This is a genomic window from Microbulbifer harenosus (assembly GCF_005771435.1).
Lineage (GTDB): Bacteria > Pseudomonadota > Gammaproteobacteria > Pseudomonadales > Cellvibrionaceae > Microbulbifer > Microbulbifer harenosus.
This window is the reverse complement of the sequence record NZ_VANI01000004.1, coordinates 230,018-287,688: the sequence shown is the minus strand read 5'-3', so window position 1 is coordinate 287,688 and position 57,671 is coordinate 230,018. Positions and strand designations below refer to the sequence as shown.

Genomic DNA, 57,671 nt, shown 5'->3' with positions numbered 1-57,671 from the left:
CCTGTGCGCTGTCTTCTGCCGTTTCCGCCCAGGTCGCCGAAAACGGGGCCGACAACAGGAATGAAAACCTGGAAGAGGTCAACGTCACCGTCTCTCCCCTGGCCAAGCCCGCCGATGCGGTGGCCGCGCCGGTTTCCGTGCTGAAAGGCGACGAGCTGCGCAAATCCGCCGCCGCCACCCTGGGCCAGACCCTGGACAGCCAGCTGGGCGTGGCCAATGCCTCCTTCGGTGGCGGCGTGGGCCTGCCGGTCATTCGCGGCCAGAGTGCCAACCGGGTGAAGATACTGAGCGACAATCTGGACGTGGCCGACGCCTCCAACACCAGCTCCGACCACGCCGCCAGTATCGAGCCGCTGCTGGCCAACAGCATCGAGATCCTGCGCGGTCCCGCTGCGCTGCGCTATGGCAGCGGCGCCATCGGCGGGGTGGTGAACGTGATCGACGGCCGTATTCCCACCGTAGTGCCGGAGGCAATCGAAGGCGCGGTGGAAATGCGCCACGACACCGCCAACGGCCAGGACGCCGGCGTCTTTCGCCTGCAGGGCGGCGCGGGCAACCTCGCCTGGTACCTGGACGGAGTCTACCGCGAGAACGGCAACACCCAGATTCCCGGCCTCGCCATCCGCGAGCATGAGGAGCACGAGCACGAAGGCGAGGAGGGTGAAGACCACCACGAGCACGAGGAGGAATTCAACACCGACGGCTTCGTCGGCAACACCAGCGCCCGCGCCAAGAGCGGCAGTGCCGGCCTGTCCTGGATCACCGACAGCGGCTTTGTGGGCTTCTCTGTCAACCGCCTGGAGAACAACTACGGTATTCCCCTCGGTACCCACGAGCACCACCACGAAGACGAGGAAGGTGAGGAACACGCGCTGGAGGAAGGCCACGAGGAAGAACACGAAGAACACGGTCCCGGCGCCGTGCGCATTGACCTGGCCCAGACCCGCTACGACCTGAAGGGCGAGCACGACTTCAACAGCGACTACTGGGACAAACTCAGCTTCCGCCTCGGACACAACGATTACGAGCACGTGGAACTGGAAGCCCACGAGGACCACTTCCACGAGGGCACCCGCTTTACCAACAAGGCGTGGGAGAGCCGCGTAGAACTGACCCACGACGACGGCGGCGAGTGGCGCGGCGCCTACGGCCTGCAGCTGTCGCGCAAGGATTTTGCCGCGATTGGCGACGAGGCATTCATCCGCCCATCCGTCACCGACAGTATCGGCGCCTTCACCATGAAGGAGCGCGAGTGGGGCAAATGGCATATGGACCTGGGCGCGCGCCTGGAAAATGTCACCATCGATCCGGAGTACGGCAGCGACAAAGACTTTGATCTGATCGGGCTGTCCGGCGCTATCCAGTACTTCCTCGCCGAGCATCAGCACCTGAGCCTCGGCCTCACCAGTGCCGAGCGCGCGCCGGTGGCGGAAGAACTGTTTGCCGACGGTGCACACCTGGCGGAGTCCCGCTACCTGATCGGCAGCGAAGACCTCGATAAGGAAAACTCCGTCAACCTGGAGCTGGGCTATCACCACCACAACCAGGAGGCCAGCGGCTGGCACGCGGCCAGAATAGAGGCCAGCGTTTTCTACAACCGCATTGCCGATTACATCTACGCCGCCAACACAGGTCTCGTAGACGAAGAAAGCGAATTCGACATTTATGGCTACCAGAATCGCGACGCCACTTTCTACGGCGCCGAAGCGTCTGTGCAGTTCCCGCTGACCAATGGCCTCAGCGTGACCCTGTTCGGCGACAGTGTGCGTGCGAGCTTCGACGAGCGCATCGCCGGCCAGTCGAGCGAAGTGCCGCGTCTGCCGCCACTGCGTTACGGTTTTGCGCTGGGTGGCGACTACGCCAACTGGAACTGGCAGTGGCGCAACACCCACGCCACCGCCCAGGATCGCCCCGGCGCGTTTGAAGAAGCCACCGACGCCTATACCCGTATGGATCTCAGCGCCCAGTACAACTTCAAACTGGCGGGCAACGACGCTGTGCTCTTCGCCAACGCGCGCAACCTGCTGGACGAAGAGATCCGCAACGCCACCTCACTGCTGCGCGACTTCGCGCCGGAAGCCGGACGCAGTATTGAAGCCGGAGTAAGGTTTCATTTCTGATCGGCAACTGCTTCAATAGTCTGCATCCGCGGTGCCCGGGAACCCACCTCAAGACAAGATTCCCGGGCGCCGTTTCTCTCTGCCAATTCCAGGCATCTCTAAAAATCGTCGCGGGTGGCTGGTGGTGGCCGCCGGGCGCCGCAAGGCGCACGCGCAATAGATTTTTGGAGGTGCCCTCCAGAATAAGGATGCCTCTGTATGGCCTGGATCAAACGCGGACTTATTACCCTCGTTGTTTTGTTTCTCCTCTTCGCCGGCGTAATCGCCTGGTTCCTATTCAGTCTCGACGCCAACCAGTACAAATCCAGGATCGTGCAGCTGGCCGCGGATCAGGGCATTGCCCTGACCCTCGACGGCGATATCGGCTGGCAGCTGTGGCCGAATATCGCGCTCAAGCTCGAAGGCGTGAAGGTTGCACCACTGGCACTGCCCAGCGAATCGCTGCTGGAAGCAGACAAGATGGCGGTCGGCGTGGCGTTGATGCCGCTGCTCGACAAGCGCGTCGAAGCCAAAGAGATCGTGCTGCTTGCCCCCCGTGTCGAACTGACCGTCGACCAAAACGGCAAGGGCAACTGGGAACTGATTACCGACGCCATCGAAGCCAAGGCCAAGCTGGACGAACAGCAGAAACAGCAGACGCCGCCCACACTCGAGATTCCCAAGGAAGAAGCGCCCACCTCCGGCGGCCTCGAACTGGCACTGGAAAAGCTGCGCCTGGAAGACGGCGTACTGCGTTACACCGATAAGCAGGCCGGCAGCGAATACGCCATCAGCCAACTGCACATCAGCGCCGACAATCTGGTGCCCGGCGGCAAACCCGGCGACGTGCGCCTGCGCGCGGCGCTCGCAGGCAGCGGCTTCCCCGAGCCGGTCAACCTGGACATCCACAGCAACCTCGCGATCGACGAGGGCCTGAACGGCCTGCGGGTGCAGCCCGCCAACATCAAACTCACCGGCGCCGAAGGCGCGGAGGCGCAGATTAACCTGCGCGGCAATGTGCGCCGCGCCAAGGCCGACGCTCCCTGGCAAATCCAGCTCAACCTCAACGCGGACGTCAATCCCGTCACCGGCTGGCTCGCCGCCGTCGGCAGCGATTACCACCCCCAAAGCACCGCAGCCCTGAAGAAGCTGCACATCGAAGCCGACATCAGCGGCACCGACAAGCAGATGTTCCTGGAACCGCTGCAACTGGCACTCGACGACAACAACTTCACCGGCAGCGCCAGCTTCCAGGCCGCCACCAACGCCAAAGACGTTCCCAGTGTTTCACTGAGCCTCAAGGGTGGTGAGTTGAACGTGGACGACTATCTCCCACCCCCAGTCGACACACCGGAGCAGAGCGAACTCAGTGCCGACGTGGCCGCAGCCCAGCCGGTGCCCCTGCCGCTGGAATCCATGCGCGGCTTCAACGCCAAGCTGGACCTGACCCTCGACAAACTGCACGCAATGGATTTCGACATCGACAAACCCCAGCTGGCGGTGAATGTGAACAACGGCCTGTACCAGCTGAACAAACTGGCCGCCGGCCTCTACGGCGGCGAACTGAACAGCACCGGCGTGTTCAACGCCCGCGGTGATTCCGCCCGCGGCGAGCTGAGCGGCGGCCTTACCGGCGTGGAAATCTCCAAGGTGCAGGAAGCACTGTTCGCCAGCGACGAGCCGCAAGCGGCAGACCAGAAGAGAGTCACCCTGTCCGGCAAGACCAACCTCACCTGGGTGGCGCAAACCACCGGTGCCGACACCCTGGCGCTGCAGAAAAACCTGCGCGCCGCGGTGCAGCTGAACGCCGCGGAACTGGCACTGGCGCCGTTCAACCTGGAAAAAGGCATGTGCCAGCTGGTGAGCTATGCGGAAAAAACCCCGCTGCCGGAAAAAGAATGGCCCGCACAGACCCGCCTGCAGGACCTGCGCGCCAGCGTGAACCTGAATGGCGATGTCGCCAAGGTTGAGGGCATCAACGCCGGTATTGAGAACATTGCGCTCACCGGCGACGGCACCGTCGATCTGGAGCAACAGAACTTCGACTTCGCGCTCGGTCTCGCGCTGGTGGGGGAAAAGACCTCCGGCAACGGCTGCTCGGTGCAGAACGATCGCTGGCGCAACCGTCCGCTGCCGCTGCGCTGTAACGCCAGCTTCAACGAAGTTGGCGCCACCACCTGCAAACCCGACAGCCGCCGCCTCGACGACCTGATCCGCGACGAGCTGAAGTACAAGGCGGAGAAAAAATACGGCGAAAAGGTGGAGAAGAAAACCGAAGAGCTGAAGGACAAGCTGAAAGACCGCTTCAAGGGCCTGTTCAACCGCGGAGACAAAGAAGAATCCGCGCCCGAGCCAACGCCATAACCTCCAGCGCCGTAGGAGCCTGCTTGCAGGCGAATAGTTCGAGCTCTGTTCTGTTCGCCTGCAAGCAGGCTCCTAGGAAAATGCGCTACAGAGTTCCGACTCCCTCTTGCTGTAGGAGCCGGCCTGCCGGCGAATGGCTCAAAGCTCTGCCCTGTTCGCCTGCAGGCAGGCTCCTACAAAAATGCGCTACAGAGTTCCGGCTCCCTCTTGCTGTAGGAGCCGGCCTGCCGGCGAATGGCTCAAAGCTCTGCCCTGTTCGCCTGCAAGCAGGCTCCTACAAAAATACGCTACAGAGTTCCGACTCCCTCTTGCTGTAGGAGCCGGCTTGCCGGCGAATGGTTCAAAGCTCTGCCCTGTTCGCCTGCAGGCAGGCTCCTACAACGTAGCCCTGATTTTCTCGCCCCTTTCTATTCCCCATCCACAAACCTGTAACTTTCCCCCGCTATCCTGTCCCGCATAAATATCGGTAGCCAAAGAGCACTGATCACAACACCCGGGGACAACAGTACGCATGGAGAGTGGACCGGCCAAAATTCTGTCGACGTTTTCCACCCTGCGGGAGCGGACGTTCCGCGATCTCGTTGCGGAAAAAGCCAGCCTGCTCTCCTTTATCCGCAGACGCACACGCAACGGTGCCGAAGCCGAGGATATTTACCAGGAGGCGATGGAGCGCCTGACGCGAAAACTGCGTACCGGCACCGTGCCAGACAATCCCCTCGGCTACATGTACCGAATTACCACCAATCTCATCAACGACAGCCAGCGCCACAACGAACAGCCGCTGGAACCACTGGACGATGTCGCGGAGAGCCTGCGCTGCCAGCGCCCTCAGCCAGACCAGCAGCTGAATGACCAGCAGCACCTGGCGCTGTTTGTGAAACAACTGAACGACCTGCCAGTGACGCTCAGAAGCATCATCGTGTTGAGCAGGGTGCACGGCGTCAGCAATAAACAGATCGCCCTGCAATTCGGCCTCAGCGCGAAAGCGGTGGAAAAGCAAATCAACCGGGCCATCCGAAATATCGAAGCCAGAATGGCCCAGCAGCTGGAATCAGAAGGCTGACGGACAAGGTCTTACTATTCATCAATGACGCCCATGAAGAAACAATGTCCGCTCGGCGAACAACACCCGCTCAGCGAAAAGGAAGAAGAACGAATCTACCGCTGGATCGTCCACGGCGAGGCAGAGAAGGCCGATGCCGAGGCGTGGCGGCAATACCAGAACTGGCTGCAGGAAAGCCCGGCCAGAGCACACAAGGCCAGCCAGGTGGACGGCGTCTGGAATCACCCCGAGTTTGAGAAGGCCGCGCGTCTCATAGGCAGCACACTCCCGCTGGACACGGCCACGCCCCGGCGCTATCGCAATCCCTGGTACCTGGCGGCAGCCGCCGCAGGTTTTCTGGTAGCGATTACGGTATCGCTGCTGCAGCCATCAAACCCATCGACAGATGCCGGCAATCGCCTCTATGCCACCGAGCGCCAACAGACCAGCCGCAACGCACTGGCCGACGGATCAACGCTGGATATGAGCGCCCAGTCCCGCGTTGCCGTGGACTTTAGCGAGCGCGAGCGCCGCATCCGCCTCTACGATGGCGAGGCCCGGTTCACCGTCGCCAAAGACCGGCAGCGCCCGTTCGTCGTGGAATCCCGCCAGGCGTCAGTAAAGGCGTTGGGCACCGTGTTCAACGTGGACCAGCGCGGCGATATCACCGAGCTTACGGTGCTGGAAGGCCTGGTATCCGCGCACCCGCTGAACCGGCCGGACAAAACACAGCACGTCGCCGCCGGCGAGCGTGTGCGCATTTCCGGCAACGCCATCGGGCCTGTGCAAAAATTCGATCTGCACAATTACAGTGACTGGCTGCAGGGGCTGGTGCAGGTGGAAAACATACGGCTGGAAGAACTGCTGGTGGAATTCAACCGCTATTCCGACACGCCGCTGATCGCCGGGGATCGACACACACGGAACCTGCGCGTGGGTGGGACGTTTGACCTCAAGGACATACACACCAACCTGCAGATTCTCGCGACCCTGCACGGCCTGACAATTTCCGATTCCGGCGACGAAATCGTTTTGCGGTCGAATGGTAATTCCACCCACAGCTCCCTGTAGGAGCCTGCCTGCAGGCGAATAGAACCGGGCTCCGGACTGTTCGCCTGCAGGCAGGCTCCTACAGGGCGTGTAGCGGTATCAAACGCTAAAACTCCACCGCCACCCGCAACTGATACCGCCGCCCCTGCCGATATGCCATAAACGTCTCCTCACCCTGCGCAAAATGCCGCGCGTCGTCCAGCAGGTTCTCCATAGAAAAGGTTGCGTGAATCCCGTCAAACACCGGCGTGTTGAACACCAGCGCCAGGCTGTCGTACGGATCGCGGTATACATCCGGCACATGGAGGTTATTGCTCACAATATCCAGCTCCCGCCCCGCGCGCTTGTACAGCAGCGATGCACTGCGGCCGCTGTCGAGATGCTGGTACTGCAACTGCAGGCCGCCGAGGTATGCGGGCTGCCCCTGCAGCGGCCGGGTTTTGCCCGCGCGCCAGCGGTCCGGCGGCATCGCCACCTGCGAAACCATGCCCGCGTAACTGGACTGCAGCGCGAGCTTGTGCGCATCGGCAAACACCCGCTGGTAATCCAGCTCCAGCTCGTAACCATACAAACGGGCGGAACCGGTATTGGTGTAGCTGTAGATGTTGAAGGCCTGATTGTTGGCAATCACCGGATCGAAGAACACACCCTCGATGGCGTTGCGGATGGTTTTGTAAAAACCGAGCAGTTTCACATCGAGCCCCAGCCCCTCATCGCGCCACTGCCAGTGCAAGTCCCAGTTCTGCGCCGCGGCCGCTTTGAGGTTGGGATTGCCGGTAATCTCGATGCGCAGGTCGGTGTCTTCATAGCGCCGCGGCATCAGTTCGTTGACGCCGGGCCACACTGCGGTTTCGCTGTAGCCCAGGCGCAACGCCTGCTGTGGCGCAGGATCAAATGCCAGCGCGGCAGAGTAGAGCGTGCGCGCACCGTCCAGCAGCGGCACCCAATCCTGCGGCTGTGCATCCCAGAAATCCGCCTTTACCCCGTCGCGCTCGCGCCGCGCGCCCAGCACAAACTGCCAGCGCTCGCCGAGGCGGATATCCGCCAGTAGATACGCCGCGCGGTTGCGGTGCTCCGCCGCGTAAAAACTGCCGTCCAGCTCGGGCGGGCTCACAAACAGTTTTACGTCGTCATCCAGCAGAAAGCCGTCGGTACCGGGGGCGCCGATAATGGTTTCCGGGGTCAGAATATCCGCAGGATTCGCACTCTGGATCAGCGGCTCGTTCTTTTCGATATCGCCCTTGGCGATAAACGTGTACTCCAGCAGATAGCCGTCCTGGCGCGCATCCATCAGCTCCAGGCCCGACTTCAACTCTCCGCTCCAATCCTCCAGCTCCCACACCCAGGCCGCATTCACACCCGCGCTCAGGGTTTCCTCGCGCATATCCTCCCAGGACACCTCAAAATGGTTGTAGCCCGGCTCAAAACGGTAGGAATCGGAAGCGCTGCTGCGCCGGTAGAGGTAGCGCACATCAAACGGGCGGGTAAAGCGGGAGCGCGCGGAGGTGAGATGCCAGTTCAGTGCAATACGTTCTTCCGGCCCAGTAAAATGGCGCCCGTAAAACTGCCCCAGCCCCATCCGGGTTTCCGTCCAGTTGGACAGACTGCGCAGGCTGGCGCCGCCGTCGTACTTGCCGAAACCATCGCGCTCGCGGGTTTCAATCTGCTCGGTGCGGTTTACACTCTGGCGCAGCAACAGGAAATTGCTGCCGAGAAAATGCCGCTCATCCAGCCCGTAACCCAGCGCCAGCAGACCGTTCAGATTGATCACATTTTCCAGGCGACGGTGGTGGCCGTCTTCTGTGGCGTACAGGCTGCCCGCGTTATTACCATCCGCATTCTCCGGCGCCGAAAAACGGTTCAGCACCTGAGAGAACAGCTCCCGCTGCTGCCACTCGTTCTGGTAGCCGAGGGAGGCCGCCGCGCCCCAACTGTGGTGCCCGTGTTGCCAGGCGCGGCCGCCGCTAAGATTCAGCAACCCATCCACTCCGGCATTGCCGTGGTAAATGCCGAGTTTGCGTGCGCCGTGTGCGTTTTCCAGGATTGCCTCACCGGCCGCCTCCCGCTGCGCCGGGCTCCAGTTATCCGGGCTGCCGAGACGCGCATTTTCCGCCAGCACCGGTGGCAGTGCGCGGCCGCCGTCGTCGTACCCCAGCCAGTCGCGGCCACCGGTGTAACCGCGGATCACCGGCGCGCCGGTGGTGCCACTGCGGTAGCCGCCGCCGGAAACCAGTGTGAGGTAGGGGGTTTCTGGAATACGCCGGGTTTCGATATTCACCACGCCCGCGCTGGCGTTGCCCGGCGCATCCGCAAATACCGATTTGCGCAGATCCACCTGGTTCAGAATATTCACCGGGAACACATCCAGCGGCACCCGCTGGCCGGAGGGTTCAAGGCTCGGAATGGTGGCACCGTTCAACCGCACCGACTGGTAGCGTCCCTTCATGCCGCGGATCACCGCGTAGCGCTCCTGCTCCAGCTTTACCCCGGAGATCAGTTCCAGCGCCGAGGCGAGGTCGGTAATACCGAGGGATTGGATGCGCTCAAACTCCAGCACCGCATCCGCACTGCCCAGATAATTGCCGTACTGGTTGCCGCTGCCGGTGGATGATTGCGCCGGTAAAGGGCTGGCCTCCACCACCACTTCGGCCATCGCAGGTGCCGGCACCGGCGCCGACGCCACTTTTTCTTTGACGGGTTCCGCGCGGAAGATCACCAGCGTATCGTCAATGACCCGGTAGGCCAGGCCTCGCGGTTCCAGCAACCGGTGCGCCTGTTGTTGCCAAAAGAGTTCTGAAGAGAATTCCGAAGAGAGTTCCTGCGGCGAGCAATCCGGCTGCCACACCACCCGCTCACCCTTTACGAGATCCGGAATGGTTACCAGGTGGTAGCCGGATGCCTTCGCCAGTGCATACAGCGCCGACAACAGGCTCTGCTCGGAGCCAGCCGGCCCAGCAGATAAAGAACCGCCCGTATCGCAGGATTGCCCCGCCACCGGCAAGGTAGAGAATGGCCCTAACAGCACACAGCACAGAGCCAGCGGACGCAGTGCACAGGGAATAGCCAGAAAAACTCCGGGAACCGCAATATTTAGGGGGACGTTACCGCATCGGTTCCCGGATAGTCGCAAACGGCTATTGCGAAAAAATGACAATTCAAAAGGCGCTACGCCGCTCCGGATGCCATTATTTAATTCGCACTAGCCTGTGGCCATCAGATGTCCTGGTCTGACGCCTTATCGACAAAAATCTGCACACCGCTGAACGAGAAAGTGCCCAGGGGCTCAATACCCAGCAGGCAGCTCAGGGTGGATACCGGCTGTTGATTGAACAGGGTAGTGATTACCTCATTGCCGGCCGACTCACCGAAGCTCACGTTTCCCTTGTATGCTCCGATTGGAGCGCGGTCACCAATGGCCGGCTGTAAAGCAATAAAATCGAGCTTGCCGTAGTTCCACTGAACCAACTGTGACAGAGAAAAACTCTGCAGTGCACAATTGGCGATACCACTACCACCAAATGAAACCGTAGCTTCAACATCCTCTACCGGACCATTCTCGTCGACACAAGCCGAGATAACGGCCAAACCGGAAACCTCATGCGATTCATCCTCTACCGTCAATGGGCCGGAAAAAGTGAATGAACCGGAGATCGCACACATACGGCCATTCAGTTCCTGTGCCTGCACGGAACCAACGGAGAACAGAGAAATTCCCAGTACAACTCCGATAATTCCAAACACCTTTGACAAAGCCAAATCTGTGATTACCTTTTTCATTGCAAGCTCCATAATGCGATTCAAAATTTATTGATTACCTATGCCCGATCTTCAACAATCAGGCTGACTGAAATGCGCAGGCAAAGCCTGCGCACAACAAATATCAACACGCTATTTACAAAAGATCAGTCACAGGCCGGAGCAGACCAGAAAGAGGATCCGCTGAAACCAAGCGCTGAACCACTGGAACTGGGCATATCCCAATTGGACGGGTCTCCATCAATTTCGGTACAACCGTAATTGATGTTGCTCCACTGACCGGAGGCGCTGACATAGGCACCCGTAGTTTCATCACAGTTTTTCGCGTCGTAACTGGAACCTACAATTACATGCTGGAAAGTGCCATCGGTGCCTTCTTTCAATTTGAAGGGCACATTGGCGGGGGTTCCGGTACCAACGTAATCAATGCTCATAGCAAAGATACTGCCATTTGAACGCGGCAAAGCATTGTCGTTGTCCGGATTATTGGCCAGCTCTAAGGCGTAGCCAGCATTATCACCCTGTTTAATACTGACATTTACGAGATAACCCTGATAACCCAAGTCCCAGTCTATGCTGTCGTCTTCGTTGCAGGTCATCCACATATTGGTGATTGCAGCATTACCACCAAAGAACTCAACGCCGTCGTCTTGGTTGCCATGTACATGTACATTATTGATGGTGGTGGAGCTGTTCACTGCATACAGCGTCAGGCCGTTGATCTCATTGCCATCAGTAATCACGTGGCCGCCCTCGGCGATTACCACATATTCCAAAGTGCCACTGCTCATAGTATTCGGCGCGGACAGGTGGCCGGCGCCGAAGTAAGCAGCGCTGGCAACGCCTTCCATGGTGCAGACATCGCCCATCTGACCGCCGCTGATGGCGCCGCTTGGGCAGGCGTTGCTCTCGCCAAAACCGGCCAGAACCAGGCCGCCCCACTCACCGGAACCGGTCATGTTGTTGTCCAGGGAGGAGAACACGATCGGATCGTTGGCGGAGCCCTGTGCGTCGATCTGCGCACCGCGGGAAATGATCAGTGCGGACGCGCTATCCACGGAACCGGCAATCTGGGCACCCGCTTCGATCTGCAGCACAGTCTTGTCGACAGTGCTCGGATCAGCATTCTGGGTGTTACCGTTACCGACTACCACGATACCCGGCAGGGTCCACACAATTGGATCAAGGGTGTCAGCACTTTCTTTTGCCAAAACAACAGTGTTGTTGCCTTCGATGATGGAAGTCGGGAGTTCACAGTTGAGATAGGTACCACCGTTGAACGATACCAGCCCCTTATCTGTACCGTTGAAATTACAGCTGCTATCAACAAGACCAAGGTTTACAACAGCGGCATTGGATACAGAAGTCACTGCCAGCAGGCTCAGAGACAATAATGTCTTTTTCATAAGAAATTCCTTCCAAGTGTTGTGATTCATGATTCCGAAAAACTGTCAGTCTGGAAAAACAGAAACGCCACAGCATTCCAACCAAACATACTCCAAGTGAATAAGACCGGATCTGTCCGGCAAACAAAGACTACAGACCGTCAATTAATTATTTGTTTAATATCAGAAATCATTTGAACTTAGAAAACAAAACTACAAGCGAATCAATTATAACCAGACTGTATAGACGGATTTTTCAAACGCAGGCGACATTTATTTCAATGAATTATTCAATGCAAATTCTTTACAGAAAACCGGCGCAAACGCGCAAACGCGAAAACAAAAAATGACCGGAATCACTTCCGGCCATTTATTTATACTCGACAAACTTTCTGAAAATTCGACGTTATACGATCAATCAGCAGATATCTGATAGCCGGCATCAATCGGAATAAAATAATCCAGCGTGCCCAAATAATTGGTATCCAGAATGAAGTCTTTATTGACCGTCTTTGATGCCGAATAGTCCGAGGCGGCCTCACCCAGGTTGATCACATCGGGCGTCGCGTACTTGCGATTTTCCCAACCGGAAAGCCGGACAACGCCCTCTACATCCTGGAAATTCGCTTCTGCAGCCCGGGTGCCAACCGTCCAGCCGAAACGGTAGATATCCGCGTTGGCTTCGCTGGGGTTTTTCACGGTGGTGAGATCACTGGCGGTGCCGGCAACATTGGTGACGGTTTTACTGGTAAAGCGGGTATCGAATGCCTGTTCCAATCCGGCATTGTTGGAGAACTGGGTACAGCCAAGTGCCACCTGATCGAAGATTACTTCCTCACCTACCAGTGCGTCTACGCTGCCGTCGGTCTTGATACACCAGTCCGGCGCCCAGCCGAACCCGATTGGATAGGGGTGACTGGTGCTGAATCCGCGATCGTAACCCGTTTTGTTCGTACCGAGCACACTATTGTGCAGGTATAGACCGGAACCGCCTGACAGTTCGATCATGGAACTCAGCGCATCGGAGTAACGTTCTGGCTGCGCTTCTGTATATCGCAACGACAGATTGGCAATGGTAGGTGCGGAACGGGGCAAATCGTTTTCATGGCCGACAGCGCCGTTGATTCCGTGAATTACCGGGTAGTAATGCGACGAAGTGACGTCACCGTCGGTTTCCTGGTAAATTGTCCGGTAGTTACCATCGGCATCCGTACCCGCCAGCGCCATGGTCAGCTGCATCATAAGCCACACGGACTGTAGCGTGCCCTGATAGCCGTGGTTCCATTTAATAACGCTGCCACCCAGCACAGCGCGCGCGCTATTGGAGCCGATATTCACGTTGCGGAAATTGACCGCACCACCGTCGATGTCAATCACCGGCTTGCCGAAGCTTTCCTCAAGTTTGTCAGTCAGGGCACCGGAAAACAGGAAATTGTGAATCTCGCTACCGCCGCCGACACTATTTAGCTGCAGGCGGCCGCCGACCAGTTCCAGATTCTCGATCCACAGATTGCCGTGGCTGTTGTCGTAACCGCCGTAGTAACCGAACTCGCCCTGGATATTGCAGATGTTGGTGCCGGGCTCGGCCATGGCATCGGGGCACTGGTTGTTGCGGCCGAAACCGTCAACGATCAGGCCGCGCCACGGGCCCGTTCCGCTCAGACCCACCGGACCCAGGCCGTCGGTATCGGCGTCGTCTTCCAGCGCCACTTCACCCAGGGCCAGCAGCGCGCCACCGCGGGTAACATGTAGGGCACCGCCGGCCGTAGCCACTACATCGGCGCTGGGTCCAATTTCCAGGGTGACCGGGTTTTCCTTCATATCCTGCAGCTGCGCCAGATCGGTAATTTCCAGGTGACCCTCTCCGACGCGCACCAGCCCGTTCAGCAGCCATACGGTCGGCACGGGGTCGCGCACCATAATTGTTGGAAAAGCATCACCCAATAAATAGTCTTCGCTAATTTGCCCCCCCGCTTCTGCCGCCAATCGCTCGCTGCCGGTATAGGTGCTCAGTACCAGATCCTCAGTAATGGTGCCGCGCAGTCCGCAGACCGGGCGGTTAGCCTTTGCTGACGAAATTTGCGGCCCACCATCGGGCAAGTAAACTGGATAGTCGTCATCCGATTCAAAAACAAAGTCATCCTCCAACACGCCCATAAAATCGCACTCCGCCGCAAGCACCACGCCCACGGAATCGCTCCAGCCCAGATACCAGTCGTCCACCGAGTCGCGCACCGAACCCATATAACCCACACCTGAGTTCAGGTACATGGCAACACCGCCGGCCAGGGTGAAGTCGATACTGGATTCGATGCCGGGAATCTCACTGCCACTGGCGACAAAGTTGGTATCCAGCACCGCGGGCACCTGATACACACCGCTCAGGCCCTGGGTGCTGGCGGCGTAGTCCATTCCCGCCTCTTCGTCTTCTTCGGCAATGGTGTCGCCGCAGTCCAGCACCACATTGTCGAAAAAGATCTGCGCCGGATTGCTGGTCTGCAGGCTGGCGGTGGTCGGGTCGTCGATATCCAGGCAGGTGTTGAAGTCCGCCACCACCGAGTTGTACAGCAGCAGGCCGGAACCCTGCTCCAGCAGGATGGCGGTGTCCGCCTTTTCTGCGCCCTTCACGGTAATATTCGCCATCACCGGGCGCGAGCGCGGTGCGGCATCATGATTGGCGGCATCGTTGCTGCCATGCAGGGCGTGGCCGAGGCTGTTGTCACCGGCCTGCAGGATGGCGTATTGCAGGGTGCCGCGGTAGCCGCTGGCCCACTGTACCTGGTTGCCTACCACATCTGAGACCAGCAGGTTGTCGATATTTACCGCACCGCCATTTAATGACAGGCCGGCGCTGGCGGAATCGGCAATATCCAGGTAGTTGATCTGCCCGGCGGCGCTGACCTCGTTCAGGGTCAATGCCGGCTGGCCATTGCCCGCATTTAGCAGGCGCAGGTAGTCGATCTCCACAAACCGCTGCTGCGCCAGCGCGCAGATTTCACTACTGGCGCAGTTGTCCACCAAGCCGTTGATGGTGATACCGCCCCAGTGTTCATTGAGCCCCTGGGGTGCCAGTTCAACGGGGTTCTGCGCAGTGCCCAGTACCCGCAGGGCCGCATTCGGATTCAGCGCAAGCGTCGAGCCGGTACTCAGCAAAATTTTGGAGCCCCCGTCGATAACGATCTGGCCCGGCGCCGCCAGCGCCGCTTGTTGCTGCGCCGCATCCAGTGCTGTGAAATCGCTGCCCAGGGTGACGGCGCCATTGATGCGCCAGGCCACTTTTACGTCATTGATGTCATCGTCGAAGTAAAGATTGCCGCTCACCTGTCCCTTGAGTTCACAGATCTGGTAGGTGCTCTGGCCGATGGCTACTGTTTCTTCCAGCAGAGCGCCGGCGCCGTAACAGGGCTCGTAATAAAGACCGAGCTCATAACCGTAGACAAGGGTGCTGCCGCTCAGTGAAGCTGCCGCCACCCCCTCGATGTTGACGTTATCCAGCGCGAGGGTGGCACTGAGATCCGGGTTGAGAGTGTAGAAGTTTTCCGCCTGGGCCAGGGCCTGGGCGGCGTAGTCGCTGCCGTCTTCCGCCGCGGCGGTGGTTTCTCCGCAATAGAAGGCACTGTTGGCAACTGCCACGCTGGTATTGCCATCGCCAATATTCAGGCAGGTAGCAAAGCCCTGCACCACCATATTGTCAATGCCGATATTGCCGCCGCCGGCGAGCGCCAGTGCGGAGCCGGCGTTGAGGGATTGATCCACCAGCGTCAGGCCGTTGATGGATACACCGCTGTCGCCGCTGCCACTGTTCCCGCCTTTGATGGCGGCGAGATCGGACTGGTGGTGGATGATGCTGCTCCACATTTCACCGCCAAAACCGCTGTGCCAGTAAAGCGCGTGGCCCTGGTTGCCCAGGGCTCTGAAACTGCCAATGCTCAGCGCGCCGCCATTCAGCTCCAGGCCATTGGTCGCGCTGTAAAAAACGCCTTGGGGAGCATAACTCTGGCCCAAATGCGGCGCATTGACGGTGATGGCCGCGGAGAGCCGTTCACCACCACTCAACTCACCGCCGGCTTCTGCGGCGTAACCGGTAAAGCCATTACGAGTTCCGAGCAATCTAGTGCCTTCACGGGTTTCCTGCTGCGACAGGCCGCCGTAGTAACCCCACTCACCCTGCACATTGCAGAAATTGTCCGCACCGCCGGTAGTGCCGCAGTCCGGGTGGTAGCCCATGCCGTTTACCACCACACCACCCCATTCGCCGCCGCCGATATTGTCGTCGTCAATGGATACAATATTCGGTGCGAAACTGCCGTTGCGGTGCACCACCACCACGGTGCCGGGCTTTGCATAAACTTTTGACGCGTAGCCACCAACACCGTGGCGCGTATCTGCCTGCAGTTCCGCCAGGGTTGCGTAGCTCTTGCTCTCGCCGATTTCGTAGGTGCCGTCCAGCACCCATACCAGATTTTCATAGTTGTGGCTGCTTTTCAAATTGACTGCGCCGACCTGGCCCGCATCGGCATTTAGCAGGCAGGCCAGGGTTTCCACGCCGTCCACTATCACCGGATCGGTGGGTGTGCCGACGACGCCGCCCTCCGCGACCTCACATTGCGCGAGGCTCAGGTCAAAGGGGGGCTCCTGGGCGAGCTCATCGGAAGTTTCACCTGTGCAGGCGCTCAGCAGTAACGCGCTTGTTACCAGCAGCATGGAGTGATTAAGCCTGCGTTTCAGGCCAGACAGGACGCCGGCATCCCGTGCCGGAACCCGGTATATTTTTTTGGTAGTCATGGTCTCACCTAAAAATGGTCTTGAATAAATTTCAAATCTGTAGTGAAAGCCAGCCATGTGACTTCCACGAAAAATGCCTAACAATTCCTATCAAAAGCTGTAGCTAGCCTTGAACTTGAACTTGCGCCCTGACGAATATTGCAGGTAAGGCAATTCTTGGGTTTCATATTCCAGGTTACGTTCAGCATCCAGCAGGTTCTCCACCGAGGCTGACAGGGAGAGACCATTGTCGAAACCTTTCATGTAGATCAGCTTGAGGTCGTCGAACGGCATTTCATATACGTTGGAAACCGCAGCACTGATACCTGGATTTACGATAGCCAGCTCCTCGCCCTTACGGTTGAACACCAGAGTGACTTCCTGCCCGCTGTCCACATGGTCGTAACCCAGCTGCAGGTTGACGATATAGTCCGGCTGGCCCTGCAATGGACGCTCGGTGTCGTACTCGAAAATTCCACTGCCCTCAGTTACGTCAACAGATGACATGATGTCGGTGTAGTTGAACTGCACGAAAAATTCGTGCCCCTGTTCCCGGCCCAGCACGAACTCGCGGCGCAAGTCCAGTTCCGCTCCGTAGACTTCGGCGCTTTCCGCATTGGTAAAGGTGTAGTAGTCGAAAACATCACCAAGACCGTCAAAGCGGTTTTCGATCGCATTGGTAATATCCTTGGAGAAAAGCGCCAAGGTGACCGATTCGGTATCCGATGGGTACCATTCCAGGCGCAGGTCGAGGTTTTCGATATCCGCCGGTTTCAGATCCGGATTACCTTCGTATTGCTCCAGAGTTTCTATGTCGTTAAATTTTCTTGGCAACACCTCGAAAATTTCGGGCCAGCTCACAGTCTCGGAATAGGCAGCACGCAACTGCCAGGCATCGCTAAACAGATAAGTCACGCTGAGAGACGGGGATGTGCGTTCTTCATCCAGCAGTTCGGTCATGGGCTCGACCGTGTACATATACTGCTCGCCGGCCATATAGAAATTTTCTCTGCGCACTCCGAGATTGACTTTGACCTGTTCGAGGATATTCGCCTCAACCAGGCCATAGGTGGCGTCAGAGTTTTGCTCGACTATATAGCTGTCGCCTTCCAAGCCCGTATCCATTGCTGGGTCCAGGCCGCCAACATAGATATACATACTGCCCAGCCCCGACGGGCCGTCACCGAGGCCAGGTCTGCCCACAATTACCTCAGGGATGATCGCCTGGGATGGATCCGCGTTTTCGGCCAGTGCGATACCTGCGGATGAGAAACGACCGCTTAGCGAATAGCGGTAGTGATACCCATCGCGCTCGCGCTGCAGGTCATTTGCGCCGACCTTGAGTAACAGCGACACACCGAAAATGTCCTCTATCGGCAATGCGACATCAAGCCTGTAACCACTGTTGGCTTCCTCCATGGTTTCCCACAGGTTGTAATGATCCCCAAAATTTTTTACGACTAGCCCATAGCTATCTGTTCCGGTAACACCTTTTTGATAAGTGTATTGAGTTGCATTGGGGCGGTCGTACTCGGTCCCGGCGTTCATCAACTGCCAGTCGACGGACAGGTCACCCAGGTATGCGCTCCAGCCGCCAGCGGAAATATCGAAACTGTGCGACCCCCATACCTGGTGACTCAGCAGCTCCTCCTCGATCCAGTCGGTGCGCTGGAACTTGAATTCATGACCTGTAGATACATCCTCGAAGTGCTCCAGCTCCGCTGAATTGGTGGTGTGGCGCAAAGCGATATTGTTCAGTCCCAGCTGGTGGCGATCGTTGATATTCCACTGCAGATTGAGCATGGCACTGAGGTCGATAATATTGTTGGTATCTTCAGTTTCCGCGAATTCTATGAGGGCGATTCGCTCGTTGTATTTAGCAAATCGGGAATTTTTTTTGGTGCTGTTGCTCCATTTGTTGGAGTAGCGCAGCGCGCCGATAACACCCAGGCTCTGCTCACCGATATCCCAGCTGTTGCCACCACTGAAGTCCATGGAGGAATCGCCTAGGGCCTCACCCTTGTAGATGGCGTTGTGCCTAAGGCTCTGGCCCATGCGAATGACTTCTTCCTCATTGAATCCGCCATAGCCTGGGGCACCATTGTCGAGGTTTACCCATTGTTGCAAGGACGGCGTCAATTCGTTGGGCAATTCGCGGCTGCCATCGTCCATGCCCAGCCAGTCCCTGTCACCTTCGGTGTCGGAAATCACCATATCATCGCCGTGGTTGTCGCCGTGGGTGATGGAAGAGGAGATCTTGAAAAAGCCCGCCTCGGGAATATCCCTGGTGCGCATACTGATATGGCCGGCGGTGGCCGTGCTGGGTACATCGGCAGTGGCACTCTTCTGCAGGCTGAGGCCCTGCATGATGCCGGCGGGGAAGATATCCAGCGGTAGGTCACGGCGCGCCGGATCCGTGCTCGGCAGCGTGGCGCCGTTGAATTCAGTGGACTGGTAGCGGCTCTTCATGCCGCGGACTACCGCGTAACGGTCGTCTTCCATCGACACACCCACCACGCGCTTGAGCGCGCTGCTTACCATGGAGTCGTCGAAGCGGGAAATCTGGGTGAAGTCGATACTGTCTACCACGGAGGAAGAGATGCGCTCGATCTCGATCGGGTTGCCGGGCAGGTAGCGGCCGAGCACCTGCACCTCTTCCACCACCGGTGCGTCGCCATCGGCAAATGCATCCTTCCGCGAGAGCTGCACGTCTACCGCGAGGTTCATTTTCGACAGCACGCGCTGGTTGCGCAGGCGGCTGGTCTGGAATTCCGGATGCTGTAGTTCCAGCTGATAAACGCCCTGGGGCAGCTCCAGCTCGAAGGCGCCGAAGCGGTCGGTGACGGTGCTTTGATCGCTGCCCGCGACCTTGACGGTAACGTTGCGCAGGGGTGTGTTCCCACCGGCGCTCACCACCTTGCCCTGGATCAGGCCCGGCAGCAGGCTTTCCTCGCCGCTGCTGGCAATTCCCTCTCCCTCCGCGCCGGCAGAATCAAACGCGGACAGTTCAAGACGCTGCAGCGATTTGATGGCGCGGCCGCTGGCGGATTCGCTGTTGACGATAATCACCGCGGCTTCCTCGGCACCGATGGTGAATTCGTAGGGGATCACGCGCTCGCCGATGCGCAGTTGCAGCTGGTGGCCGCCACCGGACAGGTCGTCATACCAGAAGCTTTCCCCGGCCGCGCTGCTGCCGATGGCCTTGCCGTCCAGTAGCACTTCCGTCACCGCCGCCGGTTTGCCGTCGACAAACGCATCCAGTTTGATGGCCGCCGCCTGCCCCTGGCTGGCCACGATCATGCCAATAGCGCTGCACAGCAGCCGCCTTGAAGCACTCAATCCCATGTTGTCCCCCGCTCTAAAGCTAAGAAATAAGAAAATAAAAATGTGCGGCGGAATTCCCCCCGCGAACATCGGCCTCGGTTGCGGATTCACACAGCCACAGAGATCCCCGGTTTTTTCCAAGTCCGATCTATACAACGACGGAAAAAAACGGCGCAGGCGACAGGGATTAGGTGAAGATTTGGTGAAGGTTTTTTGGCGGGGCTGTCATATTTGGCGGCGAGGTGCAAACGAGCTACGGAAATAAACGTATCTCCTCGTCATCCCGGCGAATGCCGGGATCCAGCACCACGTCGCCAGCGATCACCACTGGATACCGGCATTCGCCGGTATGACGAGATTGCATAACGCAGTAGCATGGGCATCCTTTGCGGTGCCCATTTTCGTTTTTACCCATGCCTATAAATTCCCCGATCAAACCCAAAACCCCAGCCCGCTTCCAGCAGGCCCTGCTCAAATGGTTCGACCAGCACGGCCGCCACGACCTGCCGTGGCAGCAGGACATCAACCCCTACCGGGTGTGGGTGTCGGAAATCATGCTGCAGCAGACCCAGGTGACGGCGGTTATTCCGTATTACCTGCGATTTATGGAATCTTTTCCCACAGTGCAGGCACTGGCCGCCGCCAGCCAGGACCGGGTGCTGGCACACTGGAGCGGCCTCGGCTACTACGCCCGCGCGCGCAATCTGCACAAGTGCGCGCAGGCGGTGGTGAACGAGCACGGCGGCGAGTTTCCGCGGAATGTGGAGGCGCTGGCTGAATTGCCCGGCATCGGCCGCTCCACCGCGGGGGCCATCGCCAGTATCAGCATGGGCCTGAAAGCGGCGATTCTGGATGGCAATGTAAAGCGGGTGCTGGCGCGTATTCACGCGGTAGAGGGCTGGCCGGGGCAGACCACGGTGGCAAACCAGATGTGGGAGATCGCCGAGCGCTACACGCCCGCCGAACGCACTGGGGATTACACCCAGGCGATGATGGACCTGGGCGCGACCCTCTGCACCCGCTCCCGCCCGGCCTGTGAGCGCTGCCCGTTCGAGAACCACTGCCTCGCCCGCGCCCAGGGCAACCCCACCGATTACCCGGGCAAGAAGCCGAAAAAGGAAAAGCCGGAGCGCCAGACTACCCTGCTGCTGATCGAGCACGACGGCGAGCTGTATCTGGAGCAGCGCCCGGCCGCGGGGCTGTGGGGCGGGCTGTGGATACCGCCACAGCTCGAAGGCGACGATGGCGGCGAGGCCAGCGCCCAGGAGTGGCTGGCGGCACAGGACCTGGACGCCACCGAAATCCAGCCCCTGCCACTGCTGCGCCACACCTTCAGCCACTTCCACCTGGACATACACCCCGTGTGGATAACTCTGCCGCAGAAGCCCGCACGGGTGGCAGAAGGAGCCAGCGGCTGGTATAAACTGCGCCAGCTCGACCGGCCCCGATCCGGGCAGGATCTCGGATTGCCGGCGCCCATAGCCAAGCTGGTCAAACAGCTTGTTGCGCTTCGGGAGCCCTTATTGGCGCCTTGCTGAAGCAGGCTCCGTAGATAGTTTCGTGGCGGGCGGGCACTGGTGCGGGCTTTCGAAACCACTGTGAATACATCCATGTACGCTGCGTCGGCGACTTCCCTGTCGCCGACGCTTTCGAAAGCCCACCCCAGCACCCACCCTGCAATTCAGGTATCGCACTTCGTAGCCTTGATGAAGTCGCAATCCTCGACCAGAGAATTAGGAGAACCCATGTCCCGCACCGTCTTCTGCCGCAAATACCAACAGGAACTGGAAGGCCTCCCCAACCCGCCCTTCCCCGGCCCCAAAGGTCAGGACATTTACGACAACGTATCCGCCAAAGCCTGGCAGGAGTGGATGGCCCACCAGACCATGCTGATCAACGAAAAGCGCCTGAACATGATGGAACCCTCATCCCGCGCCTACCTCGCCGACCAGATGACCAAATTCTTCAGCGGCGAAGACTACGACGCCGCCGAAGGCTTCGTGCCAGAGCAAGGCGACGACAAGTAAGCGACCGCTCACAAACCGTCTAATTGATCGCAAAAACTATTTATCAATCAAGGGGTTGACTCCTCAAAAGAGAGCAGGTTTAATACGCGCCTCGCTGCCGGGGACACCTCGATAAAAGCGAAGCCCAGATAGCTCAGTCGGTAGAGCAGGGGATTGAAAATCCCCGTGTCGGTGGTTCGATTCCGCCTCTGGGCACCAAACAAACAAGCCTCACCCGCAAGGGTGGGGCTTTTGTGGATTCACCGATAAAAATGGCTGTTTTGCCACTTTATGGTAAAAATCTGCAAATGCCAGGTTATGGTAAAAAGCCTCTAAGATATTGATCCTAGAGGCTTTTTCATTTCTGTATCCGCAGAAAACATCTCTGATTTAATGCCCCATTGCCCCAATCTTTCTTCTCCTTCTGCAAACTAAATTTAATCAGAATCAGTAGCAACATCTCTTTAACGGCCAAATGCAACAGCATCCATCTGCTGTTCTATCAACTTATCGATCGTAGCGTTCGAGCGTCAGCGCCACCCAATCAATACAATTCTTGCCTGTAATGAGCCAGTGCCCTTACCCCGGCTGTCCGTGTTTCAACAACCTTAAGACCACCACAAATCAGATCTAATCACTTCTATTCAGCTCAAATCAGCTATTTTCCATTTTAATCCGACTAGGCCTATGACAAAATCACTATCTTGAGAAAAATCTATAAACACGATTTGCATGGGCACCTGAACTATGAGCGACAGATGGCTTTCTGTTGAAGAGATCGGTGAATACCTTGGTGTGAGCAAGGATACGGTCTACGCGTGGCGGAACAAGAAAGGGATGCCAGCGCATCGCATTGGTCGTTTTTGGAAGTTCAAGGCGGCGGAGGTAGATGAGTGGGTTCGCTCAGGTCAGGCAGCGGAGGCTGATGACAATGAACCTAAGGATGCTCATGAAAGCTGATGTTGCTGCTGAACTACAAACATGCATGTCTATAACGATATTTTGAGTATGGAGAGTACCGATCCATGACGATTTCATGTGTCGATTTATTTTGTGGTGCGGGTGGCTTGACTCATGGCTTTGTAAAGGAAGGGTTGCCCGTCGTTGCAGGAATAGATTTGGATGCTGCCTGCCGCTATCCATATGAAAAGAATAATAACTCCGTTTTCTTGGAGCGGGATGTTTCTGAACTTGAACCCGAAGAGATCGAGGCGCTGTTTGGTGAAGCCGAAATACGAGTCCTGGCGGGTTGCGCACCCTGTCAGCCGTTCTCTACATATTCACAGAGATATGAATTAGATCGAAACGATCGCTGGGGGCTTCTTTACGAATTTGCAAGATTGGCAGAAGGCACTCTACCTGAAGTCATCACGATGGAAAACGTACCTAGTGTACAAAAGCATGAAGTCTTTCATGACTTCGTTTCTGATCTCAAGAAGCTTGATTATCACGTTTGGTATAGCGTCGTCGATAGCACTCATTATGGTGTCCCTCAGACTCGAAAAAGGTTGGTCTTACTCGCTTCGCAGTACGGCCCTATCAAGATGATCGAAAAGACGCATGAAAAGCCGAGGACTGTTAAACAAGTAATCGGTCGACTAAAACCAATAGCAGCTGGCGAGAGCTCCGAGCGAGACAAGCTCCATGTTTCTGCAACTTTGAGTGAAATTAATCTAAAACGAATACGAGCATCGAAACCGGGTGGCACGTGGCGAGACTGGCCTAAGAAACTGGTAGCTGACTGCCACAAAGAGGGTTCGGGTAAAACATATCCCAGTGTCTATGGCCGAATGGAATGGGATAAGCCAGCCCCGACCATGACCACTCAATGCTACGGTTATGGAAACGGGCGGTTTGGACATCCAGAACAAGACCGTGCTATTTCTTTACGCGAAGCGGCAGTGATTCAGGGGTTCCCTCGAGATTATAAATTTATTGAGAGAGGAGCATCCGTTGAGTTTAGAACCCTGGGAAGGATGATCGGCAACGCAGTTCCCGTAGGTCTGGGCCAAGCCATCGCTAAAAGTATCAAGGCTCACCTCGAAGAATACGAATTGATTTGTTAGCTGGGAGAATGGGTGTGCCTCGTAAAAGAACTTCACCCGTTCCATCGTCCGCTGCTGCAAGCAAGCGAATGGCTGCAACCGGGCAGAGAGACACATCTGCAGAGACCAGAATTCGTAAGCGCTTATTTGCGCAAGGGTTGCGGTATAGGGTCGACTACCCGGTCCTCAGGAAGCCAAGGCGAAAAGCCGATATTGTATTTACTCGTGCAAAGGTTGCTGTATTCGTCGATGGATGTTTTTGGCATGGCTGTCTTGAACATGGTTCTTGGCCGAAAGCCAACTCCGAATTTTGGCGAAACAAAATCGAGACCAATCGTGAGCGTGATAAAGACACGGATCGACGGCTCAACGATATCGGATGGTATGTCGTCAGAATTTGGGAGCACGAAGATCCGGAGATAGCCGTCAAAAGAATCATTGAGGCGGTTTATAGCAGAACAAAAAATATGGGGTGAAAAGTGGCGGACAATACGACGCGAAGAGTAAGTGGAAGATACTCGACACCACCTGAACCAGGACAATTGGTTGAGGTGCGTCGTAGGCAGTGGGTCGTTGCTGATATACAGCGCTCCGACGTTGAAGATATCGGCAAGACGGGTCAACACTATGTCAAATTGTCTTCGATCGATGAAGATGGGCTCGGCGAAGAACTTGAAGTGGTTTGGGAAATCGAGCCTAGCGCCCATGTCATCGAAAACAAAGGACTTCCCTCGATAACGGGGTTCGACGAATCGAAGCGTCTCGAAGCTTTCCTTGATGCCGTCCGGTGGGGCGCCGCAACCAATGCCGACCGCGGCTTTCTACAGGCTCCCTTCAGGAGCGGTGTCAGCATAGAAGACTTTCAGCTTGATCCTCTGGTGCGGGCCATTGATCTAGCACGAGCCAATCTCCTTATCGCGGATGACGTTGGTCTTGGCAAGACCATCGAAGCAGGTCTGGTGATTCAAGAACTCTTGCTGCGACATAGAGCACGTAGTGTATTGGTCGTTTGCCCCGCGTCCTTGCAAGAGAAGTGGCGCGGCGAAATGCTCGAGAAATTCGGGCTTGAGTTCAAGGTTGTCGATACGGACTACGTCAAGAAATTGCGCCGTGAACGGGGAATTCACGTTAATCCTTGGACATCGTTTCCCCGATTGATTACTTCTATGGATTGGATGAAGAGTGGCGAAGGGCTGCGCCTCATGCGCGACATATTGCCGACCTATCCCTCCTACCCAAGAAAATTCGATGTGTTGGTGGTGGATGAAGCACACAACATAGCGCCGTCTGGGTCTGGAAGTTATGCCGTCGAAAGCCAGCGCACGAAACTGATTCGCACACTGTCGCCGCATTTTCAGCACCGCCTCTTCCTGACGGCAACGCCACACAATGGGTATACCGAATCTTTTACTTCCTTACTTGAACTGCTGGACGACCAACGCTTCGCCCGAAACATTCTTCCCGATGAGGCTCAGCTCGCTCAGGTCATGATCAGGCGGTTGAAGAGTGATCTTGTCGACAACGATGGTAATCCCCTTTATCCGAAGCGAAGCCTGCAAGCACTGAAGATCGACTATACGGATGCAGAGCGACAGATCCATAAACAACTTGAGGCTTATGCCCAATCCAGGTTGGAATCTGCCGAAGATGGACAAGCTCAGTTTGGAACCAAATTCATCAATAATCTGCTCAAGAAGCGTCTGTTTTCCTCACCGGCAGCCTTTGCGTCGACACTTGAAAGGCATGTAGAAAATATCCACAAGGGCTACAGCAAGAAAAAGAGCGATATAGATGATCGGATTCTGCGGAAATTGATCGCCAAGACGGAAGAAGGTTATCGTGATGACATTGGTTATGAATCGGCTCAAACCGAAGCGGTTGAAGAGGCAAGCCGTCGTGTGCCGCCTTTGACGGATGAACAGCGCGCGTCCTTGGTACCCATGCGTGACTGGGCGCAAAGTGCCATGAACCAAGTAGACAGTAAGGCTAAGGCCATACTGGATTGGTTGGAATCTCACTTAAAGGAAAGTGGCGATTGGAACGGCAAGCGCGTCATTCTATTTACTGAATACAGAACGACCCTAGATTGGCTTCATAAAATCCTGGCTACCCACGATTATGGTGGAGAGCGCTTGGCCATCTTACATGGCGGTATTGATCATCAGGACCGAGAGCGCATAAAAGCCGCTTTCCAAGCACACCCAACCCAATCCAACGTCCGCATATTGTTGGCCACCGACGCAGCTTCTGAGGGTATCGATTTACAGAACTACTGTAATTATCTCATCCACCTTGAAATACCCTATAACCCCAACGTCATGGAACAGCGTAATGGCCGTATTGATCGTCATGGTCAGCGCGAGAAAGAAGTTTTCATTTGGCATCCGGTCGATGCCGATACGTCTAAGGGCGCGATCGGTGGCCATGCCGATGACATATTGCGCGCGCTCCGCAAGATCGATTCCATGCGTCAGGATCTGGGGAGCGTGAATGCGCTCATCGAGCCACAAATCTCCCAGGTGCTGGAAGGCACCAGAACCGAATTGGAAACAGCCGTGGCAGAGCAAAAGATGGCTTCTTCCAAACGGTACATGCGTGCCGATGCCCGTTTGAGGGAAAGGATCGAAAGGCTGCACAGTCGATTATTGGAAACGCAAGAGGACTTCCATCTTACGCCCGAGCGGATCAAAGCGGCTGTCGATACTGCTCTATTACTGGCAGGAAAGCCTCCCCTGAAGCCGATCGAATTGCCCGAAACCCCACCGGGCACCATTTATCAGATGCCCGCACTGACAGGCTCATGGGCGCGTTGTGCCGAAGGTCTGGAGCATCCGCACACTCACCAAATCAGACCGATCACCTTTGACCACCAAGTGGCCAAAGGTAGAGACGATATCGTGTTAGTCCACATGAATCATCGCTTGGTGCAAATGTGCTTACGACTACTACGAGCAGAGGTTTGGGCCCAGGAAGATGTCAAAAAATTACACCGGGTCAGTGTAAAAGCACTGCCGGATGATCAACTGGAGGGCCCAGCGTTGGTGGTCGTCTCTCGTCTGGTGATCACCGGAGGGAAACATCATCGACTTCACGAAGAATTGATAGAGTCAGGAGGCCTTCTTAGCGATACCTCTTTCAAGCGTGAAACACGCGTGGGAGAAGTGCGTCGGTGGTTAGAGGAGTCTGAGCCTTGCACCGTCGATGAACCCACGACGATCGCCCTTGCGACGCGATTCGATCGGCATCTCGAAGCCATCAAATCGTCCGTGTCCAGTCGGGCCAACGAGCGTTTGAAGACTTTGGCGAACACTCTGCGTATTCAGCAAGAGAAAGAAACAAAGGACATCAATGATGTCCTCAACGAACTCGAAAAGACCATTCGACATGAGTTGGAGTTCGAGAGGCAGCCGGAGCAGCTGGGATTCGTATTCGAAGATCTCAACGAGGTAGAACGTACGCAACTCAAGCGCGATAACCAAGCTCTGGAAGCACGGTTGGCCCGCATTCCCAAAGAGCGTGAAAGCGAAATCGAAGCCATCGCCATGCGATTCAGCGATCCCAGCCAACATGCTTTTCCTGTGGCTGCGATAATTCTCGTTCCGCAATCACTCAGCACACAGCCGGAGTAATCACGATGTACGAAAAGAAGACTCACGGTGAATGGCTATCACTCCTTGAAATCTCAGGTCCCTTTCTCGCCGAGACCGTTCTGGAATCGCACTTTCCTCAAGGTCTGGACGAACTGAATCCAGCCAAGAAAAAGCTATTACGCCAGGCCTATGAAGAGTGGCGGGAAGCCCAAGACGATGCAGATCCTTCGTTTTCAGAGCTACATGCGGCCTGGATAGATTTGGTTCTCAAGCAAGGTCTGGAGCTGGATGAAGACGACGATGAGGATGTACTGAAACCGGCGAACAGCATTGATGGAGTCTCATTCGAAGCACCAGAGCATGGCGTCGTGATCAAGCCGGACTATGCCGTAGTCACTGGTGCTGATCATTCGCCTAGCCTGCTGATCAAAACGTTGCCTGCTGGCATTGATCTCGAGACTGTCAACAAGTCCGATGGATGGGCTGCGAGCCCTGTGGAGAGAATGCTCCAACTCTGTCGAGCCACGAAGGTGCGACTGGGGCTGCTCACCAACGGTGAACGCTGGATGCTGATCGATGCACCCGAGGGCGGCGTCACTACCTATGCCAGTTGGTATGCCCGCTTATGGGGGCAGGAACCGGTCACGTTACAGGCCTTCATCAACCTATTGGGAATTCGCCGCTTTTTCCTGGATTCGAGTCAGCAATTGCCGGCCTTGCTGGATGAGTCCCTAAAGCATCAGGATGAAGTCACCGACGCTCTTGGCGATCAAGTCAGGCGTGCAGTCGAAGTGCTGGTTCAGGCACTGGACAAGGCAGACCAGGATCGTGAACGTGAGTTACTCAAAGACGTAGAACCCGCCGCACTCTATGAGGCTGGTTTGACGGTAATGATGCGCCTCGTATTTTTGTTGAGTGCCGAAGAGCGCGGTTTGTTGCTATTGGGTGATGAGCGCTACGAAGCCTACTACGCCGCCTCGAGCTTGCGAATGCAATTGCGTGAGCAAGCAGGCTTGCACTCGGAAGAAATCCTATCCCATCGCCGCGACGCCTGGTCGCGCTTACTGGCGATATTCCGTGCCGTGTATGGCGGCGTGGATCACGAAACGCTGCGCATGCCAGCGCTGGGGGGCTCTCTGTTCGACCCCGATCGATTCCCCTTTCTTGAAGGGCGCACAAAAGATTCGAACTGGCGTTACGATCCCGCGCAACCGTTACCAATCGACAACCGCACGGTTCTGTTACTGCTAGATGCTATTCAACTATTTCAGGGGAGGACACTGTCCTATCGGGCACTGGATGTAGAGCAAATTGGCTACGTCTATGAAGGTTTGTTGGAGCGAACGGTAGTCCGTGCCAAGGACGTCACGCTGGAATTGGAAGCTACCAAGAAATCAAAGAAACCCTGGGTCACCTGGGGTGAATTGGAAGATGCACGGCTGAGTGGCGAGAAGGCTGTAAAAGCACTTCTGGTAGAGCGAACGGGCAGCTCGACGTCTCGCATCAATAATGATCTCAACAAAGTCGTTAGCGATGCCCACAAAGAAAAGCTGTTAGTCGTTTGCCTGGGCGACCAAGCCCTGCGCGATAGGTTGGCCCCCTACTATCATTTTCTACGTATCGACCCCTGGGGTTACCCGCTGATATACCCCAAGGGTGCTTTCATGGTGGCAACGGGTTCCGATCGCCGGGAAACAGGCACCCACTACACGCCTAAATCCCTGACGGAATCCATCGTCAAGGAGACGCTGGAACCGATCGTCTATGTGGGCCCCGCCGAAGGTACCGAACGCAAGGATTGGAAACTGAAGACTCCGGAAGAGCTGCTGGATCTTAAAATCTGCGATCTTGCCATGGGATCAGGGGCTTTTCTGGTTCAGGTATGCCGCTGGTTATCGGAGAGGTTGTTGGAGGCCTGGGCTCAGGCCGAATCCCAAAACAAGTTCATCACGGGCGAAGGAATCGTCGTAGATAACATTTCCAATCAAGAACCAATGACTGGCGATGCAGAAGAGCGCTCGGTAAATGCGCGACGCCTGATTAGTGAGCGCTGCCTGTATGGGGTCGATATCAATCCACTCGCTGTCGAGTTGGCGAAGCTTTCCATCTGGTTGGTTACCCTGGCGAAAGGTCGCCCCTTTGGCTTCCTGGATCACAACCTTCGCCATGGAGATAGCTTGCTTGGGATTACTGATCTGGAGCAACTGTATTATCTGGATATGAACGTTGGCAAAGGTAGCGAGAAGAAGCTCTTTGCACAAAAAATTGAGGAAGCAGTTAAAGAGGTCATTGAGCTCCGTCTGGAATTGCGCGAGCGGCCGATCTTGGATATTCATGATGTCGAGGTAATGGCTCATTTGGATCAAAAAGCTCGTGAGAAATTGGAGCTGCCAGAATTAGTTGCTGATGCATTGGTTGGAGAAACCCTTAAGGCAGGGGGGAAGAAGGCTGACGTCACCATGCTATCGGTCGAAGCTGGCCAAGCATTTGAGGGCGATTCAGATGCGGTTAAGTGTTTAAGCCTTCGTGCCACTGATGGTATGAATACTGATTTGCCAACGGGCAAGCCTAATCGAAAACCATTCCATTGGTGCTTGGAGTTTCCTGAAGTGTTCATTGGACAGTTATCAGGATTTGATGCAGTTGTGGGAAATCCTCCATTCCTGGGCGGACAGAAGATCACAGGAGCTATGGGAGACGTATACAGAGGTTTCTTGGTAGAACGAATTGCCATGGGAAGACGAGGCTCCGCAGACTTAGTTGCGTATTTCTTCATAAGAGCCAACTCGATAATTCGTAAACCAGGGTTCTTTGGTCTTATCGCTGTGAATACGATTTCAGAAGGAAATACGCGAGAAGTTGGTCTTGATTCCGTGCTGGAATCAGGTTCGATTATCTACAAAACGAATCCGAATATCGTTTGGTCTGGTGAAGCAAATGTTGTTACCAGCAGTGTCCATGTCGCACGATCAAAATGGGCTGGAAATAAGTCTATCGGAGTCAGCATCGTCAACAATATAAGTTCGTCATTAACTCAAAGGGAGAATTGGAGACCTGTTAAGTTATATGAAAGCAGCGGATTGGTATTTCAGGGTGCGATTATTCTAGGCGATGGATTTATTGTTGATGAAGAAATCTATTCTCAATGGAAACAAGATGAGGATAATTCTTGCGAGGTCGTGTTTGACTATTTGATTGGCAAAGAAGTTAATAACACCCCTAGTTTTGTGCCTGGCCGAAAAGTTATTAATTTTTTTGATTGGGACGAGAATACAGCACGCAAATTTCAATCTGCATATAAACACATTGAAGAAAGTGTTAAAGCAGAGCGGCAACGAAAAGATGAAAATGGGGAATACGTATTGAGAAAACCTTTGCCACAGAGGTGGTGGCAATACGGTGAAAAACGTCCAGCCATGTTTCATGCAATAGGTCGTGGGCATAGCTTTGAAAAACACCCTAAAGGCTGGGACGGAAGCAATCAACCTTTAGAGCGTATCATTGTATTTGCTAGAGCTGCCACAAAGTACCCATGCTTTGCTTTGGTTCCGTCAGATTACGTATATAGCGACTCTTTGTGTGTGATAGCTAGTCAAAGTTATGCGCTATTTTGTTGCCTCTCATCAGATGTTCATGCGATATGGGCTTGGGAGTACTGCTCGAAAATGAAACAAGATATGCGCTATACACATAGCGATATATTTGAGACTTTCCCCTTTCCAAACGGCACTCTAAGTGACTCACATGACGGTTTACGTAATATAGGAGAGGTATTCTTCGATAAAAGATTGCAATACATGCAATCGAACAACATTGGTATGACGAAGTTCTATAACGATTTACACGATTCTGAAATTCAATCCGAAGATATTATCGAACTTCGTGAGTTGCAAACGAAAATAAACCAAGTTGTATTGAATGCGTATGGCTTCGATGACATAAACCTCGAACAGGATTTTCACGAAGTTGCTTACCTCCCAGAAGGAAAGAACATACGTTTCACAATCAGTGAAGCCGCTCGTGAGGAGCTACTTTATCGTTTGGCTCTACTCAATAAAGAACGCCATGAAGCCGAATTATCCAATAAATCTAAAAAGGCCAGCGTAACTTCAATCATTCAGTATGATAAGCGACCACCGAGAGATATGACGTTGGATAAGGTTGCCGAACCAACACCGCAAATGGATATCTTCGGACAGGAAGACGAATGAACACTAGTATAAAGACAAACAATGCGTGGGTCGCATTTACATCAAAAACCTCGTTAGGCTTGCCTTTCGAGCACTATTCACTTTCGCTTGCTGGTGAAGTCACGAAATATCAGGCCCTTCATGAAAGTGATTGGATCTTGGCTCTTAACGATTCTGCCGACGCTATTGGTGTAGGTCGGGTCTACCGAATCCGTTCATCTCTCGACAGCACCACCGTCTATTTCGATAAATACCTGTCCTTCGACGCACCTTCATCACTGTTTGGAACACCACTGTCTGCACCAAGTGGCGGGATATCCAGAATTCAGTGGACTGATTTTCTTGAGAGCCTGCCCAAACTTTCGGGAACGACCATTGCTGAGGTGCCATTGATCAATGATCAGGCATATATAAGAGAATTATTACAACTTGCTGTCGTAGACGACCTTCTAGGGCCGGCGAATGGGCCTTACGAAGAAATCGTTGATATGAGTGTTCGTGACCGTTATTTGGTTGGGAAGCTGGCCCCACGCGACAGTAGGAAAGACGGCTCAATCGAAGGGCTAGAAGGCCCCCTTGCTAACGAAGAAGGCGAAGAACCAGATGAGTCCATTGATACTCACGATAGGAACGCACCAAATCGATTGAGCCATGAACCGGGAGCGGAATTTAACTCCACTACGGGTAAGGTCGAGGCTGAGTCTGACAGTGCAGATGAGATCGATGCTGCCAGTAATCAGTCTTTGATTCCATCCAGTATGGGCATCACGTTCTGTGTAAGCGGGGATGTTGAGGCTATTGAAGTAGAGGCACTATGGGGTCGTTATGAGCGGCTCTATGACCACGAGCATATCAAGCCCATAAAACGCAAAATGACCAAACAGGAAGTTGAAGCGCACCAGGAAAAGAAAGGGCTGGAACGGGTCAATTGCGTGTCTCTGGGCACTAAGAATGCGGCGGGTGACGAGTTGTTCTCAGTCGAAACCGAGATGAAACCCAAAGTCTGGAAACGTATTCCCTGTGGTGGCCGAATTAGTTTGCCGATGAAGGAAGGGATCGTCCCACACCAGGCTCCCGACAAGGAGCATCCTGAAGTCCGAATTCAAGGAAGTGTCCGGGCCAAAAACGCCGATGGCGACCGCTTGATTACACTCTTCCTGGTCAATGCGCAGGAAGAGCCGGAATCCAACAAGGATACTGCATGGTTGTTCCAGCCTGAGATTCGAATTCGGGCTGCCCAGGACTCGGCAGACAAGGCAATCTTCCGACGTAGGCCTTTGGCACTCGATGATTCTGATGACCACGAGCGTAAGGCTCTGGAAATGGTCTACCGTAAAAAGGTGGAGTTTGCGGTTGGGCACGGTGTTGCCGTACACGCGGTGAGCGATATAGAAACTGTCGAATATGCGACAGAAGTTCGCACTATCATCATGCCGCAATATGAGGTGCCGATTACCGATATTCCTGGTAGCAGAAACGAGTATTGGCCAGAAAACAATAGCCATAGTCCTGATCGCTTGGCCATGTGCGAAATGGTCAAGAAAGGCTACTTGGACATGGAGGTATTAGCGGAGCTATCGAAAGAGGAACTGGTTTCAGCCTTGTCGATATTAACGGACGATTATCGCGCTTGGATTGATGAGCAGAGTGATCGTATCGGGAAGGATGTCGCCGGTCATGATCAGGAAGCCAAAGAGGCACTGAGTAAATGTACCGATATTCACCAGCGTTTGGTGGAAGGCATTCAGGTGCTCGCGGAGAATGACAACGCATTGAGAGCCTTCCGTACGGCGAACCTGGCGATGGCGAATCAACGTATTCGTAGCTTGTACGCCCTCTCTCAACGCAGAAATCAATCCAAGACGTTGTCGGACTTTCAAAAACGAAAGAATCGTTCTTGGCGACCTTTTCAGCTGGCTTTCATGCTGTTGTCGATTCCCTCGTTGGCCGATCCGAATCACAAGGACCGTACCAAACCCATAGAAGCCTACGCCGATTTGCTGTGGTTCCCCACCGGTGGTGGTAAGACGGAAGCGTATCTAGGTGTCGCGGCATTTACCATGTTCATCCGGAGGCTGCAGGGAAACTTGGGGGGCTACGATAGCTCTCGCGGACTGTCCGTGATCATGCGCTATACATTGAGACTGTTGACCCTACAGCAGTTTCAGCGTGCCACGACACTGATTTGCGCAATGGAAGTTCTCAGGCGGGAGGCGCTAGCCAAAGGTGACGAGTCTTTGGGCAAGGAGCCATTCACTATTGGGCTGTGGGTGGGTAACAAGGTTACTCCAGGCACGACTGACGATAGCCATCGAGCCATTCAAGATATCCGGGACCCGGACAAGTGGGATGCTGGCAGTACTTCGCCCGCTCAACTAACCAGTTGCCCGTGGTGCGGAGGTGAGGTTGCGCCCGGTCGAGATATCGAAGTAAACAAACTGGTAGGTCAAACCATCATTTACTGTGGTGACAAGAAGAGCCATTGCGAATTCTCACGCGGTAAGACTTCGAATTTGCCACACCCTGGCATCCCGGTGAAAGTGGTCGACGAGGAAATCTACCATCGCCCACCAACGATGATGATCGCGACGGTCGACAAATTTGCGATGATGGCTTGGCGTGGACAGGTAAGAACTCTATTTGGTCGAGCCAATAAGGAATGCCCACGTCATGGTCTATTGTGGCCCGGTGCAGAGTGCGAAGGTAACCATCGTGCGTTGAAAGGGTTGGCTCCGACCAAGGTGCGGCAGATCATGCCTATCCGCCCACCCGATTTGATCATTCAGGATGAATTCCATCTCATCAGTGGACCTTTGGGTACCATGGTTGGTCTGTATGAGACGGCGGTGGACGAGCTTTCAACTTGGGAGTTGGATGGCAAGCCGGTCAAACCAAAGATCATCGCCTCGACTGCAACGGTGCGCAAAGCGGCGGAACAGGTCAATGGCGTCTTCATGCGCAAGGTTTCCGTCTTTCCACCCCACGGATTGGATGTAGAGGACAACTTTTTCTCCGTCCAACGTCCAATTCAAGAGCATCCTGGGCGACGATACCTTGGTGTCTGTTCGCCGGGTAGTTCACGCCCTGCCATGCTTATTCGGGTCTATACCGCATTCCTGACCGCATCGCAGGGATTGTTCGATCGTTTCGGACCGGCAGCCGATCCTTATATGACGACAGTGGGTTACTTCAACTCACTCCGAGAGTTGGGCGGAATGAAACGATTGGCGGAGGATGACGTGCAGACACGTTCCTACCGCGTACAGATGAGCTTGGTCGACCGCCCCGGGCTGGCTCAACGTAGTGTTCAGAATATCAAAGAGTTGACCTCACGAATTTCCAATCGTGATATCCCTAAGAATCTAGATCAGCTGGAAGTCCCTTTCAAAGCGAGATTCGATGCTCCTACAGGGAAATACGTGACCGACTGGCAAGACGGTGATATTCGGGCCATTGACGTGGTGTTGGCTACGAATATGTTGTCGGTAGGTGTCGACGTGAATCGATTGGGGCTTATGGCCGTCAATGGGCAACCCAAAGGTACGGCCGAATATATCCAGGCCACTAGCCGCGTCGGTCGACAATTCCCTGGTCTGGTGTGCACGGTTCTTACTTGGGCTCGTCCCCGAGACCTATCGCATTACGAAACTTTCGAACATTACCACGCAACCTTCTACAAACACGTAGAAGCACAATCGGTTACACCCTTCTCGCCGCGGGCAATCGACCGAGGGCTTACCGGTACGATGTTGAGCCTCATGCGTTTGGAGAACGAACCGTTCAATCCGAATACGGGCGCCATGTCGATGGATAAGGTGGAGAAGCCAGAGGCCAAGACGGCCATGAATATTCTGACCAAGCGAGCATGGAGCGTCACGGATCGTTCGGATATCGAAGCATTGGCAAAGCTGGAATTGAAAGCGCGTATAGACGAATGGGCAAAACAAGTAAGAAAAGGTGGGCGCTTGCTGGGTTATGAAAAGAAAGGACCCAATAAGGACACCATGGTCGCCCTAATCAAGGCCCCAGGCGTTCAAGCGTGGGATGATTTCACCGTGCCGATGTCCATGCGGGAGGTGGAACCCGGTGTCCGTCTCGTCATGAATACAAGGAAGTTTGCGGATAGCCCAAATTGGACTCCCAGGGTCGTCGTCCCTGACGACAATGATGCAAATTCAGCAGGATCAGGGAGAAGTTCTAGAAGAAGAACCAATTCTACAACATCTGCTCCCGGGTTACTCGTTTCAGTGGTCGATATCGCAAAAGGCAAATATGAATCTGAAACGGTCGTCGAAATTGAAGTCGATGGACAATCCAAGCAGCTGACCATCGCCAGGTCGAAAGATCAAAAGCCAGAAAAGAATACGTTCGTGGTGATGTCCGTTTCGGATGTACAACAGGGACAGTTTCCTAAGGGTACACTTGCGGGAACATTGAGTTGGAGTGAATTACAAGATGAAAATGGAAACATAACCACTCGTATGAAACTACGTTACCCGGAAGCCAACGTTTCATTCGATTTGCCGGACGGTGATTGGGCCTCAATCACACTCCATGCTGAAGAAATAAAGGATTAGGCGGTTCAGATGGCCAGATTGATACCCAATATCGATGTTGATGAAATCGATTTAAAACCGGAACGAGATGTAGCGCGAGCGCTCGTCGATCAGTTGCCAAACAATGTGCTCGTGCTGCACAGTTACCCTTGGCTGCGACCTGACAGAAATGATCGAACAGGAAAAGTTACTCTGATCGAAGGCGAAGCAGATTTTTTGATCGTATGGCCAGAGATGGGTATTTTGGTTGTCGAGGTAAAAGGAGGAACCATTAAATACGATGCTGATAACAGAGGTTGGTTTCGTGAACTTGGAAGTTATTCCAAGCCTATAAAGGACCCTTTCGAACAGGCCAGACGAAACTCGCACCAGATAGTGGGTTTAATCAGCAATCGAGTATACGGAGGAAACTCTCCTCCTTTTTCTCACGGCTATGCCGTTATCTTTCCAGATTGCATTTATAGCGGTGCGCTCCCACCAGGCGCAGATGCTGCCATTACACTCTCTTCTAATGATTTGAGCAGCATCGCGGACAAGGTGGCTCGTGCCCTTCGACAGTGGGCCAGAACAGCCACACCCTACGCCTTTTCTAAAGAAGAGCTCGGCAAAGTCCAACGAGCCATTTTGCCAGCGTTCAATATTCTGCCAGTTCTTTTCCGAACCATTGAAGAGCAAGAGGAAAGATTGATCCGACTCACTGACGAGCAGATCAGGTTGCTTGCATTTTTGGGAGACAATAAGCGGGTAGCAATCGAAGGCGTTGCGGGATCGGGAAAAACGATGCTTGCCAAACGCCAAGCAGAAACCTTTGCTGAAAAAGGTATGAAAACACTTTTCGTCTGTTTCAACAAGGAACTGGCGAACTGGTTGAAGCAAGAGCTACCTGGTGAGCTAGACGATTTGGTTCATGTACATCACTTCCATGCGCTGTGTGCACAGTTATGTAGAAGAGCGGGCATTGGCTTCAACCCTCCTGAACGAAATAGTGAGCATTTCTGGAAAGAGGAAGCGGCATATTTACTATTGGATGCCCTCGAATTCATTCACGAGCAATACGATGCGGTCGTCGTGGATGAGGCTCAAGATTTCTATCCGGATTGGTGGGAGCCTCTGGAGCAATTGAATGAAGCCAAAGAGAACGGTTTTTTGTATGTGTTCTATGATCCCGCACAGAATCTCTATAACGATGGAAAAGTCTTCGTGCCAGCAATGGGCGAACCATTTCGCTTGCCAACCAACTGCCGAAACACTAAAGCCATATCGGGAACCTGTTCGAAGATTCTAAAAAGGGAAATAGCGACACATCCGTTGGCCCCGGATGGTGTGTCTACGGAGTTCATCACCGAGAAAAAACACAAGATTCCTCCCGCTATTGATTCCATGGTCAAACAGTTGATCGCTGTAGACAAGATTTCTTGCTCCCAGGTTGTGATCCTTTCTCCTAATCGGTTCAAAAATTCTTGCTTGAACGGATTAAACAAGATTGGAGAGCAAAAACTGACTTTCGATACTTCCGAGTGGCGACATGACGAAGGAATTTTGTTTTCTACGATTCGCTCTTTCAAAGGTTTGGAAGCAGATATCGTGATACTCGTGGATGTCGTCGAGCCCGGCTCTGTCGAGCATTTTGGAATTTCCGATTTGTATGTCGCCTGTTCGAGAGCGAAGCACATACTCAAGATAGTTTCCGATAGAAAGATAGAAGACCTTATTGTTTGAGATCTGAATATGAATGAGAAATCTCCAGTTGGAGAAGTAAGACCGAGCCAACTCCTCTGGACCTATGGTCCAGGTGCATTGGTTGATTTACCCAACCTTTCGGTAGTGACGATGGGAATCAATCAGTGGGAGAAAGATCAATGCCCGCCTATCGAAGAGGCAAGGCTACTGGCTGCGGTTAGAAGAGTATTAGGCCCACAAGTCGATACGCTGCGGATGCCTCCGTTTCATAAAAGTGAACAAGTCGATGTGTGGTCGGCTGAAGCCCATATAGGTGTGCCAGTACGGCCGTTCCCGAGGTGGTTACGTTGTGTGAAATGTGGATTACTGTCGGAATACGATGTCGGTCTCTTCGAAATAAAGGAAAACCGTTATCGACCTGAGCAAACTCGATTCGTGCACAAGGCCTGTAAAGGTTCAAAAGGAGATCAACCGGCGAAGGATGCCGATGCCGTCCCAGCTCGTTTCCTTTTAGCCTGCCGAAATGGACATTTGGATGACTTTCCATGGCATTACTTCGTTCATAATGGCCCTTCAGATTGTAAAGGGACACTGCGCTTCTTCGAGAGTGGTGCATCCTTGCAAACCGAAAACCTCTGGGTGAAATGTGATGCGTGTGGTGCGTCTAGAAATATGGCCCATGCGTTTGGCCAGGCTGGAAGAGAGAATCTTCCCGCTTGTAGAGGCAGGCACCCTCATCTAGACGTTTTTGAAGATAACTGCCAGGAAGAAGCGCGAGCTGTTTTGCTTGGTGCAACCAATTCATGGTTTCCCGTTACGCTATCTGCTTTGGCCATTCCTCTCTCGCGAAACCCAATCTCTCAAATGGTCCAGGACGGGTGGGACTATTTTGAAGACCTAGCGTCCGAAGCTGAAGTCGCTATTACAGTCAAAACTCTTAAAAAGACGGGTGCCTTGCCGGGTATCGATAAACATGATCCAAAATCTATTTGGGAAGCAATTGAGGCCTATCGGTCTGGCGCCGCAACAGACGTCGTTTCGGAGTCTGATATCAAAGGCCCGGAATGGGAAGTGCTGACCCATCCGAATCCCCCCACTGACTGGCCTCACTTTTTAAGTCGGCGAGTCGAAGTACCCAAGGGATTTGAAGTTCAGATCACTAGCGTGCTACAGCTGGAGAGACTTCGTGAAGTGAATGCACTGATTGGTTTCACTCGGGTAGAAGCGCAGGAAGGTGGGGCTGGGGCCGTCGGTGGCCCGGGAATGGCAAATCTGAGTCGCACGCCCCCAGACTGGGTGCCTGCGAGCCAAGTTCATGGTGAAGGAATTTTTATTCGCTTTGACGAGGAATCTTTAGTTAAGTGGGAAGCGCTACAATCCGTAAAAGAAATCGAAGCCAAGCTTTTCGAGGGGCACAGGGGATGGCGTAATGCCCGAAGATTGGAGCCGGATGAAGAGTTTCCTGGAGTCAGGTACGCAATGCTCCATACGTTGGCTCATCTTCTGATTCGTGAGTTGGCCTTGGAGTGTGGGTATAACGCAGCAAGTATTCGGGAGCGTATTTATGCGGATACGAGCAGTAGCGATCCACAAGCCGGAGTTCTAGTATACACCGCTGCGGCAGACTCGGACGGTACTTTGGGTGGGCTGGTCGACTTGGGCAAACCGGAAAACCTGGGTCGTCTGCTGAACCAAGCTCTCAACCGAGCCAGGATATGCTCATCAGACCCCTTGTGTTCCGAACACCATCCTGGAAAAGACCAATCACTACACGCAGCCGCTTGCCATGCGTGTTCCTTTGTTGCAGAAACATCCTGCGAGCGTGGAAATCGGTATCTCGACCGAACTCTTCTGGTTCCAACTTTAGAAAACACTACTGCAGCTTTCTTTGGCGATTAATTTGATGAACCAACTGATGGAGGCTGTTACTGATCTCGCTTCTAACGTCTCACCAGAGAGGCTTGATGTGATTGCAAAGGATATTTCCAAGATCACTTCAAGTGATTTTCATAGCATTTCCGTGCGTAACATAAGCACGCCTGTGGTTCGACAGTTAGTGGAGAATCTTTTCGACGCCTGGAAACGATCCCCAGTGTCGGCATTGGAATTGGCCGCAATGCTACGAGGAGCGAGTTGTGCCTATCTGAAGGCTAAGCAGGACGTTACGGCTGAATTGATTTGGTCCGGGCCCAGGACACCGATTGTGTCAACCCGACAAACCGAACAAGCCTTACTTGAGGTCATTGATTCAGCTGAGGACAGCCTCTTTATAGTCAGTTTCGTTATTTACAAAGTCCCCCTGATTTTCAGGGCAATCGAAGCTGCGATAAACCGAAAGGTGTCCGTATCTATGTTGCTCGAATCCTCTGATCAGCATGGGGGGTCTATATCGGTTGATGCAATAGGGAAAATAAAAGCAGATTTACCTGATGTTACACTCTATTGCTGGAACGAAAAAAAAGATGACTTCGTTGATGCCAGAGTACATGCAAAAGCTGCGGTTGCGGATCGCAAGAAGTGCTTTGTATCCAGTGCGAACCTAACCGGCCATGCGATGGACAAGAATATGGAAGCTGGTGTGATGATTACTGGGGGGTCAGTTCCAACAACTTTGCAAGATCAACTAACTGCGATGATTACAACCAGGATCATTCGAGAGGTTTAAATCAAGGGAACCATTTTACTATACAGCCAAGATATTCACTTATCGCAATTTTTACTTCGATTTCTGCTCCACTCGATGATGTAACATATCTATAGGTGTTTGGCTGAACTATTATCCATCCAGCATGGTTAATATCCTGACCGGAAATCATACGTTGCATTGCCCGGCTGCCAACTTCTGGCCACATGTCAAAAGTGGTAACACTTTCAAAGTTAGAACGCTGCACTTCAGTTAATACATGAAGTGGGAAGAACCAAATGTCATCAGGTTCAAAGGAAACAAGTTCATGCAGCTCATAAAGCGCATGCCCTTGGGCCAGTTTGATTAATACCGATTTGACGCGATCCCACTCAGGTTCAAATACTGTATTTCCATCAATAATCGATATGGATGCATCTATTCTGGTCCGCAAAGAACCCTGCCGTTTAAGAGTTTTCGCAATCCTTTCCCTGGTAATCTTTTCAGGATCTGTGGACCCAGCCTGAACACAAGCGATGAGGCAGGCCAAATATTCTTCATCAATCGAAAAGCTGCTATTACAAGCAAGACAAGCTGATACCACAGGTAGATTTTCTGGAAAAGGCTTGTCAAGAAACACCTTTGACGGACAGTGATCCCTTGTACCGGTCTCACCACCACAAAATGCGCAGTATTGTAATGTACGCTCGTCGCCAAAATCCGTTAGCTGTTTCATGTGTGACTCACATATATACCAAGGTAAAATACGAAGTATTGGTAGCTATAATTACATGCATATTCTCAGGTAAACTCCGTAAGAATGAAATCAGGCATCAATTTACTATTGCTCGACCTTGAGTGCACCTGCAACGATCAGCCTCCCTTGCCAAGTGAGGATATGGAGATCATTGAGATCGGTGCCGTGGTTGGAAAGTTGAGGTTAGATTCCTTTGAGCTGTTGGGAAGGCGACAAATATACGTGCTTCCGCAGTGGCACCAAGCATTGACACCATTCTGTAAAGATCTGACTGGTATCCAGCAGCAGGATGTAGATCAGGCACCACCATTGAAGGAGGCTATTCAATTACTGGAATGTTGGATGGCTGACTACGACGTTAGAATCTGGGGGAGTTGGGGGAAATTTGATCAGCGTCATTTCAGCTCAGAGACAAGGCTCAAAGAATTGCAGAGCCCCCTGGAGCCGCTTCAGCATATCAATATGAAGCAGCTATTCGCCAGGAAGCGTGGCCATAGGGTTGGACTCGCACGGGCAGTCCAGCTATCCGGCCTTGAGTTTTTGGGGCGGCATCACTCAGGTGTGGATGACGCCAGGAATATTGCCCAACTTCTTGAGAACGACGGGCTTTTGAGAGAGGCAGTATTGGCCAGACTCTAGTCGTTGCACGAGCGCAACGCGCGAACTTGCGGTCGAAAATTGACCTGCACGACAGATAATTTTAAAATTGCCGTCGACCGGGTATGAGTCCCCCTGTCGTAAAACATGTAATGGGATCTGCGGTGCGCCAGAGGTGGCCAGCGATAAGAGCAAATTGCCTCGTGACTTGAGAGCAGCAGGTCATTCTTCATAGGGAGCGACTTTGAAACCCGAGGGTTGCCCCCCTTACCCCCTAATAAAAGATCTCTTTGTCCCCAATGGCCTCGTGGATATCGAGTATTCGCCTCGGCTCCGCCAGGGGATCGAGGTCATTAGCCACTTCTCGGGCCCAGGAAAGCCACTCGACTAATCGCGGGTCATCACAGCCTTTCGTCTCAAAAGCTGTGATCAAGTGCTTCAGCTTGGTGACTTTGTCGAAAGTGTCCGCGAGTGAAAAAAGCCGTTCTCTGCATTCTTTCTCAATTCTTTGCAATCGGGCCTGTTCTTTCCGTACAGCCTCTTGTTTCTCATATTCCAAGCGCCGTTTTTCATTCTCAATAGTTCGCAGCCGGCTGTATTCAAAGGCGCGGCTGAAGCCCTGCGTTATGGTGCTCAACTGATGTTCGATCAGCTCAGTGCCGTTGTCTTTCCACCTGACTTTGAATCCCGGTGAGTAGAGTTCTATAGCAAACTCTATTTTGCCGGTCGACTTATAATAGGGGGGCGAGTAAGACAGAAATGAAAAATCCGGCTCATTTCGCCGACTTGTTCGTTTTCCGGTCTCTGTTTGTGAGTTCCTTTCACTAACGGACATTTTGGTAACGAGCTCTTTGATTTCAAACGAGAGGATCTCGTTTCCGTGTTTGAAGCCCCAACTTGCAGCCGTATCAGACCTTGACGCATATCGCTCTACAAATGACCATCCTATTGAGCCAAACAAAGTAATCATGCCTTGCAGAAACAAGCATGCACGATCAAAGGTTTCAGGTGTCACTTTGAAACCAGGATTTGCCGTCAATCGTGGGAAGGTAACCCGACCGTAGTTATCGATATTTCTCCGCTTGCCGCTTTCCTTGTAAGCCTTTCTGCATGCGGCAACCACGGAATGATAACGATTAACTTGTTCCGGGATGGTATACGCGAGCGCCTTTTCAAATTGCTCTTCGGTCAAATGCGAGGCGGGAGCCTTTACAGCTATGACGGTATCCGATTTTGGCCAAAACATCACAGTCTCCAATTCCGGATTTGTGTTCCTCGGCAAAGGCGTCCGTTTTACCTTGTGGCCATTTTGAACTTTCGCCCAATAGCCAACTGGCGGGCATGGAATATTGTGTCGTAGGCACTTCTTATTCAAGCCTTTGTCGCTTAAATTAAATTCTGCCGCGAGATTCGATACTGGTTTTGTCCAAACAAGCTCATACAACTCTTCCCGTGTCATTAGTTTAGGTTTTGCCATTTCTTACTCTCCGGCTCGGCGCATTAACCGTTCATTATCAATGAAGATCTGCATATCTACTGAGCGATGGGCAGAACCTTTATATGCTTATCAATCGCATCCACCACGCTTCTCGCATGTGGCAGATTGGTCTTCTCAGCCGCCCAATGTTCATGGAAGAGCGCTATAGTTTCACGAGCTGTGTCGAGCACCAATTTTTCAGGCAGCATGGCCTTGGCCGCCATATGCACAAGCTCATCAAAGCTGAATTCATCGAATCGCTTACTTCGGCTGACCTTGAGTGCCATGGCGTTATCTTTGATATACGGAATGGTTGAAACAAAGTCATAAGCAGGCGCAATTGAAGCGATGCGGGGATCGTTGTAGATCAGCGACCAGTTCTTGAGATGCATGTCTGCATTTCCGATCAGCGCGTTAAAGACGATGCGTCGGATCAGCTCAGCCACATCACGCTCGCCGCCCTCTATGCCAATTACATTGGCAATATTACGCATTGTGGCCTTTTTGTATTTATCGTGCGGATAGACGCCAAAGATTTGCGCAAAGTCCTCGATATGGATAGCTGAGCCGTCCTCAGCGCGATCAAAACGCTTAATCGAAAACGCCGTATTTCCGTATCGCTCTATACCGGCGGGGATATTCTCGACCTCTTCAATCTTGATCAGCTTGTTGTCCGGCACATCTATGCCGACCAGACGCGCAAGCTCCATCATCGAGAACTCGTTCTCCGGCACGCCTTCATGCGCACTCCAAGGCAACTTGACGATCCAAGAGCCGCCCGCACCATCAACCGGTACGGTTAGTCCGCCATTTGCTTGCTTGATGGCTGAAAATTTCAGCTGCACACCGGCCAGTGAAAAGCGTAACGCCCTCTCCCTCTCTGAATGTTTCTCCAGCGGCTCATGCACATTAGGCGGCAGCATTTCACCATCGGCGGGCTCGACAGAAATTGCCCCTGGCAGATCCTGACCAAGCACCCACAGCAAGAAAAACTCACGCTCTGGATTCACCCCCGCTCGCTCCGCCAGATACTTGCGCATAGCGTCTTCGGGCAGGAGGTTTGAGAAAAACGGCATCAGTTGTTTTTGATACGTTTTGAAATCCGTGATCAGCTCACCAAGGCTATCTTTAAAGCCAAGACTTAAGATGGGACGGTTTTGATTAGCGATATATTCTTCGGTAAATGCGAATAACGAGCGGTCCGAACCAACATTGGTGATCGTGCCGATCAGCTCGCCATAAAGGCGTATACTTAATGTGCTAACCCTACTCATCGTCATCGCTCTCATCGAGACTATAAGCCGGTTTGGTAGGTACAGAAGGTATAGGGATATGAACCGCAAGATTTCTGATGGAACGCAGCTGCTCTTCTGATCGCCTTAAGGCCTCATCAACCCCAGAGTTCTCTGCCAAAGCTTCTTGCAACACCTTGGTCGAGTTTTCAATTTTCTCTAAAGTTTTAGCCCTGGGCTGCAATCGTTCAATCTGGCGGCTTATTCGCTGAATAGACTCAAGCTCTTTTGATAGCCCAGAAGTTGAACGCTGCTTAGCAGCTTTGGCTGCTACCTCATCTAACGCCGCGAGCTGCATATGAATGCGTTTTTGTATCTGTTCGTAATCTGCGCTCACACTGCTACGCACAATCGACTTGACGGCCGGCACGCTCTTTTTAGGCACAAGCTCCAGCTCAAGATCCAAAACGCGCGCCAGGGCAATCAGGCTAGAAACCCTAAGGTCAACGCCGCCCTTCTCAATCTTGGAAATATGGCTTTGCGGCACACCCGACTTGGCGCTTAGCTCTCGCTGGCTTAGCCCCTTACGCTGGCGCGCTTCGCGCAAACTCTTCAATATCTGGTCATTCAAATAGCTCATTATCTACCTTTATATATCATGAAGGCTATTTTGATCACCTATAGTAGATCATTAAGCATGCAAATCCAAAGATTCAGATCTGCTAAAACAGATCATGATATAGATTTATATATAAAATAACGATATATAAAGATAGATCAAATAATGATCCTTGATCTATATTGATAGATCAAAAACCTAGAACGTACAGCCTGCCGTTCACGAGAGTTGGAGCAAAAATGCACAGAGAGAGCGGCCATCCAGGGTAATGCTCCTTCCCCCTATCCCTTTCAGGCGCCTGGTTGAATGGAGAGGAGCATTGCAGTGCAAATGGCACACTTGATCCAATTAGCCCGGATTTTCCATGCACACTTTCTTTTCCGCATTGTGCGAAAAACTCTGCTTTTTCTGCTGTTTAATAATGGGAAGAATACCCCACCCCATAGCAGACATTTGCATGCAGCGGTGAAACGAATCAGGAGAATCCATGACTACCCCCGCAGAAATACTGAAATTCTGGTTTGGCACAGATCAGCTGGAAGAACCGGTGGACGAAGTTCATCAACGGCGTTGGTTTACCCGCGATGAGGCCTTTGATCAGGAGATTGAGGAGCGATTCGGCCAACTGGTGGAATCAGCTATCGCCGGCGAGCTGCACGACTGGCGGGAGTCCCTGGCCGGTGAACTGGCGCTGGTGCTTGTATGCGATCAGTTCCCGCGGAACATCTACCGCGGCACCGCGCGCGCATTTGCCGGGGATCCGTTGGCCCTGGAAGTTGCCCTCGCCGTGATTGAGAGGGGTGATGACACCCAGTTGGGGCTCTGCCAGCGCGCCTTCCTCGGTATGCCGCTGGAGCACTCCGAGAGCGGGTATATACAGGTCCGCTCAGTGGACTACTTCAACCGCCTGCGCATGGATTATGTCGATGGGGCGAGCGGTGCCGCACAGGCCGAGAGCTTCTATCAATTCGCTGTTGCCCACCAGCGCGTTATCGACGAATTCGGGCGCTACCCCCATCGAAATGCGTCGCTCGGCCGTGAATCGTCTACTGCGGAGCAGGAATGGCTGGATCAGGGAGGCGGTTTCTGATGGATATGCTGTCCTGGCTTTCCCTGGCGGGAATCTGCGCTCTGGGCGCCATGAGCCCCGGCCCCAGCCTGCTGATTGTGCTGCGCTGTGCCGCTGCCGGCTTCCGTCAGGGGCTGGCGTGCGCCATTGCCCACGGCGGGGCCATAGCACTCTATGCCTGCCTGACTGCGTTCGGGCTGGCGGCGCTGGTCACCCATACCCCCATGCTCTTCGCCATCCTTCAGTGGGGCGGCGCGGCCATGCTGGTGTATCTCGGCTGGAAGGCCCTGCGCGCTCCCGCGCCAACAAGTAGCACCGCGGTAAACACTCCAGCTCCAGAGTCCGTTTCCGTCTCACGGGCGGCGCTACAGGGTTTCGGTATCGCATTCTTCAACCCCAAGGTCGCCATCTTTTTTACCGCCCTGTTCAGCCAGTTCGTTTCCGCCGAGCAAATGCTCAGTACCAAACTTGGCATGGCAGGCCTGGCCGCCGGCATCGACGCGATCTGGTATGCGCTGGTTGCACTGCTGGTGACCCTGGGAAGCGGGCGTGGCTGGCTCAGCGCTGGCGCCGCCCACCGCCTTCAACAGGTATTCGGGGTATTGCTACTGGGGCTCGCCGCACGACTGGTATTTAGCCTCTAATAAAAAAGCCCTGATTTTCAGGGCTTTTTTATTACCGAACTATTCTCAGTCTGCAACCGCCCCCGGCCAGATTACCACCCTTCCATCCGGCTCCTTGAATACCCGCACCGGCAGCGACTGCTCCAGCATGGCCACCAGCGTATCCGCCTGGTCTGCGTTGAAGGCGGTGGTCACGCGCAGGTTTTCCAGTTCGCGGGTGCCGATGACGATGCGGTTTTTGCGATAGCGGTTGGCGTCGGCGACGATTTCCGACAGCGGTGCGTCGCGGTAGCTGAATTTCCCCTGGCGCCAGCCGGCGACCCGGGTGGCGTCTACGGTGTTGACGCGGCTCAGTTGTTGCTCGCTGACACGGACCTGTTGCCCAGCGGTGAGGCGGACCTTGGGAGCCTCAACAGCACCGGCGGATTCGCGGTCGCGACTGGCCACATCGACCACGCCCTCTTCCACGGTGACTTTCACTTCCGGATTCAGCTTGCTGCCCGCATTGACGTCAAAACGGGTGCCGACTACGCGGATCTCGGCACCGCGGGCGCTGACGAAGAACGGACGCGAGGGATCCTTGGCGATGTCGAAGAAGGCCTGACCGCGCAGGAGTTTGACCCCGCGGCGTTCATTGCTGAAGTCGCTTTCGATGGCGGTATCACCGCCCAGGGTAATACGGCTGCCGTCATCTAACGTGATGGTGCGCACCTGGGCGAGTTCGGAGGTGTAGGCTTGTGCAGCCGGTTCACCCTGCCAGGGGGCCAGATAGACCACGCCCACAGCCAGCATCAGAGTACAGGCGAAAGCGAAACCACTTACCGGGCTGATGCCGAAGTAGTTGTTGAGTCTGTCGAGCAGACCGGCGAGACCACCGGGCTGGCGCAGACGGGCTCCCTCACTGCCAGCGGCGAGTGCGGCGAGACTGCGGTCGATCAGCTGCAGGCGCTGGTAGGCTTTGCGGTTTACTGCCTGTTGCATCCAGGCGTCGTACGCGGACTGTTCGTCGGCTTTGAGGTCGCGCTCGCCGCGCAGCATAAACCAGGTGCGGGCTTCGGCTTCCACCAGCCGGATATCGGTCTGCGGGTGACTGTTGCCAGTCGTCATCACACTTCTCCATCGTGTGCACGCAGCGCTTCCTGGCACCCCGCCAGGGCTTTCGCCACGTGCTTTTTCACTACTGTTGCCGAGAGCCCTTCCCGCCGCGCGATTTCCGCGTAGGAGAGGCCGTCGACACGGTTCATCAATAACAGCCGCCGGCGCTTGTGGGGCATGTTCCAAAGGGCACTGTTCACCAGGCTCAGAAACTGCCGGCTGACGGCCACACGTTCAGGACTCAGGCAGTCCTGCTCGCGATCGGGGTCGTCCTGAACGGTCTGTGCATAACTCTCGCGCACCTGCCCTTTGCGCAGGGCATCTATGGTGGCGTTGTGCACCGACCGGTAGAGGAAGGCCCTGACGTGCTCGATATCGCCGACGCGAAGCTGTGGCGCCATGCGCGCGAACGCTTCCTGCACCAGATCTTCCGCCTCGCTGTAGGACAGTCCAAACTTACTCACCGCGTACCGGCACAGTTCCTGCTGATATTCGCGGTAGTAGTGATCCAGATCCCTGTCGCTATCGGTCGCCAATTGGCTCGCCCATGCTGTCGCCATGGATTCTCTTCACCATCGTTTTTATGTTTTGTTTTGTCGTTGCTCTTCTGTATCTGTGCCGGGAGCCTCTTCCGGACACCGGATTCTTTCTCTCGCCGATGAAACGGCTGAGCAGGCGGAATCGTCCCCCCTGCGTTGAAGATGTTTGGAGCTTATCCATTCAGTCGAATTTCATGCCAACACGCAGGCCGAAGATACGCGGCGCGCCGTAGTAGTACTCGGGGCTGGGGATATCAGCCTCGTGCACGTCATTGGCCACGGCTTCATTGGTGAGGTTGTCGCCATAGAGGTCGAGCCACCAGTTGGCGGAGGCGGGCTCAAACTTGAGACCGGCGCTCCACAGGCTCCACGCCGCCTGGCGGTCGACATTGCGCGCGGGGCCGGCGGGGTCCGGCACCCATTCGCCACTGCCATTATCCAACAGCATGCCACGGCGATCGCCGCGATTAGCCTCGTCGAAATACATGTCGCCGGCATAGCGCAGTCCAACGCGGGCGGTGGCGCGCCCCCAACTGCCCAGAGCAAGACCGTGGCGGTAATTGAGGCCGAGACTGATCTCCGGCACCTGCTTCAACCGGTTGCCACTGAAATCCACCAAGTCCGGAATGTCGGGATTGTCAGCGCCGGGGTTCCAGGTCTGGCCGTGCTGTGGGAACTCGTTATCCACAGTGAGGAAGCGGTTGTAGCGGGCATCGAGCAGCGACAGGAAACCGGTGAGGCGTCCGTTCGGGCTGCTGGCCCAGTTGAGTTCCAGTTCGAGTCCGCGGATGGTGGCGGAGGGGGCGTTAATACTGCGAACCAGTTCGGTGCCGTCCTCCTCCACGGCGACCCCGGATACCTGAAGGTCGCGGTAGCGGGTGTCGAACAGCGCGCCGTTCAGGGTCATAGCGCCACCCTGCAGACCGAGCTTGAATCCCAGCTCGATATTGGTGCTGGTCTCCGGGCCGACGAAGGCGGCGCCGCCGTTGTTGCGCTCGATCAACGCTTGCAGTGCGGACTGGTACGCCGGATCGTCAGCGCCATTGTAGACCCCACTGAGTTTGGCGCCGTCCTGCACTATGCCCGGCTTGAAACCCTCGGCGTAGTGCAAATAGAGCATCGCCTGATCCGTTGGGCGATAGGTGAGGCGCGCCATGGCGGTGGTACTGTCCCAGGTGCGGTCGACGTCGTTGTAGTTGGCGACAAAACACTGGCCGTCGGCGGCGGACTCCCGGTTGACCGCGATCTCCCCGAGTTCGCCGCCGCGATCGCTGCGGATCAGGTCCGGGCAGGCGATGTTGCGCCCGCCGCGGTCGTAGCGCTGGTCGCGCCCGCTTCTGGCGCCGGCACTGATTTCCCACGCCTGGCTCAGATCGTAATCCACTTGGCCGTAGAAGGCGCCGAGACGGGTGCCGCGGTTGGGCTGCTGAAAACTGTGGGCGGGGGCATCGCCCCAGCCACTGCCATCGGCTTCCTGATGTTCCAGATCAAAGCGGATGGCGTTTTTCTCGGAGAAACTGAAGTAGGCCAGCAGCCAACGCAGCCGCTGTTCATCGCTGCTTTTCAGCTGCAGTTCGTGCTGGCGGGCGCGGTATTCGGACCAGATGGTGCGATTGCTCTGATGGTAGATGGCCGGGTCGGTTTCGCTGCCCACCGCACCGCTGCGATCCTCATCCCAGTCCTGGCTGCGCTCGTTTAAGCCGTAGCCGGCGATGTACGCCAGCGATGCGCCACCGGGCAGTTCCAGCTCCAGGCGGCTGCGCAGGGCGTCCTGGTCGAGGCGGGTGCGCCCGGGGGTATCGATCATGACGGCGGTGTCGTAGTCCACCAGCGGCACGCTGCCGGCGCCGCGATCTTCGAACCGCTCGTAACTGAGCCACCAGTTCAAACCACTATTGATCTGCCAGCTCGAACTCAAGCGGTGGCTGAAGAGATCGGTGTTGTTGTAGCGGTGGGCGCGCGCGGCCCAGGCGGAGCCCTCGGCATAGTCGATATAGCTGTCGGCGCGCTCGGCCGCCGCCGCCCAGCGCAGGGACCAGTCGTCGGTGAGCGGCGCGTTGGCCACGGCACTCAGCTTGCGCTGGCGGTAGCTGCCAAGGGAGACGGCGACACTGGATGACCACTCGGATTCCGGGCGCGCGGTGTGGTAATTGATCACTCCACCGGTGGAGTTGCGCCCGAACAGCGTGCCCTGCGGGCCGCGCAGAACTTCCACCCGGTCGAGGTCGTAGAGCATGACGGCCGAACCCTGCACCCGGCTGCTGAAAATGCCGTCCACATGCGTGGCGACACCGGAGTCGCCGGCCTCGGTATGATTGTCGGAACCCACCCCGCGCATATACAGCATGGAAGCGGTGTGGTCCCCATTTCTGGCCACCTGAAGGCTAGGGACCTCCGCCGCCAGTTGCTCCAGGCTGTCGATGCGGCGCTCTTCGAGCGTGCCACCGCTAATGGCGGTTACCGTGAGGGGAGTGCGCTGCAGGTTGGTGCGACGCTTGCTCGCCACGACCTCCACTTCCTCCAGCAGGGCAGGGGCGGGCACCTCCTCCTGCGGTTCATCTGCGATTCGCTCTTGCCGCGGCGGCAGGATCACCATGCCCTGGCCGTCGACCCGCCGGTAGCGAAACTCGGTGTGCGCCAGCAGCAGCCCCATTGCGGCCTCGGCGGAATACTCGCCTTTCACCGGCGGTGCCTGGGTATCCGGAATGGGGGAGGACTGTTGACCGGAAGTGGCCACCATCACGGCGAGACCGGTCTGGCGGGAGAACGCCAGCAGTGCCTGATCCAGCGGTTGCGTGGGTATTTCGAAGAAATAGGTGATTGCAGAAGAAGAATGCGCTTCGACTTCGGTGCGGGTACTTGCCGGCAAATCCTCCACTGCCACATCCGGTGCCGCTTCCGTGGCAAAAGCGGTCGCCGAGGCACAGCAGTGTGCCGTCAACACTAGGGCGCGGAGTGACCCGAAGCAGGTCTTGGGCATAGGCGTGTCGTCATCGCTGTATCCCGCGGGTTGGCGGGTTTCCGGCTACGCGATGGCGGCCCTTGCGTACTGGCTGCCACTCTCGTCACGCGTCCGGTTGATTATTGTTCTGGCCGGAAAACATACAACAACAATCAACGGTGTGACAAGTTAGGACGCATGGCGGAGCAGAAACCAACCCCCTACTCAGCCACCAGCGTCTCGCAGCGGAAGTGACTGCCGCCGTCGGCGCTCAACTCCGCGGCCAGCGGTGGCAGTAGCGCTTCCATCTGGCCGCGCAGGGTCCAGGGCGGATTGACCACGATCATGCCCGCCGATGTCATGCCGTGACCGGCTGCGTCGGCGCGCACGCCCAGCTCGAACAACTGGATATTGCGGATGCCGGAACTGCTCAGCTGCTTTTCCAGGGCGTCGATACGGCGGCGGTCCACTACCGGGTACCACAGGGCGGTGACGGCGTTGGGCATTTTGCGGTGAATCAGCTGAATGGCGCCCACCACCCGCTGGTAATCCTCCTTCTGCTCATAGGGGGGGTCGATCAGTACCAGTGCGCGGCGCGAGCGGGTCGGCAACAGCGCTGACAATCCCTTGAGGCCGTCTTCCTCGCGCACCTGGCACTGGCGCCTGCGGGCGAGGTTTTTGTGCAGATGCTCCGCGTCGGCCGGGTGCAGTTCGAACAGCCAGGCCTTATCCTGGGGCCGCAGCATTTCGGCGGCGATCAGTGGTGAACCCGGGTAAAACTTCAGACGCTTTTCCGGATTCAGCTCGGCGATGAGCTGCAGATAACTTTTTAGGCCCGGCAAATCGCTGTGATTGAACAGACGACCGATGCCGGTCATGTACTCGCTGTTCTTGCGCGCCATCTCCGAACCGAGGCTGTAGAGGCCGGCACCCGCGTGGGTGTCGATATAGTCGAATGGAGTGTCTTTCTTCTGCAGGTAGGAAATAATTTCCATCTGTACGCAATGTTTGAGTACATCGGCGAAGTTGCCGGCGTGGAAACCGTGGCGGTAACTGAGCATGGGGCCATCCGGGAAAACAGGGAAACCACACTGCGGTGGTGAACATCGGCAGCACGGGTGAGACGAGCTTAGATCAAATTCTAGGGCCGGCGACTTTAGGGGCCCTGGCGGCCCCTGACAATCCTTTTCTGAGCGACACCCGCCGGGCTCAGAACCACATGGACCAGAACAGCCGGATCACGTGGGCGTTGAAACTGTAGGCGGGTTCTTCCCCGGGCAGCGCTTCGACCACCCGCGCGTCGCGGAAGTTGTCGTAGTCGAACATGATGTAATCCCAGTAGAGATTCACGCTGCTGCGGCGGTCAAACAGGGACCAGCGCTCCGGCAACTGATAAGAGGCGCCGATACCGATGGAGGTATTACTGAAATCGCTCAGCTCCTTGTCGCGGGCGCGGAAGCTCGTCGCATTCACATAGGGGAACAGGTCGCTGTAAAAGTCTGCCCCGGTCTGCTGGTAGAAGCGCAGCTTGCCCTCAAGGATCAGGTTTTCCGACTCCAGCGGATGGGTGTAGCGGAATTCCAGATTTTCGGCGTCAATGCCCCAGCTGTCGACGTACTTGCGGTATTCACTTTTGACCGCGGCGCGGTAGGGCAGGCGGTATTTTGCGCGCAGTGCCACGGCGTCGCTGTTGCGGGTGGTGGGATAGAGTTCGGCCTGGTAGCTAAAGCCGGTGCCGGAGCCCGGATCCAGGTAGCGCACACTGCGGTAGGGATTGTTGAGAAAACCTTCGTCCGCCACGGTTTCCACACTCAGCTCGGCGATCAGCTTGGTGGTGAGGATCTGGCTCCAGTTCAGCGCGTAGCGGCGGTGCTCCGCCTGCTCGAGAAAATCCTCATCGCCGTTGCGCATCACGTCGTCACTGCCGAAACTCACGCGCATGGACAGGGTGCTGAGGTCGCCGAAGAAATCCTGTTTAATGCCGAAGCCTACGGTTTCCGCCTTGTAATCATCCTCGCTGGAATTGGTGTAGTTGAGACTCATGGTGGTTTTTTCCACCAGATAGTCCGCGCCGAGCGAAAACTCATCGCGCTGCTCGGAATAGGGGCTCGCCGTGGCCTGTACGTCGATGGACGCCCCGGAAATCATGTCCACGTAATAGTTGGCTGACAGGGAAACCTTGTTGCCCACATTCTTGCGCACCAGCACAGACGGCCCGTCGATGGTGACACCGCCGCCGCTGTAGGAGTGGTACATGGTGTCCGCGCGCTCTTCCGGCAGAACTGCTGCATTTACTTGAATTGGGCCAAATATCAACAGGCTCGAACAGAGTAAAAATCGCTTGAGAGCGTAGCGAGCGAACGCGGTTTGGTGAGCGCCGGAGCGCAGCTCCCGCAGCGCACTTATAGTGCGTGAGGACAGCGAGCACCGCCGACCGCCAAAGCGCGGAGCGCAGTAGCTCTCATGTGATTTTTTAGTTACAACCACAGCCGCCTCCTGACCCACCCTCAGCGCCCCTGGCCGCCTCGCGCGCTTCGTACACATGGTTCATGTATCCCGCCGCTACCGGATCGCGCTCGAAGCTCATGATCGGGTCGGCGAGATAGTGCCGCTCGTAGGGTTTTACCCAGGGCTCCGGCATCAGGGTTTCACAACCGCCGAGCAGCAGGAACGATGGCAGAAGGAGAAGCGCGCGCTTGGTCATGGCTTATTCCCGGATCAGTTCCTTGATGATCTTTTTGTACTCGGCTTCGTCGCCACTGCGGTAGCCCTTGTGCACGTAGCGCACTTTGCCGTCGCGGTCGATAAATACCGAGCTCGGCATGGCTTCCACACCGAACAGCCGGCTCACGCTGCTCTCGGCGTCGAACAGCACCGGAAATTCCACCGGAATTTTATTCAGCATCGCCTGCGCGTCCTCGCGGTTGGCGTCCACATTGACACCCCAGACCTTGAAACCCACGGATTCGTAGCGCGCGTGCAGGTCATTCAGCAGCGGCATTTCCTCGCGACAGGGACCGCACCAGGAGGCCCAGAAGTTGAGCATGATTACGTCGCCACGCTGCTCGCTGAGTTTCAGGTTGCCGTCTTTCAGGGACGCAAGGGTAAAGTCGGCGGCAGGCGCGCTGGCGGATACGGGCGCGCCCGCAAGCAGTGCGGCGCTGGCGCAGAGTGCGGCGATGAAATTACGCATCGAGTTTCTCCGGTTGTTTTATTGTAAAAATCGAATCAGAAATAAATCGATAAACCCAATTGGGCGGAAATATTATTGGTGTTCTGCGGCTCGCCGAAGATCTCGTGTTCGAGAATGTGATCCCGCACATCGAAACGCAGTGCCAGCCAGTCTTTCACCAGCACGCGAATGCCGGCACCCACGTTGTAGGTGAAATACTCCTCGTCGGCGAAACTGGTGTTGCCGATACCGCCGATCAGGTACAGGTTGCTGTTGAGCGCCCAGCGGTCGAGGATAAAAATTTCCCCGGGCAGAAAATTCCAGGCGAGCGACAGGTTGTACATGGAGAGATCGCGCTCATCGTCGGTGAGCAGCGGCGCGCTGCCACTGAGCTTTTCGTAACTGGACAGGCCCAGTTCCGATTCGGCGTAGGCCGCCTCCATAAAAAAATCTTCGTTGATGTGATAAGCCAGACTGCCGCCGATCATGCGGTTGGTACCGAAGTCTTCCACGCTCAGCACGCCGCCGGCATAGACGGTGAACTCGAAGTCCTCACTGTCGATGGCCGCCTCGCGGATCTCGCGCCGCTCCAGATCCGGAGAGATGATCTCATCGATCACCGCATCGCCCTGGGCAAGAGCCGCCGTCGATAAAACGGCGAAGGACAGCGCACAGGCGAGCTTTACATAAACACGTCGAATCCGAGCTTCCATTCGACTATCTCCTGATTATTTTCCCGCGAGGTGAGCAGGTAGTGATTGGCAACTTCCGCGCGCAGGGCGAAGCGGCGGGATAAATAGGTGGTCACGCCGATGCCGGTAAGCATGGCGGTGTCCTGGCGGTCTTCGGTGGCGACGATGGTGGCATTGGGGGAGGTGATATTGATCCCGCTGCCGAGCAGAAAATACGGCGAGATCCGCCACTGGGGAAACGGCTGGTGCAGCAGTGCCACCTGGTAGGTCTGGCTATTGGAATAGGCACCGATGGTCTGCGCCGCGCGCAGCTCCGCGGAAATATTGCCGGTAAAACGGTATCCGAGCGACACCCCCAGAGAGTTGGCTCCTTCGAAATCGCCATAGGTGAAGCCGAAGCGCAGCCCCTGCTCGCGATAGTCGTCGATACCGGGCGTGGACACCGCGAGCGGCTCACCGTCGGGGGCCACGATCTGGTCCAGCTCGGCAATCTTTGCCCAGCCGGTTTTCCCGCTGCGGGTCATCACCTTGACCCAGTCGGTGCGGCGCTTCAGCAGCCACAGGGGCTCGCCGTATTCCACCACATGGTCGATCACATAACCGCGTCCGGGTCCGGTGTAGAGGTTGAGAAATTCCGAGCCAACCACGACTTGTTCGACATCGTCGGGAAGCCCGCCGGGCGTGCGCTCACCGAACTGGGTCGCGGTGAAACTCTCGGTAACGGGCGGTTCTTCTTCCTGTTCCGCCGCGCGCGTATACGCCGACAAAACGAGGCCGGCGATTAATACGGCCAGTCCGGGCGCTATGGTTTTCGACAGCCTTGTCATGCTTCAGTTGACCGGTGCATCAAAGGGGTTGTTGTGATACTGCGCTCCGATATCCAGCCACTCTGAAATCAAACGCAATTCCGCCGGGGACAGCGCACCATCGTGCACGCCGCCCGCTTCGAATACCCGGAAAAACCGGCTGGCGTTCGCGCCGCCGGTGTCCATGAGCCGCTCGATATCGACGGTCACCATAACAGGAATCGGGTTGCCCGCGGCATCCAGAACGAGTTCTCCGTTCTCGTCCACCTCGAACAGCGGGGTGCCGTTGTCGTCCGTGTCCTGCACCAACACATTCTGCACGGCGCCATCGCGCAGCTCCTCGGTGGGGTTGTCGAACAACAGCTCGACGTAGGAGGTGCTGAAATTGGTGTTGACCCCGGACTGGTCCGCGCGCAGATCCAGCTGTCCCGGCGGCACCTGGGCCATGCCGGCGGCATCGCGGTTGCTGTGGCATCCGCTGCAGGTGCGATCTTCCAGCACATTGTCCATGTCGTCGGTGATTAGTCGCGGCAGATCCCAGATGGGCTGGATGTGCGCGGGGTAGTGGATAACGCTGCGGCACTCGCTGCTCCAGGCACTCTGGCAGGCGGCGGTGGTGGGGGGTGGCGTCTGCAGTTCGCTCATCAGCAGCTCGCTGCTCGGGTCTTTGGTCCGCGCAGCCGGGTCGGTCCACTGATCGGTAAATTTCAGATCCCCATCCAGGGACGGGTTGCCGGCGATACGCGCCAGCAGTTGTGCCATGGTCTCACCCATATTCGCAGTCAGCGCAGGCTCGGTATTGGCAAACGGCGCCCCGCTGGTGGGGGCGCCGGCCCAGGCGGATGCGGGCTCTTTGTCCGTGCGGCCGTGAGGCACTTCGCTGTTGCGGCTGTGGCAGCCCTGACATGTGCGGATCTCACCGGCGCGGAACTGCAGCCAGTTATTGTGACGGCCGACAATACGGCGGCCGTCGGCATCCACCACGGAAATGGCGAGCGGCATATCCGCCGGCACCTTTACCCGCACCGAGCCGTCCGGCTGGATCGGGGTGTAGCCTATGATCTCGCGCATCAGTTGCGCGCGGCTGCGCCCAAAGGCGGCGCGGTCGAAATCGAGCGTGTCGTCATCGGGAATGCCCACGGCCTTGACCACCCGCAGGAAGCGCGCGGGGCGCTCGGCGGCCGATGTCTGCAATGGATCCGCCAGCGCGGCGATATCCAGCGCGGCGGTGCCGTCGAAGTCGTACACGCTGCGGATATCGAGAATCGCGAGACCGGCGTCGTACAGATCGCGGTCGATGTCGATACCGGGGATGGACTCGGGAATAAAGGCGGGCGTGGGGCGCGTATCGGCGGTGACCGCCTCGGAAATCATCTGCCCCTCGGCGGGTTGGATGATCGGGCGCTGGGTACCTTCCACATAGTCATATATCCACAGGCCGTAAAGCGGGTCGGCGGGCACGATGCCCTCGGTTGCCAGCCACTCATCGGTGCAGGGTTGCGGCAGCTCTGTTTCCGGATCGACCACCCGGCACTCGCTCCAGCTCACTAGCAGACGGCTGGTGCCGTCGTGAAACGC

Annotated in this window: 37 protein-coding genes and 1 tRNA gene (2 of these 38 running past the window's edge); 19 read left to right on the top strand and 19 right to left on the bottom strand. The window is 55.5% G+C overall.

The window, feature by feature from the left end:
- From FDY93_RS03475 to FDY93_RS03460, 4 genes are all read left to right on the top strand, one after another.
- Window positions 1-2,120: the 3' portion of a TonB-dependent receptor gene (locus tag FDY93_RS03475; protein WP_138234352.1), read on the top strand. The gene continues 34 nt to the left of window position 1, outside the view; 2,120 of the gene's 2,154 nt are visible here — the last part of the coding sequence; the start codon falls outside the window, past its left edge; it ends in the stop codon at window positions 2,118-2,120.
- Window positions 2,121-2,318: 198 nt separating this feature from the next.
- Complete coding sequence (locus FDY93_RS03470; protein WP_138234351.1) at window positions 2,319-4,463, top strand: AsmA family protein; 2,145 nt, start codon at window positions 2,319-2,321, stop codon at window positions 4,461-4,463.
- A 511-nt stretch (window positions 4,464-4,974) separates the two neighbouring features.
- A complete protein-coding gene (locus FDY93_RS03465; RefSeq protein ID WP_138234350.1) occupies window positions 4,975-5,526 on the top strand; it encodes an RNA polymerase sigma factor in 552 nt (183 codons plus the stop codon).
- 33 nt (window positions 5,527-5,559) lie between these two features.
- Window positions 5,560-6,576, top strand: a complete 1,017-nt coding sequence (locus tag FDY93_RS03460; protein ID WP_171018875.1) for a FecR family protein — start codon at window positions 5,560-5,562, stop codon at window positions 6,574-6,576.
- Window positions 6,577-6,661: 85 nt separating this feature from the next.
- Here FDY93_RS03460 and FDY93_RS03455 read toward each other — a convergent pair whose 3' ends face one another.
- The 5 genes from FDY93_RS03455 to FDY93_RS03435 form a co-directional block, all read right to left on the bottom strand.
- A complete protein-coding gene (locus FDY93_RS03455) occupies window positions 6,662-9,481 on the bottom strand; it encodes a TonB-dependent receptor domain-containing protein (protein ID WP_138234348.1) in 2,820 nt (939 codons plus the stop codon).
- A 287-nt stretch (window positions 9,482-9,768) separates the two neighbouring features.
- Entirely contained in the window at window positions 9,769-10,332 is a 564-nt protein-coding gene (locus FDY93_RS03450; RefSeq protein WP_138234347.1) for a hypothetical protein, read from the bottom strand.
- Window positions 10,333-10,457: 125 nt separating this feature from the next.
- The gene (locus FDY93_RS03445; RefSeq protein ID WP_138234346.1) at window positions 10,458-11,717 is read right to left on the bottom strand and encodes a hypothetical protein; all 1,260 of its coding nucleotides are present in this window, start codon (window positions 11,715-11,717) and stop codon (window positions 10,458-10,460) included.
- Window positions 11,718-12,110: 393 nt separating this feature from the next.
- Entirely contained in the window at window positions 12,111-16,481 is a 4,371-nt protein-coding gene (locus tag FDY93_RS03440) for a hypothetical protein (protein WP_138234345.1), read from the bottom strand.
- Between the two features lie 90 nt (window positions 16,482-16,571).
- Window positions 16,572-19,805, bottom strand: coding sequence for a TonB-dependent receptor (locus tag FDY93_RS03435; RefSeq protein WP_171018874.1), 3,234 nt, complete (start codon window positions 19,803-19,805; stop codon window positions 16,572-16,574).
- 392 nt (window positions 19,806-20,197) lie between these two features.
- On the opposite strand from FDY93_RS03435, the gene mutY reads away from it, so the two are divergent.
- The 12 genes from mutY to drmC all read left to right on the top strand — a co-directional run bounded on the left by mutY (window position 20,198) and on the right by drmC (window position 40,516).
- Complete coding sequence (mutY, locus tag FDY93_RS03430) at window positions 20,198-21,322, top strand: A/G-specific adenine glycosylase (protein ID WP_138234343.1); 1,125 nt, start codon at window positions 20,198-20,200, stop codon at window positions 21,320-21,322.
- A 207-nt stretch (window positions 21,323-21,529) separates the two neighbouring features.
- Entirely contained in the window at window positions 21,530-21,811 is a 282-nt protein-coding gene (locus tag FDY93_RS03425) for an oxidative damage protection protein (RefSeq protein WP_138234342.1), read from the top strand.
- 122 nt (window positions 21,812-21,933) lie between these two features.
- A tRNA-Phe gene (locus tag FDY93_RS03420) sits at window positions 21,934-22,009 on the top strand.
- Between the two features lie 528 nt (window positions 22,010-22,537).
- Window positions 22,538-22,750, top strand: a complete 213-nt coding sequence (locus tag FDY93_RS03415) for a helix-turn-helix domain-containing protein (RefSeq protein WP_138234341.1) — start codon at window positions 22,538-22,540, stop codon at window positions 22,748-22,750.
- A 65-nt stretch (window positions 22,751-22,815) separates the two neighbouring features.
- On the top strand, window positions 22,816-23,856 hold the full coding sequence (locus FDY93_RS03410) for a DNA cytosine methyltransferase (RefSeq protein ID WP_138234340.1): 1,041 nt from the start codon (window positions 22,816-22,818) through the stop codon (window positions 23,854-23,856).
- A gap of 14 nt (window positions 23,857-23,870) precedes the next feature.
- Window positions 23,871-24,311 carry a very short patch repair endonuclease gene (locus FDY93_RS03405; protein WP_246068443.1) on the top strand — a complete coding sequence of 147 codons (441 nt, stop codon included), beginning with the start codon at window positions 23,871-23,873 and terminating at the stop codon, window positions 24,309-24,311.
- Window positions 24,312-24,314: 3 nt separating this feature from the next.
- Complete coding sequence (gene drmD / locus FDY93_RS03400; protein ID WP_138234338.1) at window positions 24,315-27,464, top strand: DISARM system SNF2-like helicase DrmD; 3,150 nt, start codon at window positions 24,315-24,317, stop codon at window positions 27,462-27,464.
- Between the two features lie 5 nt (window positions 27,465-27,469).
- The gene (locus FDY93_RS03395; RefSeq protein WP_138234337.1) at window positions 27,470-31,636 is read left to right on the top strand and encodes an Eco57I restriction-modification methylase domain-containing protein; all 4,167 of its coding nucleotides are present in this window, start codon (window positions 27,470-27,472) and stop codon (window positions 31,634-31,636) included.
- Window positions 31,633-36,192 (top strand): DISARM system helicase DrmA, encoded by a 4,560-nt coding sequence (drmA, locus tag FDY93_RS03390; RefSeq protein ID WP_138234336.1) that lies wholly within the window; start codon window positions 31,633-31,635, stop codon window positions 36,190-36,192. The genes FDY93_RS03395 and drmA overlap by 4 nt, the downstream gene beginning before the upstream one ends.
- A gap of 9 nt (window positions 36,193-36,201) precedes the next feature.
- Window positions 36,202-37,890 carry a nuclease-related domain-containing DEAD/DEAH box helicase gene (locus FDY93_RS03385; protein WP_138234335.1) on the top strand — a complete coding sequence of 563 codons (1,689 nt, stop codon included), beginning with the start codon at window positions 36,202-36,204 and terminating at the stop codon, window positions 37,888-37,890.
- A 9-nt stretch (window positions 37,891-37,899) separates the two neighbouring features.
- Entirely contained in the window at window positions 37,900-39,750 is a 1,851-nt protein-coding gene (gene drmB, locus FDY93_RS03380; protein WP_138234334.1) for a DUF1998 domain-containing protein, read from the top strand.
- A 4-nt stretch (window positions 39,751-39,754) separates the two neighbouring features.
- Window positions 39,755-40,516 carry a DISARM system phospholipase D-like protein DrmC gene (drmC, locus tag FDY93_RS03375; RefSeq protein ID WP_138234333.1) on the top strand — a complete coding sequence of 254 codons (762 nt, stop codon included), beginning with the start codon at window positions 39,755-39,757 and terminating at the stop codon, window positions 40,514-40,516.
- A gap of 1 nt (window position 40,517) precedes the next feature.
- Here the strand turns inward: drmC and FDY93_RS03370 are convergent, their stop codons facing one another.
- A complete protein-coding gene (locus FDY93_RS03370) occupies window positions 40,518-41,210 on the bottom strand; it encodes a hypothetical protein (protein ID WP_220446083.1) in 693 nt (230 codons plus the stop codon).
- A gap of 84 nt (window positions 41,211-41,294) precedes the next feature.
- On the opposite strand from FDY93_RS03370, the gene FDY93_RS03365 reads away from it, so the two are divergent.
- A complete protein-coding gene (locus FDY93_RS03365; protein ID WP_138234332.1) occupies window positions 41,295-41,870 on the top strand; it encodes a 3'-5' exonuclease in 576 nt (191 codons plus the stop codon).
- 232 nt (window positions 41,871-42,102) lie between these two features.
- Here FDY93_RS03365 and FDY93_RS03360 read toward each other — a convergent pair whose 3' ends face one another.
- The 3 genes from FDY93_RS03360 to FDY93_RS19690 are packed head-to-tail and all read right to left on the bottom strand — an operon-like array spanning window position 42,103 to window position 45,177.
- Window positions 42,103-43,305, bottom strand: a complete 1,203-nt coding sequence (locus tag FDY93_RS03360) for a hypothetical protein (protein ID WP_138234331.1) — start codon at window positions 43,303-43,305, stop codon at window positions 42,103-42,105.
- Window positions 43,306-43,361: 56 nt separating this feature from the next.
- Window positions 43,362-44,579 carry a type II toxin-antitoxin system HipA family toxin gene (locus FDY93_RS03355; RefSeq protein WP_246068442.1) on the bottom strand — a complete coding sequence of 406 codons (1,218 nt, stop codon included), beginning with the start codon at window positions 44,577-44,579 and terminating at the stop codon, window positions 43,362-43,364.
- Window positions 44,572-45,177, bottom strand: a complete 606-nt coding sequence (locus FDY93_RS19690; protein WP_246068441.1) for a helix-turn-helix domain-containing protein — start codon at window positions 45,175-45,177, stop codon at window positions 44,572-44,574. Before FDY93_RS19690 ends, FDY93_RS03355 begins: the two co-directional genes overlap by 8 nt.
- A 466-nt stretch (window positions 45,178-45,643) precedes the next feature.
- Between FDY93_RS19690 and FDY93_RS03345 the strand changes: the two genes are divergently transcribed.
- Together FDY93_RS03345 and FDY93_RS03340 are read left to right on the top strand one after the other, a co-directional pair.
- Window positions 45,644-46,246, top strand: a complete 603-nt coding sequence (locus FDY93_RS03345) for a DUF924 family protein (RefSeq protein ID WP_138234329.1) — start codon at window positions 45,644-45,646, stop codon at window positions 46,244-46,246.
- Window positions 46,246-46,869: a LysE family translocator gene (locus tag FDY93_RS03340; protein WP_171018873.1), complete on the top strand. Its 624-nt coding sequence runs from the start codon at window positions 46,246-46,248 to the stop codon at window positions 46,867-46,869. The genes FDY93_RS03345 and FDY93_RS03340 overlap by 1 nt, the downstream gene beginning before the upstream one ends.
- 45 nt (window positions 46,870-46,914) lie before the next feature.
- Here FDY93_RS03340 and FDY93_RS03335 read toward each other — a convergent pair whose 3' ends face one another.
- The 10 genes from FDY93_RS03335 to FDY93_RS03290 all read right to left on the bottom strand — a co-directional run.
- Entirely contained in the window at window positions 46,915-47,955 is a 1,041-nt protein-coding gene (locus FDY93_RS03335) for a FecR family protein (protein WP_138234327.1), read from the bottom strand.
- Window positions 47,955-48,503 (bottom strand): RNA polymerase sigma factor, encoded by a 549-nt coding sequence (locus FDY93_RS03330; RefSeq protein ID WP_138234326.1) that lies wholly within the window; start codon window positions 48,501-48,503, stop codon window positions 47,955-47,957. The genes FDY93_RS03335 and FDY93_RS03330 overlap by 1 nt, the downstream gene beginning before the upstream one ends.
- A 160-nt stretch (window positions 48,504-48,663) precedes the next feature.
- Window positions 48,664-51,462 carry a TonB-dependent receptor gene (locus FDY93_RS03325; protein ID WP_138234325.1) on the bottom strand — a complete coding sequence of 933 codons (2,799 nt, stop codon included), beginning with the start codon at window positions 51,460-51,462 and terminating at the stop codon, window positions 48,664-48,666.
- A 182-nt stretch (window positions 51,463-51,644) separates the two neighbouring features.
- Window positions 51,645-52,484 (bottom strand): 23S rRNA (adenine(2030)-N(6))-methyltransferase RlmJ, encoded by an 840-nt coding sequence (locus tag FDY93_RS03320; protein ID WP_138234324.1) that lies wholly within the window; start codon window positions 52,482-52,484, stop codon window positions 51,645-51,647.
- Between the two features lie 148 nt (window positions 52,485-52,632).
- Window positions 52,633-53,742: a DUF3570 domain-containing protein gene (locus FDY93_RS03315; protein ID WP_371808110.1), complete on the bottom strand. Its 1,110-nt coding sequence runs from the start codon at window positions 53,740-53,742 to the stop codon at window positions 52,633-52,635.
- A 154-nt stretch (window positions 53,743-53,896) separates the two neighbouring features.
- The gene (locus FDY93_RS03310; protein WP_138234322.1) at window positions 53,897-54,127 is read right to left on the bottom strand and encodes a DUF4266 domain-containing protein; all 231 of its coding nucleotides are present in this window, start codon (window positions 54,125-54,127) and stop codon (window positions 53,897-53,899) included.
- Window positions 54,128-54,130: 3 nt separating this feature from the next.
- Window positions 54,131-54,616, bottom strand: a complete 486-nt coding sequence (locus FDY93_RS03305) for a TlpA disulfide reductase family protein (protein ID WP_138234321.1) — start codon at window positions 54,614-54,616, stop codon at window positions 54,131-54,133.
- Between the two features lie 35 nt (window positions 54,617-54,651).
- Window positions 54,652-55,308 carry an outer membrane beta-barrel domain-containing protein gene (locus tag FDY93_RS03300; RefSeq protein WP_138234320.1) on the bottom strand — a complete coding sequence of 219 codons (657 nt, stop codon included), beginning with the start codon at window positions 55,306-55,308 and terminating at the stop codon, window positions 54,652-54,654.
- Window positions 55,278-56,114: an SH3 domain-containing protein gene (locus FDY93_RS03295; protein ID WP_138234319.1), complete on the bottom strand. Its 837-nt coding sequence runs from the start codon at window positions 56,112-56,114 to the stop codon at window positions 55,278-55,280. The genes FDY93_RS03300 and FDY93_RS03295 overlap by 31 nt, the downstream gene beginning before the upstream one ends.
- Window positions 56,115-56,117: 3 nt before the next feature.
- Window positions 56,118-57,671, bottom strand: partial view of an HzsA-related protein gene (locus FDY93_RS03290; RefSeq protein WP_246068440.1) — the 3' portion only. It continues 1,182 nt past the right edge of the window; the window shows 1,554 of its 2,736 coding nt (coding positions 1,183-2,736); the start codon falls outside the window, past its right edge — the gene reads right to left on this strand; its stop codon occupies window positions 56,118-56,120.

Bases quoted from the DNA above. Each gene is read 5' to 3' on its own strand.
- FDY93_RS03470 (WP_138234351.1), top strand. From the start codon at position 2,319: ATGGCCTGGATCAAACGCGGACTTATTACCCTCGTTGTTTTGTTTCTC.
- FDY93_RS03465 (WP_138234350.1), top strand. From the start codon at position 4,975: ATGGAGAGTGGACCGGCCAAAATTCTGTCGACGTTTTCCACCCTGCGG.
- FDY93_RS03460 (WP_171018875.1), top strand. From the start codon at position 5,560: ATGAAGAAACAATGTCCGCTCGGCGAACAACACCCGCTCAGCGAAAAG.
- FDY93_RS03450 (WP_138234347.1), bottom strand. From the start codon at position 10,332: ATGAAAAAGGTAATCACAGATTTGGCTTTGTCAAAGGTGTTTGGAATT.
- FDY93_RS03445 (WP_138234346.1), bottom strand. From the start codon at position 11,717: ATGAAAAAGACATTATTGTCTCTGAGCCTGCTGGCAGTGACTTCTGTA.
- FDY93_RS03440 (WP_138234345.1), bottom strand. From the start codon at position 16,481: ATGACTACCAAAAAAATATACCGGGTTCCGGCACGGGATGCCGGCGTC.
- FDY93_RS03435 (WP_171018874.1), bottom strand. From the start codon at position 19,805: ATGGGATTGAGTGCTTCAAGGCGGCTGCTGTGCAGCGCTATTGGCATG.
- mutY (WP_138234343.1), top strand. From the start codon at position 20,198: ATGCCTATAAATTCCCCGATCAAACCCAAAACCCCAGCCCGCTTCCAG.
- FDY93_RS03425 (WP_138234342.1), top strand. From the start codon at position 21,530: ATGTCCCGCACCGTCTTCTGCCGCAAATACCAACAGGAACTGGAAGGC.
- FDY93_RS03415 (WP_138234341.1), top strand. From the start codon at position 22,538: ATGAGCGACAGATGGCTTTCTGTTGAAGAGATCGGTGAATACCTTGGT.
- FDY93_RS03410 (WP_138234340.1), top strand. From the start codon at position 22,816: ATGACGATTTCATGTGTCGATTTATTTTGTGGTGCGGGTGGCTTGACT.
- FDY93_RS03395 (WP_138234337.1), top strand. From the start codon at position 27,470: ATGTACGAAAAGAAGACTCACGGTGAATGGCTATCACTCCTTGAAATC.
- drmA (WP_138234336.1), top strand. From the start codon at position 31,633: ATGAACACTAGTATAAAGACAAACAATGCGTGGGTCGCATTTACATCA.
- FDY93_RS03385 (WP_138234335.1), top strand. From the start codon at position 36,202: ATGGCCAGATTGATACCCAATATCGATGTTGATGAAATCGATTTAAAA.
- drmB (WP_138234334.1), top strand. From the start codon at position 37,900: ATGAATGAGAAATCTCCAGTTGGAGAAGTAAGACCGAGCCAACTCCTC.
- drmC (WP_138234333.1), top strand. From the start codon at position 39,755: ATGAACCAACTGATGGAGGCTGTTACTGATCTCGCTTCTAACGTCTCA.
- FDY93_RS03370 (WP_220446083.1), bottom strand. From the start codon at position 41,210: ATGAAACAGCTAACGGATTTTGGCGACGAGCGTACATTACAATACTGC.
- FDY93_RS03365 (WP_138234332.1), top strand. From the start codon at position 41,295: ATGAAATCAGGCATCAATTTACTATTGCTCGACCTTGAGTGCACCTGC.
- FDY93_RS03360 (WP_138234331.1), bottom strand. From the start codon at position 43,305: ATGGCAAAACCTAAACTAATGACACGGGAAGAGTTGTATGAGCTTGTT.
- FDY93_RS03355 (WP_246068442.1), bottom strand. From the start codon at position 44,579: ATGAGTAGGGTTAGCACATTAAGTATACGCCTTTATGGCGAGCTGATC.
- FDY93_RS19690 (WP_246068441.1), bottom strand. From the start codon at position 45,177: ATGAGCTATTTGAATGACCAGATATTGAAGAGTTTGCGCGAAGCGCGC.
- FDY93_RS03345 (WP_138234329.1), top strand. From the start codon at position 45,644: ATGACTACCCCCGCAGAAATACTGAAATTCTGGTTTGGCACAGATCAG.
- FDY93_RS03340 (WP_171018873.1), top strand. From the start codon at position 46,246: ATGGATATGCTGTCCTGGCTTTCCCTGGCGGGAATCTGCGCTCTGGGC.
- FDY93_RS03335 (WP_138234327.1), bottom strand. From the start codon at position 47,955: ATGACGACTGGCAACAGTCACCCGCAGACCGATATCCGGCTGGTGGAA.
- FDY93_RS03330 (WP_138234326.1), bottom strand. From the start codon at position 48,503: ATGGCGACAGCATGGGCGAGCCAATTGGCGACCGATAGCGACAGGGAT.
- FDY93_RS03325 (WP_138234325.1), bottom strand. From the start codon at position 51,462: ATGCCCAAGACCTGCTTCGGGTCACTCCGCGCCCTAGTGTTGACGGCA.
- FDY93_RS03320 (WP_138234324.1), bottom strand. From the start codon at position 52,484: ATGCTCAGTTACCGCCACGGTTTCCACGCCGGCAACTTCGCCGATGTA.
- FDY93_RS03310 (WP_138234322.1), bottom strand. From the start codon at position 54,127: ATGACCAAGCGCGCGCTTCTCCTTCTGCCATCGTTCCTGCTGCTCGGC.
- FDY93_RS03305 (WP_138234321.1), bottom strand. From the start codon at position 54,616: ATGCGTAATTTCATCGCCGCACTCTGCGCCAGCGCCGCACTGCTTGCG.
- FDY93_RS03300 (WP_138234320.1), bottom strand. From the start codon at position 55,308: ATGGAAGCTCGGATTCGACGTGTTTATGTAAAGCTCGCCTGTGCGCTG.
- FDY93_RS03295 (WP_138234319.1), bottom strand. From the start codon at position 56,114: ATGACAAGGCTGTCGAAAACCATAGCGCCCGGACTGGCCGTATTAATC.